Genomic DNA, 43,749 nt, shown 5'->3' on the forward strand with positions numbered 1-43,749 from the left:
CTCTAATTTGGAGATTAGACGAGGAATCCAAAGGGTCAGAAGACCCAGAAGGCTTTGGTTCAACAGGGGCAGAAGGAGGAGAAACAGAATCTGGAGATGAAGTGTCCTCCGGAACAGAGAGCTCAGATGGCCGAACCTCATCAGTAGAATCTTCAACTGGAACAAACGGTGCAGGCATAGGTTGCACAAAAGAATGGTCCTCTGGAACAGTTGGTACAGAAGGACGTACAGGTTCAACAGGGGTAGAAGGAGTGGGGACAGAATCTGGAGATGAAGGAGATACCGGAATAGAGGGCTCAGATGGCCGAACCTCATCAGTAGAATCTTCAACTGGAACAAACGGTGCAGCATAGGTTGCACAGCAGAAGGGTCCTCTGGAACAGTTGGTACAGAAGGACGTACAGGTTCAACAGGGGTAGAAGGAGTGGGGACAGAATCTGGAGATGAAGGAGATACCGGAATAGAGGGCTCAGATGGACGAACCTCATCAGTAGAATCTTCAACTGGAACAAACGGTGCAGGCATAGGTTGCACAAAAGAATGGTCCTCTGGAACAATTGGTACAGAAGGACGTGCAGGTTCAACAGGGGCAGAAGGAGTGGGGACAAAATCTGGAGATGAAGGAGATACCGGAACAGAAGACGGTGATAGAAACTCTATGAAATGATTATTAGATGGAATTTTCTAGGAAAAAAACTGCAGTTTAGAAGGCTGCTAGTAGGCAACCTTGCTCTTTAGAGAGGGAAATCAAAAAAATTTTATTTAGGAAAATAGTGTTGAATTCCATTCTTCTGATCGTAGGAATAAATCGTTGTTTTAATGATGATATCAGCTATTTTTTGCCGAATTTTTAAGAAAAATGCTTTTGTGGAAGTATGTAGCCTATATAGATGTTGATAGGGAGTGGGGTTTTCGGTCTTAGGGGTGATGTTTTTATTCTTGTATGGGGGTAGCAATGTTAAAAGGTCAAAAAACATGTCTAAGGTATTTTCTTGTCTAAAGGGGGGAAGGAAAAGAAAAGAGAAGATTTAATGATTACGAAGATTTTAGGAGACTTTGGGGGGGGAGATTAGGGAGATAGGATTTCTGAGAGCTCTAGAGATGCAAGGGGATAAGATTTCTGGAGGATTGTGTGGGCATTCTTTATCGGCGATGATTGCGCTTTTGGGTGCTTAATTTAATCAGTGATCTTGATTATACCACATTCACCATTTTCGCTACCGAAGGAGAGGTTTTGCCCTGCTTGATCCCAGTTAAGTGCTGAGATAGCGCTTTTCCCATAACCTTTTAGAAGGACTTCTTTTCCATCATGAAAATGTGCCGCTAAAATCATTCCATCATTGAAGCCTATTGCTACAATTTCTTTGTTTGGGTGGCATGAAACGGTGCTAACAAGCGCATTTGCTCGTGTGCCTAGTTCTAGAGGTGTTTTTCCCATGGGGCCATCTTTTGTATGAAAGGGCCAAACAATTGCGGCAGAGGCACCTGATGTTGCTAGCCATTTTCCTTTTGCGCTCCAAGACCAGCTTTTGACTTTGCTTGGGTAGCCACTCATCCGTAAATGTTGATTATCAGTGAGACGCCAACCGTGTAAGGCGTTTTCTTGCATCGTGGAAATGACATAGCGGTTGTCTGGTGAAAAGGTGACGCCACAATGAGCTCCTTTCCATACCAATGTGGTGGGAGATATTTGCGTTGATAACCAATGAAGAGTGACTCCATTGTAATGGGCAACGGCAAGTCGTAAACCCTTTGGGGCAAAAGCGAGTCCTTCTACACTACGTTCATGTGTGAGCTCTTGTTGTTCTTTTCCAACATGCGCAAATGCGAGACGTGAGGAGGAAAAAGCAAAAGCTTTTTGTGGACCAAAAGCAACGTTGTTTATCCATTTGCGTTCTTTTTGGCTTAACACTTCCGTGTGATCTGCTGCGGTTGTTTGACAGACTTTTCCATCTTCTCCACCGGTGATGATCGCGGTATTGTCATGGGAAAAATGGCTTGAAATTATTCCTTGGTGAACTTCAACGATTTGTGGGGCTGGATTAAAAAAAACAATGAAACCTTCTACGGAAACAAAGGCTGGTTTATTGCCTATAAAACCGCAGGAAAGGCAGTAACTTTTGAGATCATAATGGGTAATGTTTGGCATTATCACTCACTTATGCGCAATTTTCAAAACCAGTTTTTAATTTTTCAGCATCAAGAGAGCGTCCTATAAAAACAAGGCGACTTTCTCGTTTTTCATCTTCACGCCATGGGCGTTGATGTTGTCCCTCAAGAAGCATATGTATTGCTTGAATGACGTAACGATCATCGTCTCCTTGAAAGGCGATAATGCCTTTAAGGCGCAATATATCAGGTCCTTGTTGCTGTGTAACCTGCTGGATCCAAGGGAAAAACTTTTCTGGTTGCAGAACACCTGTTTTTAAACTTACAGAAGTGATGGTAATATCATGAATGGGGGATGCGTGATGATGGTCATGATCATGATTACAATCGGGACCACATACATGATCTGCGTGATGATGGTCAAGAAAATGGGGATCATTATCTAAAGTGCGTTGGAGATCAAAGAAGCCACGATCGAGGAGTTTATCAACAGGGATGTTAATGCGCTCTGTTGTGTAAATTATGGCTCTGGGATTAATGGCGAGAATAAGGGATTCAGCATGGCTGCGTTCTTGTTGGGTGACAAGATCAATCTTATTTAAAAGAATAATATCCGCGAAGGCAATTTGATCTTCAGCTTCACGACTTGTTTTCAGTTGAGAGGGAAAATGCTTTGCATCAACGACCGCTATGACACTGTCGAGAGCTGTTTTTTCATGGATAGTATCATCCATGAAAAAGGTCTGTGCTACAGGAACGGGATCAGCAAGCCCTGTCGTTTCTATAATGATCGCATCAAATCGATGAGAACGTTGCATCAGACTTTCCAGAATGCGAATGAGATCACCACGTACGGTGCAGCAAACACAGCCATTATTCATTTCATAAATTTCTTCGTCTGATTCAATGATCAGGTCATTATCAATACCAATTTCACCAAATTCATTGACAATGACGGCATAACGTTTGCCATGATTTTCACTGAGAATGCGGTTGAGAAGGGTGGTTTTTCCAGCACCAAGATAGCCTGTGAGAACCGTAACGGGAAGTTTTTTTGGGTGTGTCGTTTCCATGGAGAGACCCTTTATTGTTCTTTATTGCCATGTGTTTATGTTAAATCGATTGATATCATCAAGTAAATCACGAAGCTGAGACAGAACATGAGAAAAGATTGCTTCACCGGCTTGTGGTGTTGCTTTGCTTGCGTTTCCTGCCGCACCTTGCGTGTTCAGATCTCGCATTGTCCAACCAAAGGCATGAGGACCATAAGCACGTAAATATCGATAATTGGCAATCATATCCGCTTGTTTATTATGAAAATTTTTTGCCTTTTCCATATGGACTTTTTCTGGTGCTAAATAGAGCATGAGAGAGGTTTCGATAAAGCCTCCATGGATATCAAGATGTTGTTGAGACGGCTCTATGAGACCTTGTGGTAAACCAAAACGGCTCCAGCTTGTTGCTACAGCGAGCATGGAAAGGCGCCTTCGTAATTCGGTGATAACGATGCTCATTAAAGGTGAATTGCCTCCGTGAGCATTGAGAAGAAGAAGACGGTTGATCCCTTTGTGATAACAGTTTTCACCAATCTTTATCCATCGCTTAATCGCATCGGAAAAGGTAAGAGTTTGTGTACCTGTAACATCCATATGTTCTATAGAATAGCCAATCTTTTCAACCGGTAAAAGTGCGATATGAAACTGCTCTTTTGTTTGTAAAGTGAGGGCTTTTGCAAAAGCTTCAGCAATAATCCAGTCGGTTTCGAAAGGAAGGTGCTCTCCGTGATATTCGTGTGCGCCCAAAGGTAAAAGAGCGAGAAAAGGCTTGTTAGATACCATAAATTATTGCCTAAAAGAGAAGTTAACATAGACAAAGTGATCGAAGGTGCTGTCACTATTTAATCTATCTATAAGAGAAACGCAAATAGGCGTCTTTTTACATCACATATGGATGCATAAAAATGAGAGCTTTGTTAAAAATAGAGAAGCTTTTATTGAGCAATGCCAACGCAACTTTTCTGTAATATTAGGCAATCTTTCTCAAGATAGTTGTCTTTTGTAAGTATTTCTGATGTATATTCTTATTTTTAATAAGTAAATATTTATGCATATTAAATACTTCACATAAATAATGAAAAAATTATTTTTCATTATTTATTAAAAATGTAATTTTTTCTGTAAATTACATATTCTTTTTTTATTATAGAGCGAGGATGATCAAAGTATTTCTATTATTACAATAGTACAGACTTTTGTTGCAATCAGGAATTCTATTCAATTATCTGTATATTACAAAAGAATAGAAATATTTGTTGATTGATTTTACTTTGGATAGTGTCTTAACAGATTTTAGTGTTCATGAGAAAAAATAAATATAAAGGGAAGAATTCACGTAAGATAAATTTGTAATCTCATAGAGCAGTTTATAAGATGATTCAGTAAGAAACACCGTTGGATACATAATAAACAGAACGCCATTGTGTTGCACATTGACGCTTTTGTTTTAAAGAAACATTTCTCAAGGTATCCAAGCCTATTTTGCAACGGCGCCCGTGAATAGTATAACGATAAAGCCTTATAATATAAAATCTATTGTGTTCCACCATATTTACACTTTTAAAGTAAAAATGGGTATCATCATTCACTTTGCTAGTTTTCAATACTGTGTTAACAGCGCTTGTTAGTTAAAATACCTCATAAGTGATATTTTCCTTTCTTTAAGTGTGTTTACACACACACCGATCTCGTTTGTGATTTGCAAGTGAAGAAATTTGATTGATTCAATATAAACAGAGTTAAAATTAAGAGAGTTTTATAATCGTCAGCTTTCTCATTCAACATGCAAAACAATAAATTATTATTATAGATTAATATTTTGCGATTAAAGTGATCGGTTGATAAATTTATCATTCAATATCAGTTTTCATGGCGTTATTTTTTCAATGTGCTTACTTAAGTTGGTATTTTAAAAATGCAATTTTTTAGTAAGTTTCTCTATTCCTTTTCTTTCAAGAATTTGATTAATTCTTTATTATTATTATTTATTTTGCACAAATTGAAGACAGTTATGTGAATATTGCTAAAAATTTCGTTCAAAGAGAATTATTTGTTACTAATATAGAGTAAATATAATTACTTAAAATATAAATATGGTTGTGATCTACAATATTGACGAAAAATATGGAATAACTTTTATGAAAATTAAGAAAGAAAGTTTTTTCAGTATTTTGGGGATCATCTCAGTTTTCATGACTCTCTTTTTATCTGGTTTTAGGTAGTTTGTTGGTGTTCTAGTATTGCTTATAATTTTTTTGTAAATCTGATAGATTTACTTATTTCATGCGTTTGTTTTATTAGGTTTGAAAGTCAATATTTTGTGTTCTTTATGCTGTATGGGATAAAGGGGGCTGAATTACCTTTTTTAAGATGCTAGCAGTATTTTTTTCTTTTTATATATCAGTAAAAGTTGAGAATCATTTTATTAACGTCTCTTCCATTTGAAAATAGAGATCTTAATTGCTTTTTATAATTTATACCTGTTTTATAGAAAAAGAGTACACTATTTTAAGGTTTATTTATTAGGATAAACTTGTTTTAGATCAAGGTTTTTATTCGCTACCAATTTTATGTTTCAATATTACTGATGAGTTATAGAATAAAAGATTCACTAACAATATTCTATTTTTGTTTTTATTTAAATAATATATAAGTATTATCATTATATTGACAGTTTTAAATGATATAGTTCTTTAAAACTTCATTTTAAATTATTTATAAAATCTCTATTATTTAACTTTTTAAATGAATTTGTTTTTTAATATTTATTATAATGAGAAATTTTATAAATTATTATTACTTTGAAGAATAGAAATAAAAAATGACAAAATATTACTGTTAGTATCTTAAGTTATTATAATGTAAAAGGAATAAATCGTTTTTATCATTTATTGTTTTTTGTGTGTTTACATGTAATACATAATGTGTTATATTGTAATAACAAAATTACATATAATGTTTTATTATGTCTGATTATATAAATGATTAAATATAAGTTTTGTTTTTTATATATGTGAAGATTACTTCATTTTTTCAGTGAAGAAAAAGAGGAGCAAAGAAAGCTATGTTTAAAATATTTAAAAATCGTGTATGTTCATTCACTTTTACACTATTTATTCTTTTTTTTGTACAAACTATAGCGGGAAATGCAAGTTTTTTAAAAAATCAATTTCAAGAGAGAATGGCAATTACTATTTCTACATTAGAAAAAAATGTAGCTATTAAAACTGTGAATAGAGCAGTTATTCAAGGCGTTGAGGAACAAGATGGTATTGCTTTGGGGAAAGCTGAAAAAGCTGCTGCCTTTTCAGGTTCAGCTTTTTGGGGGGGGGTAGGTATTTTATCACTTCTTGCTTCTTTATGTATTGGGGATGTATTAGGTGCTGTTTTATCTCTTTGGGGAATATTCGTTACACTTTAATAGAAAGATCATCGATAAAGTCGATGACTTTTTTGTTCATTTCATTATGTTGAAAAAAATACATACTTGAAATCATTTATACTGTATTTGATAATAAAATTACTATTCTTAATAATAAATGTAGCTTTTATTAACATTATTAAAGTTCAATGTTTTACATTTATATTTTTTTTACAAAGTAGTGTAACCTGATTTTTTATAGTCTATGGTTATTATCCTAGTAATAAGGCTAGTATACTCACTCTCTTTAACAGCCTTTTAATATTGTCTACCTTCTCTCATATGAAGATTATTCATCAAAGGTATATTTTATCCTTTTTAAATTTTTTTATCTTTCATAAGGGGATAAAATAAAAAATATCCCTGTATTCATGGCTCTCATGCAATAAGAAAAATGAGAAATTATTATTTATCATTTCAAATTTGTTTGATGTTAAATCCATTAAAAGTATTTTTTACGTATAACAAGTTGTGTTCGTGTATGGACAAAATTATTAAAGAAAAAAAGAGTAAAAATTCTTCTCATTAATCATCTCAAGTGCTATGCGCTGTTGTAATATTGGCAAATAAAATGATGATGCCAGTTTGTAGCTTTATAGAGCAAAGATAGTGATACACAATGAACCTTATGCCATCTCATGGGGTGGTTTATACTGTCGCATTTACGGGACATATTGTGAGAGCGAAGTGGTGATGTGCGTCGTTGGAAAATGCTTTTATTAAAACAGAAGCCTGAATTTTTGATACAAGTGTATTCTGGGTTGTTCTGTTGCGTAAGGGAAGGATACTGTTAAGTAAAGTAATTGAGGAGTGTTTATAGCTTAGCGGAAGAAGGGCAATGAAGCAAAAGGTCTTGTTTAGCACGAAGACGTGCAATCCATTGATTTTCACGAATAGCAGTATTATGTACTGTAATGAGTTCGTTTTTTTTAATTGCGGCTGTTACTGTTGCTTTTTCCAAAAGACCACAAGGAATGGCGTGGTGAGCGCGTGCTTCTGCAATGTTCATTATCCAAGCACGATAAGTATAAAGACCGATAAAGTCTAGCTGATCACCTGGATGTAAATCTTTTTTAGCAACAGCACAGACTTCTACTACGGGATGGCTAAGAGGAACCATATCTTTTTTGCCATAAAGCATAATACGTGCGCAGGTGAGGGGAACTTCCATTGCTGTTAAATGATAGGGGCGATGAAAGGTGAAGTAAGGCCCCTGACCAATTTTTAAATCTTCCATACGTTCGCGTAAACGCGGGTGTGCTATTTCGGCAATGACAAAGACACCAGGTGAAACACCTGGACCTATTGAATAATCTACAACACCATATTGCTGTAAAATGCCCCCATCTTGTTTTGGAATAAGCACTTTGTTTAAATCTTGTAGCGCTGCTCGTGGTCCATGCATTCCTGGGCAATCGGGGAGAAGTCCGGTGGCATTGGCAATGGCTGCCATTTCAACCATCGTTTTGGAACCATCAATAAATTCGACCAACATGCGCACATTCATATTACGCCGGTATGCTTCTTCTTCGTAAGCGTCAGGTGTAGCATCAAAGCGCAGAGGATTATTTTTTCCTTTACCCGCTGCAACAATCTTATGTCCAAGGGCTGAAACAAATTCTATGAGTTCCATACAAGCAGTTGGTTCATCGCCGGCACCAAGTGTATAAATGAGCCCTCGTTTTTCTGCTTCATGTTTGAGATAAGCGCCAATTGTAACATCTGCTTCAACATTCATCATGACAAGATGTTTGTTATTCTCAAGCGCTTTGATACCAATTTCTGCTCCTGCTTCGGGATAGCCTGTTGCATCAACGATAATATCAATTTGTTCATGACGTAAAACAAGGTTAATATCATCTGTTGCTGCAATCAAACCTTTTTCAATGCTTTGCGTGAGAGCATAAGTATTTTCAACTTCACAGACATGTCCACCCTCGCCATAGGCTAGTGTAGCGGCATCAAAAATACGTGACGGCGTTCTAGTGGCTACAGCTGCGACTGTTATACCATCCATATGTGCAATACTTGATAATAAATCTGTGCCCATTTCACCACAACCAATCAGTCCAATACGGATGGGGGGATGCTTTTCTGCACGTTGTTTTAAATCATGCGCTAAACCTGTTAGGTTCACATTGCTTGCCATTCTTTTTTCCCATTTGAAAACTATTCTGCTAAAGAACTTTTCTCATTCATAAAGTGCATTTGTTTTTAAGACAATTAATCTTTTATTCTTGATGCTCTAATCAATGGATTTTATAAAAGCAAGAGGGGTGGTTGCTTTTATCAAATAAAATAGGAATAGCGTTATGCAGCAAAAAATAGCAGTACAAGATGTCACCAGTTTTATTGGGAAAGAAATGGGATTATCGGAGTGGCGTCTTGTTACACAGGATATGATTAATCAGTTTGCATGTGCTACAGATGATCATCAATGGATACACGTTGATGAGGAAAAGGCTAAAAAGACACCTTTTGGCGGCACGATTGCTCATGGTTTTTTAACATTATCGCTTTTGTCTACGCTCGCTTATGAGGCGCTTCCAGAGTTAGAAGGGAGCACAATGGGGATTAATTATGGTTTCGATAAAGTACGCTTCATGAGTCCTGTGAAAACAGGGGTACGGATACGTGCGCGTTTTGTGTTAGACGACGCAGAAATTCGCCCTTCTGGTCGAGTGGTTTTCCATTATGGGGTTACGGTGGAAATTGAAAATTTAAAAAAACCAGCTCTTACAGCTCAATGGCTTATTGTTGCTATTTTGGAAGAAAAACCTTCCAATATCTAGATTATTTGAGTGCTTTATTTTATAAAATTTTTATACAATTCTATTAGAAGTTTCTTCAATGATAATATTGAGAATAATCTATAGGATGATAGATATAGTGGAGCTATCATAGCGTTGATGGCCATAGCAGGTTGCTATTTTCCTAGATCGTTTTGAAGAGGAGTTTCTTAATGTAGATAGTGCATTGCTTCACGCTTTTGTTTATAGCGTTCTTTAATGGGATCATACCCATCACGTAAAACAGAACGCTTCAAATGGAATATGCTTGCGTTGTCAATTCACGGGCTTATTTTAAAGAAACATCTCTCAACGCTTGTTACACCCATTTCGCAATGGCGCCTGTGAATGGTATAATGATAAAACCATTGAGCACCCCTATCTTTATGCTTTGTAAAGAAGAAAGCCGACACCATCATATTATATGCTAACCGCCAATGTTAAGACAGGTCTTGGCGCTTGAGATAATTCATAAGAGGCATGCCTGCCTTCCTTTCTTATATAGTTTTTACTCACCCAGCTCTTCCCGCTTGTAACGTGCAAGCGAGAGGTTTTGGTTGATTCTATATAAGTTCAATATGTTCTCTAAGGTTGGGAAAGGTCGTGACCAATGTCTTAATTTGACATGATAATTTATCATTTTTATGTTAAGAGAGAGTCTCCCATACTGTGAGATCTCTTATTTTATCCCCTTTTATATTCAATCAATTAAAACTATTTTCTTTCATTTTACAAACGGATGGGGAGAGATAAAAACTGTTTAAGAAAAAAGTTCCTAATCTCTTATGAGCGTTTTCGATAGGCAAGGGGGAAGCACTTTGGAAGTGGCAAAGAGGATGATGGTATTGGCATGTGAAATTCTAAGTCTTTTAATGTTTTGTTTTATCAAGTTTTTGTACGATTTTATCAGAAGTCCATTGGGTTATAATATTGAGCATGATCAAAAGGATGATGACGATGGTCATGATGAAGGTATTATAGCGTTGATAGCCATAGCGGATTGCCATATCCCCTAAACCGCCTCCACCAAGATATCCAGCAAGTGAGGTGGCTCCTATGAGAGAAATGACCATGACTGTAAAACCTGTAATCAGGCTAGGGAGAGCTTCAGGAATAAGAACATGTCTGATAATTTGAAGACGGCTTGCCCCCATAGAGCGGATCGCTTCAATAAGACCGTTTTCAACGGTTTTAAAAGAGAGTTCCGCCATGCGTGCATAAAAAGGGATAGCTGAAATGGTCAGTATAAAAATTACAGCAGGCATTCCTATCCCTCTTCCTACAACGATACGCGTAACGGGAAGAAGATAAAATGCAAGAATAATAAAGGGAATGGCACGAATACTGTCAATGATCATGCTTAAAGGGCGATTGATGAGAGATGAGGAAAAAATCCCCCCGCGTGCTGTTGTGTGAAGAAGAAGACCAAGGGGAAGCCCTATAATAAATGCCATAAAAGAAGCACTAAGTGTCATCAATATTGTATCAATAACAGCTTGGGGAAGTTCATGAGACAGAACATTAAACATAGCCTAAGACCTCACAATATCGTCCTTTTTTCGTTAACCATTGAACAGCTTTTTCTAAAGCTTCTTTATCTTCTCCAGGAAGAGCCAAGAAGAGTCTCCCGATGGTTTCATCTTGAACTGTATCAATGCCACCATGCAAAATACGTGCTTTTAAACCACTCTCATTTTCTAGAAGATGAAGAAAAGGCTGCTGGGCAATTTCACCGGCAATATTAATTTCAATGACAGCTTCTCGCCCGATTGGTTTGAGATTTTTCGCAAATTTTTCAGGAAGTTGCGGGGTGACAAGCTTGAGCATGGCTATGGTTGTATCGTCTTGCGGTGATGTAAAGATGTCTTTCACACGTCCTTCTTCTACAATGTTCCCCTGATTAAGAACAACAACGCGATGCGCTATGGTGCGCACAACTTCCATTTCATGGGTGATGATCACAATCGTGAGATTGAGGTGTTTATTAATATCAGCAAGGAGCTCTAGAATAGATTGTGTTGTTTCAGGGTCAAGAGCAGAGGTAGCTTCATCTGATAACAATATTTTAGGATTAGCAGCGAGCGCACGAGCAATGCCAACGCGTTGTTTTTGCCCCCCTGACAATTGTGCCGGATAGCAATATTCTTTCCCAGATAACCCAACCAATTCAATCAGTTCAAGGGCACGTTTGTGGCGTTGTTTTTTACTTACACCACTTAATTTAAGCGGCAATGCAATGTTATCAAGAATATTTTGCGATGAGAGAAGATTGAAATGTTGAAAAATCATCCCAATTCGTTGACGGTAAGGCGCCCATTCTATCTCTGATAGATTGGAAATATCAACACCTTCAAAAAAAATGGACCCTGCATCAATCTTCTCTAACCCATTTAAACAGCGGATAAGTGTTGATTTTCCTGCTCCACTGCGCCCAATAATGCCAAGGATTTCACCAGCATGGATATTTAAAGAGAGATTATTAATTACCGGAATACCAGCCGTTTTGTTAAAACAACGGCTGATGTTTTTTAAGGAGATAAGAGTAGGTTTTTCCATTCACAATTACTCGGACATTTGGCACAATTACTCGGACATTTGGCACAATTACTCGGATATTTGGCACAATTACCAAGATGTTTGGGCGGTTTTGCCAAAAATCTCTTTGATTTTTGCACGGATAAGATCGTTATTGTAAGCGGCAACTAATTTTTTAACCCATGGCTCATCTTTTTCGCTCGTGCGTACAACGATGATATTATCATAAGGATTATTTTTTGCGCTCTCCCATGCGACTACATCTTTTTCGAAGTTTAATCCGGAAACAATAGCCCAGTTTGTGTTTATAATTGCAAGATCAAAATCGTCAATAGCTCGCCCTAACATACCGGCATCGAGCTCACGAATTTGCAGGTTTTTAGGATTTTCGATAATATCAAGCGGAGATGCAAGAATATTATGAGGATCTTTTAATTTAATGAGACCTAAAGAATTGAGAAGAAGTAAGGCTCTTCCACCATTAGATGGGTCGTTCGGAATACCAACATGTGCACCATCACGAAGATCTTTTAAGTCTTTTATTTTGTGTGAATAAACACCGATTGGAGCAATAAATGTATAGCCGACAATTGAAAGTTTATAGCCACGTTGTTTCATTTGTTCATTAAGATAAGGGGCGTGCTGAAAAGCATTCGCATCGATCTCTCCTGCGTTAACAGCGTCATTAGGCAAAGCGTAATCAGAAAAATAAACGAGTTCAATATCTAAACCGTCTTTTTTAGCCTGTTCAGCAGCAGTTTTCCAAATAATCGCATCCCGCCCTTCCATAATACCAAGTTTGATTTTTGATTTGTCTGTAGCCATGACAAAGACCGTAGATAAAAAAAGAGCAAAGAGAGAGAGGAATAATCCTATAATCCGACTACGAGAAAAAAATTTTAATGTCATGTACTTTTAACTTTCTTTTCCAGGAGATTTTTTGAGGGAAGTGTCAATATGCTCTGTATTTTTTTAGGGAGATTTAAAGTTATACAAGCTTTAGAGAATATTCAATCACTTTTATTTTTCAAAGAGTATTATTTTTCCTTCTATTTTAGTTGTTTTGAGGGCTGATCATCATTCATTCTCAGAAATGCTCTGAAATTCGGGCAATCAATTCTTCTATTGCAATCATTTGTTGAGGGAACCAATGACACTTAAAAAACTTCTTTAAGGGACGATTGGTTGAAGAACCGGACAATCAGATGATGCTTTAGCCGTAAATTCATGAAGAACATACTGCGCAATCAAGATCAAAAGGCCGTGTTCGTGTAGGCGATAAAGAGAGATTTTGTTGCAATGTTGTGGGGTCTTTGGGGGGATAAAGGTTGCTGATCATTGGATTTAAACGCGGCAAATTTTTGTAAAGGCGAAATTTTGCCCTTCACATGTTTTAGAGAGGAAGAAAAATAATGTTAAGAAAGAAATTTTTATCAACAACAATGATTTTATGGGCTTTGGGAGCGTCAGAGGTGGCTGTGACTGCTTTTCACGCAGAAGCTGGAACCATTACAGGAACAGTTGCTCGTGTTGCATCAGGTCAGGTATCTTTACGCACAGGTCCTGCGACAGCTTATAAAGTTATCGCAATGGTTCCAATGGGAGCAAAAGTGCAAATTTATGGCTGCCTATCCAATAAAACTTGGTGTTCTCTTGGTTATCACGGAAAAGTTGGTTGGGCATCTGCACGTTACGTCAATGTTAACAATGTTCCTACCATTGCTTTTAAAAGGATGCCTGTAAAATCAAAAGCCATGGTAAAATCGCCAAAAGAAAAAGTAAAACAGGCTGTTTCCGACTTTAAAGCTCTTCCGGCGATTCAAAAAACACGGAAAAATATGCAAAAACTATACAGAACAGATGTGATTATCGATTCTACAGGTGTTAAAAAAAGGGATGAACGAACAATTTTAAATCCGTCGCAAAAAGCACAAGGCGTTTCTGTAAAGCACGTGAGTGCTTATAATCCCTCCTTTCCTAATAATGTCAATTACAAAAATTTTGAACGTAATGAAACGCGTTACCGTGTCGTGACCTATCCTGCTCGATAAGGGTAAAGTTAATTTCACAACCGGAATGACAAATAGGATCAGCAGCATAAAGCAAAAAATGCTTATGCTGCTGATCCTATTGTACCGTAAAATGGTATTAAGGCGGCAATGCTTAACTTAAGGTGGTGAGGCATTCAAGGATATTCAGAGTAAAATTTGTCAATACCTCGAATTACGGTTCTTTAGGATGGTGATATGAATCCTCAGCTGGAAAAGATTATACTGAAGAGAAGCCGGACTTTTGACAGACCGGTTAGGGCTCTTCATCTTTTCGGACAGGGCATTAATTTGCGGACTTAGGCTTTATCAAATTACGAGAAATGAGCAATTCAGCAATTTGAACGGCATTCAATGCTGCTCCTTTTCTTAAATTATCGGCGACAACCCAGAAAGCTAAACCATTTTCAACGGTGATATCTTCACGAACACGACTAATAAAGGTATCATCTTCTCCGGTACCTTCATAAGGTGTGGTATAACCACCATCTTCGTGTTTATCGATAAGCTGACAGCCTGGTGCATCGCGGAGGAGCGCTTGTGCTTCAGATGCGCTTAGTGGTTTTTCAAATTCAACATGGACGGCTTCGGCATGACCGATAAAGACAGGGACCCGAACAGCAGTGGCCGTTAATTTAATTTTCGGATCGAGAATTTTCTTCGTCTCAACCGTCATTTTCCATTCTTCTTTTGTATAACCATCTTCCATGAAAACATCGATATGAGGAATGACATTAAAGGCAATACGTTTAGTGAATTTTTTTGATGTAATTGGGTCTGCAACAAAAACTGCACGTGATTGTTCGAAAAGTTCGTCCATTCCTTCTTTACCAGCTCCAGAAACCGATTGATATGTAGAGACAACAACACGTTTAATGATTGCAGCATCATGGAGAGGTTTTAAAGCTAAGACCAGTTGAATTGTTGAACAATTAGGATTTGCTATAATATTACGCTTAGAAAAGGCATTTATAGCTTCGCCATTGACTTCAGGGACTATTAACGGAACATTGGCATCATAGCGCCACGTGGAGGAATTATCGATGACGACACAGCCGGCAGCAGCGATTTTAGGGGCGTATTCTTTGGAAATGCTTCCTCCCGCAGACATAAGACAAAAGTCTGTGTCAGAAAAATCGTAAGTATCCAGTGCTTTTACTTTTAAAGTTTTATCTCCATAAGAAACTTCTTGTCCTAATGAGCGTCGTGATGCTAGAGGGACAATTTCATGCGCAGGAAAACCACGTTCTTCTAAAATTGTAAGCATTTCACGACCAACATTTCCGGTCGCGCCGACAATTGCAACTTTAAAACTCATTTTCTATATACTCCTCATGTCTCTCCACATTTATTCCCCGTGCTATACTCAGGAGAGAGTGAGTTGGTCAAGGAACATCATTAAATTATATTTTTGATTTTCAACAACTCAATTTTGTGCACAGCAATCATCATCGTTAGCACAATAAATTGTTTTATTTCAAATGATACGTCTTTTTTAATCTTTCAGAATTGAAAAAATTGAATATTTTACGCTAAGCTATTATCTCTTTAGAAAACACTTTAATTAAGTGAATTCCTTATCTTCTGTCAATTGTTTACCTTCACACTTTTGAATTTTTTAAAGATGGTATTACGTATCGCGTTGGTGGAATCTTTTAATACTTTATCTGTTAATTGTTGAATTATTTGATTTTCTCCCTATGCCTTTAAAAGCGAAGCTTCCTATTACAGTCTGTAAACAGCTAGATTCTAGCGGCTTCCCATTTTTCACTTAAACTAAAGGCTCAACAAGCAGGCCTAAAAATATTTAAAAAGATATTGGGTATCTAAAAAACATTTGAATGTTTCAAGGAGGTATGCGTGCTTCATGCCCTCATACCTTAAATGATAGAATTTATGGCACAACAGAATAAACTTAAGTATCCATATATAGATAAATTCTTATGAAAGTTATACATATATTTTTTTCGTGTCTATTTTTTACTTTATATTTCTTATTTTTACTTTAATCCTATTTTGCTATAAATATCAATCTTTGTAGTATGGTGGTATAAGATCTTTAATCTTTCTCGATATATTTAAGTGTTTTTTTAGTGTGTGGGAATATTCTTAGGCTTGTTTGGAGAGCCTTTTGTTTAAGTGAGTCATATGAGTGGAAAGCCGTTGAACACTCCCATATTTACGTTTAATAAAAGAGCAAGTTAGCACCATCATACATTTTTTTAGCACCCAATGTCGTTACAGCTCTTGGTATGTGAGACGATTCAATAAGAGGTATGCCTTTTTGTACATTTTTACTCACACGCCAACTTTGCTTGTGTTGTGCAAACAAGAGATTTTGATTGATTCAATATAGAACACGTTTGAAATGAAAGAATTTTACGATATTCGAAACACTTATTCAATATCAATAACGTTAGATTATCATTATAAATCAACGTGCTATTTCTAAGTTAAACTCGTTAGAATTCGGATTATTTACAAATCAGATTAGATTAAGAATTTTCATTCTCATGAGGTGTGGGGAGACAGTCACAATTTTTGTCAAGATTATTAAGGATGTTGATTGTCCTTTCAGTGAATTTATGAAAATAAGGGGTTATTTTTTCATCAGAAATCAACTGCAAAGTTTTTTGCGGGTCAGTATTCTGAAATTTTTTAAAAGTAAATATTCTGCTTTGCTTGCTATTCTGTCATCACAATGATAGGGGCTCTCTTCTTTTTTTGCGCTATCAGCATAAAAGAAGGAAACGGGAACATCTAATATATGAGCAATTTCCTGTAAACGTCTTGCACTTACGCGATTTAAGCCTTTTTCATACTTTTGGATTTGTTGGAATGTTACGCCTAAATGACTTCCTAATTGTTTTTGAGAAAAACCCATGACGTTTCTTCTGAAGCGAATTTTTGGCCTAAAGAAATATCGTAAAAATGTAGATTTTTGGCTTTCACTTGATGTCCCCACCGGTTGCGAGCGCCCTCGCATTAGTATTCCGGGGTCTGGCAAAACATTGATTTATAATAATAAATCATTCTTTTTCAACTTGAATCATAACTCCGAATATAGTAAGATTTTCTCATCACAAACCCTCTCAGATTGAATCAATTAATATCACTTGCTTGCACGTCAAAAGCGGGGCTGGTGTGTGGGTAAAAATGAGGAAAGAAAGGAGTAAAAATGCCTCTTATGAATCGTCTTAATGCAAGGGCTGTCGCAACATTGGGGGCTGGCAAATATAATGATGGTGCCGGCTTGCTTCTCCATAAGCGTAAAGATGGTGGTGCTCAATGGCTTTATCGTTATACCATTCATGGTCGGCGCCGCGAAATGGGCTTGGGTGCGTTGCGAAATGTTTCTTTAAAAAAAGCCCGTGAATTAGCAAATCAATGGCGTTCTGTTTTGCATGAGGGGCGTGATCCCATTAAAGAACGTGAGAAACAAAAGCGTGAGGCAATAAGTAATCTCCATTATTTAAAAGACATTGCCTTAGATGCTTTTGAAAGTCGTAAAGCTGAATTAAAAGGAGATGGCAAGGCTGGGAATTGGTTTCTACCTTTACAACTTTATATTCTCCCCAAATTAGGCTGTATTCCTATTTCAGAAATTACACAAACAGAGATACGTAATGTTCTTGCTCCCATATGGCATACAAAAGCTGCAACAGCAGAGAAAGCAATAAATCGTCTTAATCTTTGTCTTAAACATGCTGCTGCTTTGGGGCTGGATGTTGATTTACAAGCAACAATAAAAGCACGCGCTCTTTTAGGGAAGCAACGCCATAAAGCACAAAATTTACCTGCAATGGATTGGAAAGATGTGCCTTCCTTTTATCAGTCACTCTGCAAAACAACAACCATGACACAACTGGCTTTGCGTTTACTTATTTTGACAGGTGTTCGTACACGCCCTTTGCGTTATATGCGTGAAGATCAGATTGATGGGGATATATGGACTATCCCTGCTGAAAGTATGAAAGGACGACGCGATGCTACAGAAGAATTTCGCGTTCCTTTATCATCAGAAGCACTAAAAGTGATTAAACAAGCACGCCTTTTATCTCGCAATGGGTTTCTTTTTTCTGCAACCGGTCGCGGTCCTCTTGCACAAAACAGCATGCTACAATACATGAAAAAAACTGGTCTGGAAGCTTGCCCCCATGGTTTTCGCTCTAGTTTACGTGATTGGCTCGCAGAAACAACCAATGCCCCTTATGAGGTCGCTGAAACCATTCTAGGTCATACGGTAGGGGGAAAAGTGGAGCGTGCTTATCGTCGTACAGACTATTTAGAACAGCGTCGTATTTTTATGGATAGATGGGCTTCTTATATCACTGGTCAAAACAATAAAAGTTGTGGATAGCTCTATGTCTCCATTTTCCTTATTTTATCCATAACGGATAATACAATCACAAATTATTGCTTCTCTTGATAAAAAATCACAAGATATTGTTTTTTTGCTGGAAAAGTTTGCTACGAATTGCTATTTATATATAGTTAATAAACAGTGATTCTATCATTTAATATAAAGGGGATTCCATGATTCCAAATGGACCACTCCTCACAGTACGTGAGAGTGCAAAACTACTTAATATAAGCGTTTCAACACTTTGGCGGCGGGTCGCTGATGGCTCGGTACCAAAGCCTTTAAAGATTGGTTCCTTAGCGCGCTGGTTACAATCTGACCTTTGCGATGTAATCGAAAAAGCAAAAAACCAACGCGGCAACGACGCCGCCTAAAGAAAACTTCGCCTTATAGGACAGACAAAGTATTTCGACTTTCGCAAATCCCGAAATAACAGAATCTGTCCTGTAATGCAAGTAGCAGGAAGGGATTTTATGCATTTTACAAATGCTACAACAAGCAATGCTTATGCATTGCATACAACAGCTCAAAAAATTACTTGTGCATTACGTGGAGTTTGGCATGGATATTATGGGATAGCCCGTTGTCCTGCTCATGATGATAGGCTGCCTAGCTTATCCCTTACCAATGGACATGATGGGCGCCTTTTACTCACTTGTTATGCTGGCTGCTCTTTTAGAGAGATCATACAAGCGCTCATTAGAATTGGATTGCTTGGAAAACAAGCCTTTTTTGATAAAGCTTATGATCAGACGCTCTCTTTATCCAAACAGATTTCTGCTGATCTCAAACGAGCAAAACAGAAAACAGAGAGAGCAAAAGCAATTTGGCAACAATGCCAACCAATCAAAAATACTTTAGCAGAAACCTATTTACGTATGCGGGGTATTACATGTGATTTGCCTACTGATTTACGCTTTCATAGCAAGTGTCCACACCCTTTAGGGATTACACTGCCCGCGTTGGTGGCTCTTGTTAAGGGCGCTGGCTCCTTTGCTATTCATAGAACCTTTTTAAAAGACAATGGCTGCAAAACAGATCAGAAACCAGCAAAAGCCATGTTGGGATCTGTAACAGGTGGTGCTGTGCATTTAAGTCAAGGCAATCCCAAACATCTGGTCAGTTGTGAGGGCATTGAAACCGGTCTGGCTCTTTTGTCTGGGTTTTTATCAGAGCCCGTTGATTTATGGGCTTCTCTTTCAACCAGTGGCATGATGCGTGTGAATTTACCCCATACAAAAGGACGTCTGACAATTGCAATGGACGGCGATGATGCGGGTCGTAAAGCAGGTTTTACCCTAGCTGCACGTGCTTATAGCCAAGGCTTTGAGGTCTTTATGATGCAAGCTCCAAAAGGAACTGATTTTAATAACGTATTACTTTCTTAAAAGAGGGAAACTATGAAAGATAGTAATTTACAAAACAAGAATGAAAATACTCCCGTCAATGATAACGATAATGTCTCTTTAAACGAAAATACTTGTTTAAAAGCCATTCCTTATGAAGTCGCCTTGCAACAAAACGGTTGGAAGGAATTACAACAGATTGAGAGTGCTCTTTTACCCGTTGAACCTTTTAATCCATTACAGCTCCCAATGCCATTCATGGAATATATTTATGACGTTTCAGAGCGTCAACAAGCTCCAATGGATTTTATTGCTGTCTCTGCTCTCTGTGCCTTGGCTGCTGTCATCGGCAATGGCGTGCGGGTTGCTCCAAAACAACATGATGATTGGACGATTGTCCCTAATCTCTGGGGCGCTCTTATTGGACAGCCTTCAACCATGAAAACACCAGCCATGAAAGCCGCTTTAGCTCCCATTACTTGCCTTCAAAAGGAATGGTATAAAGACTGGTTAAAGCAGAAAGAAAAACAAGAAATTGAAGAGAGACTTGAAACTTTAGATAAACGAGAAAAGGAAAGACAAGCCAATAAAGCGATAAGAAAAGGAGAGTGTGAAACTGCCCGTGCTCTTTTGTATGAAACCCTCTCTAAAGACAATGCGCATGATGATGATGTCTCTCGTTTTATCGTCAATGATGTGACCGTTGAAAAGCTTGGGGAACTCTTAAAAGAAAACCCCCGTGGTCTCTTAATGGTGCGTGATGAATTATCTGGTTTTTTAGCCAATCTGGAACGAAGAGAATATCAAACAGACCGTGCCTTTTATTTAACAGCTTTTAATGGAGATGATCAATTTACTTATGACCGTATCGAGCGTGGAACCATTTTTATCCCTTATGTCACTTTATCCATGATTGGAGGCATTCAACCTTCACGTATTATTCCGCTCATTCAAGCCATACACCGTGGAATAAACGATGACGGTTTATTGCAACGCTTTCAAATGATTGTCTGGCCCGATGACAATAAAGAGTGGCAATTGGTTGATAAACCGCCCAATCAAGAAGGGTGGCAAAAGTATGAAGGAGTTTTTCGCTCTTTTCGTGATAAACGCTTAGGGTCTCCCGAACAACCACTGATCATGCGTTTTTCTCCTAAAGCACAAGTGAAGTTTTATGAATGGTTCGAGCATCTTCATAAAGAGGCAAAAGGAGGTACTCACTCAGAAAGCTTACAATCGCATCTTTTAAAAATGCCAAAGACCATAGCAAGTCTTGCGTTAATTTTTGAACTTCTTGACGGTGGTGGTTTAGAAATTGGACTCTATGCCATTACAACAGCCTTGCGTTGGGAAAAATATCTGTTAAGTCATGTCAAAAGACTTTATGCGGCGGGGGATACATTAACAGCAGAGCGTGCAAAATTAATTGTCGAGCGTTGTGATCATTTATCTGATGTTTTTACAGCAAGGGATGTTTATAAACGTGATTGGAAATATTTAACAGACAATCAAACCGTTAAGCAAGCTTTAGAGCTTTTATGCCGTTGTAACTATATACGTGAAATCTCTGGAGACAAGAGCTCACAAGGCGGTCGCCCTACCATACGCTATGAATGGAATCCCTTAGTGACAAGCCATAAAACATCACACTGAGGCAATTGGGAAATCTTATAGAACATTAACAATATAACAGTGAACTCTTCAAAGCACTCCCCATCATTAGTTTTGGGGGGGTATGGGGGTTTTGGGGGGTCTTTTTACCCCCCCCCTTTATATATATTTTTTAGTCAAAAATAAAAGTTATTATATTTCAATAAGTTAATCTTTCAAATAAACAAACTATATTAAACATAACACATAAATACAATTTTTAATATATATCTAAGAGGGTTTTGTAGGTGTTTTGGGGGTTTTAAAAACAGACAAAACCTATCTATAAAATAATTCATAAAACCTATCAAAATACTTATTCTGATATTTTAAAGCCCATAGTGAATTTGTCTTGATTAACCATAAAACAAACAGCAAATTTCACTATTTTGCTGATCTGACCCCGTGTCATGGGCTGTGGATAAACAGCCTTTAAAAAACTTTTTGAAAAAATTTATCGGCTTTTGAATGACTTTAACTCATTTTGCACTCGATATTTGGTTTGAATCAATTTAATAAACTCCATTTTGATTCTTTTGAAGAGAATTAATCAATAGAATATATTGCCATGGAGTCTATTCTTTATGCTTCAATCTGTTAAGTCTGATAATGAACATGTCTCTTTACGCTCTCTCTTAGAATATTATCGTCAACAAGCAAAATCACCCCGTGAATTAGGAACCATGTTTGAAAACCTTGTCATGGCTTATTTGACAAACGACCCGCTTCAAAAGCAAGAATACGAAAAGGTTCAGACTTATTTGGAATGGGCGCAAGAGCATGGAGAAGATGGAACTGATATTGGGATTGATCTAGTCGCTACAGTCCGTGATGAAGGTGGCTATGCTGCCATTCAATGTAAATGCTATGATGCCTCTCACATAATTAAAAAAGAAGATATTGATAGTTTTATAGCAGCTTCTGGCAAAAAGATCTTTACGCGTCGTATTCTGATTGATAGCACCGAAACAGATTGGAGTGACAATGTTGAACTAACTTGTGAGGGGCAAGAGGTTCGTATTCAACGCATAAACCTTTTTGATTTGGAAAGCAGTCAAATCGATTGGGGGGCGTATAAAGAACAAGGACAAGCCGTTCTTAAAGAGCAACCCAAAAAAAAGCTTTTAGATCATCAAAAAGAAGCCCTTGAGAAAGTCTGTGAAGGTTTACAAGAAGCAGACCGTGGCAAGCTGATTATGGCATGTGGAACGGGCAAGACTTTCACCAGTTTGAAGATAGCAGAAACCATAGCAGGGAAAGGCAAGCGTGTTTTGTTTCTGGTGCCCTCTCTTGCTCTCATATCTCAAACAATCCGTGAATGGACAGAAGATACAGAAGTACCCTTGCGCTCCTTTGCCGTGTGTTCGGATACACAAGTGGGAAAACGTCGTAAGAATAAAAATGATGCTCTTGAATTTGATAGCTCTGATCTTGCCTTGCCGGCTACCACGGATGCAAAAGAACTGGCTAGTAAAGCGGGTAAGGTTTCACATGATCTGATGACCGTGGTGTTTTCTACTTACCATTCCATTCAAGTGATTTCTGATGCGCAAAAAAAGTATGATTTACCCGAATTTGATCTGATCATCTGTGATGAAGCGCATAGAACCACTGGGGCTTCATTGGGAACTGAAGACAATGAATCTGAATTTATCAAGGTTCATGATAACAGCATCATTCGAGGTAAAAAACGCCTCTATATGACAGCAACCCCTAAGATCTTTACCGATGATGCCAAAAAGCAAGCCAATGAGATCAATGCCGTTCTCGCCTCTATGGATGATGAAGAACTCTATGGAAAAGAGCTTTATACCTATACTTTCTCAAAAGCCGTTCAGAATGAACTTTTAGCACCTTATAAGATTATTGTTTTGGGTGTTAATGAAGAAGAAGTAAGTCAATCCATTCAACATCTAATGACCGATGAGAATTATGAACTTATTCTTGATGATAAAACCAAGATTATAGGCTGTTATCAAGCCCTTGCCAAAATAGATCTAAAGGTTGATTTAAGTGATGACCCTAACCCTATGCGGCGGGCTTTGGCTTTTTGTAAAGATATCAAGACGTCTAAACGCATTCGTAAAACCTTCAATTCTGAAGAAATACAGGAAGAATTATTTAATCTTCATCAACTCTATAAAGATACCCCGCCTCTTCAGTGTACCTTTGATCATATTGATGGAACACAAAGTGCCAAAATGCGCAATAAAGCCCTTGATTGGCTTAAGGAAGATGTGGGGGAAAATACTTGCCGTGTGCTCACCAATGTTCGGTGTCTGTCTGAAGGGGTGGATGTGCCTGCTCTTGATGCCATTATGTTTTTACACCCGCGCAAAAGCCAAGTGGATGTGATACAGGCGGTGGGGCGTATCATGCGCCGTGCAAAGGGCAAGAAAAGAGGCTACATCATTTTACCCGTTGGGATCCCTGCTGGGGTTTCTGCTGAACATGCTTTACGCTACAACAAGAGATACAAGGTGGTCTGGAAAGTGATCAATGCTTTGCTTGCTCATGATGAGAATTTTGAAATCACCCTTAACCAGATGATTTTGGGGCAAGATGTTAGTGATTCTTTGGAGATTGTCGCCTTAAAGAGCATGACCGCTGTTGAGGATAAACTTCATATTCATGAAAAATCAGAACATATGGGGCTTGAGATTGGAAAAGCCGCTCATGAACCAAAAACTATTCATAGCGTAACAGGAAGATTACCTTTTTATAAAGAGTTTCCCAATGCTCTGAAAACCCTTATTGCGAAGAAATTTGCTATTGCGGACTATTGGGAAAATTGGGCGGGCAATGTTGCTGAGATTGCACAAAACCATATCACGCATCTCCAAAATCTGCTTTCTGATGAAAACAGTGAAGCCTTTCATGCTTTTGATGTCTTTCATAAAGAACTAAAAAACAACTTAAACAGTGAAATCAAGCAAGAAGAAGCGATTGAGATGTTAGCGCAACATCTTGTCACGCGTCCCGTGTTTGAAGCTTTGTTTGAAGGAAATGAATTTGTGCAAAACAATGCCATTTCGCAAGCCATGGAAAAAATCTTAACAGAACTTGATAAAACCAATATCGAGGAAGAATCCAAGGAATTACAAGAATTTTATAACAGTGTAAGGCTTCGTGCTTCTGGGATTACCACACCACAAGCAAGGCAAAATCTTATTATTACGCTTTATGAAAGCTTTTTTGCCAAGGCATTTAAGAAAACCACGGATAGGCTTGGGATTGTTTATACGCCCGTTGAGGTTGTTGATTTTATCATTCATTCTGTTGATGATGTGTTGCGTAATGAATTTGGCAAAAGCTTGGGATCACGGGGTGTTTCTATTCTTGACCCTTTCACTGGAACGGGTACCTTTATCACACGGCTTTTACAATCAAAACTCATCAAACCAGAGGATATGGAATACAAATTCCGTCATGATATCCATGCCAATGAAATTGTTTTGCTTGCCTATTACATAGCAGCGATTAACATTGAATCGACTTATCATAGTATCATGAAAGGTGAGTACATTCCTTTCAAGCATATTGGTTTGACCGATACTTTCCGCATGCTTGAAGAAAAGAACCTTCTGCAAAAATTATTCAAAGAAAACAGTGAATATTTAGAGCATCAAAAGAAACTGGATATTAAAGTTATTTTGGGCAATCCTCCTTATTCGGTAGGACAAAAAAATGAAAACGATAATGCAAAGAACAGCCCTTATCCCATATTAGATGAACGTATCCGTAAAACTTATGCTGCTCAATCGAAAGTAACGAATATACGAGCACTTTATGACAGCTATATCCGTGCTATTCGCTGGGCTAGTGACCGTATTGATAATGCTGGGGTAATCGGATTTGTTTCTGGTTCTGGTTACATAGAAAAGCCAACAATGGACAGCTTACGAAAATCTTTAGCCAACGAATTTACGAGTATTTATGTACTTAATTTACGAGGTGATATCCGTAAAAATATGATGAATAAAAATAACGCTCAAGAAGGTGAAAATATTTTCGGCAATGGTAGTATGACTGGTATTGCGGTAACGCTATTTATCAAAAATCCCAATACTATTGGACCTTGTAAAATTTATTATCATGATATTGGTAATAATCTTTCCACCGAAAAAAAACTTGAGATGCTTCAATCCTTTGGTAGTGTTGGTGGTATTACACGTAAACAAAGCTGGCAAATGATTACACCGGATAAACATGGTGATTGGATTAATCAACGTGATGATAGTTTCAAGACATTCCTAGCTCTAGGTGTTAAAAAAGGGCATGATAAAAAACTGTTTGAAACTTATTCCCGTGGAATTATGACGAGCCGTGATGCGTGGGCATATAACTCAAGCCGTGAAACTTTAAAAAAGAACATGAGTAATATGATTGCCTTCTATAATAGCGAAGTAGAACGTTTTAATGATACTTATGTACATACTGATCATAAAATACGTGAAAAGGCTGTAAATGATTTTGTTAATGCCGATGAAAGAAAAATCAGTTGGAGCCGTGCTCTTAAACAAGACTTAGTAAAAGGAAAGATTTTTGAATTTGAAAATGCATGCCTTACGCAAAGTTTATATCGTCCTTTTATACAGCAATGGCTCTATTATAATCGCATTTTCAATGATATGGTTTATCAAATGCCGTGTATATTCCCGATGGGAAAAGAAGTGGAAAATAGAGGCATTCAAATTACAGGTATAGGAGTAAATGGTTTTTCTACTCTGATGATTAAAAATTTACCTGATCTTAATGCAATGGTTGCTAGTCAATGTTTTCCAAGATATATTTACGAAGATACTACGGTTTCAAAAAGTAAAAGTGAAAAACAATCCCATTTATTTGCAAATTCTACAGAGAAAAACACAACATCTGGTTTACAGAGACGTGATGCCATTACTGATGAGGGGCTAGCACATTTTAAAGCCGCTTATCCTAATGAAAAAATCACTAAAGATGATCTATTCTATTACGTTTACGGTTTGCTTCATTCGGAAGATTATCGCTCTCGTTATGCTGATAATTTATGCAAAGAATTACCTCGCATTCCTTGTGTAAAGAGTGCTGATGATTTTTGGAAGTTTGTAACAGCAGGGCGTGAACTGGGTCATTTGCACGTAAACTATGAAACTGTAGAGCCGTATCCAGTGACCTTTAAAAAGGGTAATCCAAAACAGACAGAGATCTCTAATCCAGAAAAGTTTTATTATGTGACTGAAATGAAATTCGCAAAAATTAAGAATAGTAAGGAAAAGGATAAATCGACTGTTTTTTACAATAGCAATATTACCATGACAGATATCCCTAAAGAAGCTTATGAGTATATCGTCAATGGTAAACCCGCTCTTGAATGGGTTATGGGGCGTCAATGCGTTAAGACTGATAAAAAGAGCGGCATTGTTAATGATGCCAATCGCTATGCTGTTGAAACCATTGGCAACCCTGCCTACCCTCTAGAGTTATTTCAGAGGGTTATTACCGTAAGTTTAGAGACAATGAAAATCGTTAAGAACTTACCCAAATTGGTATTAAGAGAAACTGAATAACTTATAAAGCATGCTCACGTAATGGGTATGATAAACGCATAAAGGGGTATAAGGTCTTATACCTATAGGTTCCTATACCCCTTTATACATTGCTTACATATAATCTTTAAAAGGATAATTTATCATGCGTTATTCTAAAAAGAAAAAACTTGCACTTTTAGATACTCTCATTTGGATTGCTTTAAGATTTATAAGAAACCCCATCTTAAATAGAGTTAGATTTTTTTACATTGCCTTTAAGAGGTTATACCGTAATCTAAAATGATAGCTTTGTTTAAAGAGAGTTATATATATTCATTTTCTTATATTACTTATAGGTTTTGTCTGTTTTTAAAACCCCCAAAACACCTACAAAACCCTCTTAGATATATATTAAAAATTGTATTTATGTGTTATGTTTAATATAGGTTGTTTATTTGAAAGATTAACTTATTGAAATATAATAACTTTTATTTTTGACTAAAAAATATATATAAAGGGGGGGTAAAAAGCCCCCCCAAAACCCCCATAACCCCCTAAACTCATAACCATAATAGTCTTAATAGGATTTCTTATCATTATAAACTGTCTTTTGAAAGGCTTTAAAGGATCACATGCTTTTTTTAAGACGTGTTTTAATCACTCACTAAAATCATAAGGTTATCTATTTAAATGAACTGATAAAATTCATACAAGGGATTTTAATAACGTAATCAGTTTTTACTTTCATACGCTTTTCATAAGACACGTTTTAATGACACACTAAAATAATCTAGTTTGTCAGTTCAATTTACTGACAACTGACAAATATATATTATTGATTGTATTTATGGGTTGTATCTTAATAAGGGTTGTATCATTGAAATACTAACATATTGAAATATAATGTTTTTAATTTTTTATCTCATTAAAAAAATACTATAGGGGTTAGAGTTAACTGACTAAACTGACAAAAATGACAAAAGTCTATTAAAAGCGATTTTGCTCATCTCTATAATTATTATTCTCTCTTTAGATATTTTCATAACGGTTTATAAATCACAATTATCCTATTTATCATTTCTCTTATAAAAATGAAAAATGATGCGGTGGCTATAAAGAAGATAACAGCTATAAAGCACGCGTGAAAAAAGCAGGCTTTCATAATCACATGCAAATGAACACATTGGTTATAAAAACAGTTCCTATAAAAAGCTGTTAAGTTGCAAATGTGTTATTAAAAGAAATTAACAGAAATCTTTAAAAACCATTTAGCAAAAAACATGATAGGTTGTAAAGATAAAAATACGCATGATGAGAGCGTTTTTAAATATTATAAATGTATAGATTCAGAAAATAACGCAATCGTTTAAGAAAGCCCATAATATAGCTTTAAAAGCACATAAATATAAAAGAAGAAGTTGATAAGCATAATATATTATCAATACACAACGTATTTAAAAAATACAAAAAAATATCAAAAAAAGATAAAATATCGTTTGACAATAAATACGTATTTTGTTATATAAATAATCAAGTGCTAAAAACACTATATGAATAGCGAGTAAACCACGATAAGGTTTCTCCCATTTCTTTAAAAGACTGGCTTTCTTTTATGCTTTAAGAGCGTATAATGATTATGTCGGGTGTAGCTATGCCATACAATACCCTTCGCGAGGGAAAAGCATAGCGGCGGACTATTCACCGTGTTTTTAGCGCCCGGCGCCCTTTTAGGGTTGTCAATTAAAAACTCTATTGAATAGGATTACTAGCATGAATGCTACAGTTAAAAATCAAAAAACATCTCCAAAATATGAACTTACTAATGAAAACCGCGTTGTTAACGGTGTGACTTTACACCGCATTAAAGCTTTAAGAGATTTTGATGATATAAAGGCGGGGGACCTTGGCGGCTTTATCGAAAATGAAAGCGATCTATCCCATGATGGCAATTGCTGGGTTTATGATGATGCTATGGTTATCCAAGCAAGCGTTTCCGAAAATGCAAAAATACGCAATAATGCCTGTGTTGTGAATTATGCTAAGGTTTATGGTAATGCCGTGATTAGTGATAAGGCATGGGTTTTGAGTAATAAAGCACATGTTTATGACAATGCAATCATTAATGGCAATGCAAAAATTGGTGGCTATGTTTTTGGCAATGCCGTTGTGAGTGATAATGCCGTTATTACTGAGGGGGCTCTTATTTACGATAATGCCCGTGTTTATGAAAATGCTCATGTGAGTGGGCTTGTGTTTAATGATGCCCATGTCTATGGGAAATCACGCCTTGCTGCGTGGTCAAAAGCTTATGGCAATGCTCATGTTTTTGATAAAGCTATAATTTATGATGGGAGCAATATTTATGACAATGCCAAGGTTTTTGGCTCGGCGCGTGTTGGTCCTTTTGCAAAAATTCATGATAATGCTCATGTGAGTGGGAAAGCACAAATTTGCCAATTTACAACGATTTATGGCAATGCTGTGCTTAAAGAAAATAAGAAATTTTCTGAAGATGTCTGTGGTGCTGATCAGGATATAAATAAAGTTGCGTAAATAACGCGCGGGCGCGGCGGGGGCGCCCCTCTTTAAACATTTCATTCTAAAATTCAAATCTTTTTATAAAGGAATTGTGCTATGCAAAAAAAGTTTGCACTCACAAATGAGACACGTGTATTTAATAATCAAACTCTTTATCGCATTCAAGCATTAAGGGATTTTGACGATGTTAAGGTTGGTGCCTTGGGTGGTTTTATTGAAAATGAAAGTAACCTCTCTCATAATGGCAATTGCTGGGTTTACGATAATGCTCTTGTTTTAAATCCTGCCCATATTTATGAAAATGCCAAGGTTTTTAATAACGCTATTATAATGGGTAGTGTTTATGGCAATGCCCATGTATGTGACCGTGCCCGCGTTTATGCAAATGCTCATGTTTATGACAATGCGCATCTTTCTTATAATGCTTGGGTTTATCATCAGGCGCGGGTTTATGGCAATGCAAAATTATCAGGAAATGCTCGTATTCATAGCAAGGCGGTAGTTTATGATCATGCTGTTATCAGTGGCGCGGCTAAAATTTATGGCAAGGTTTATGGGAATGCTAGCGTGGGCTGTCATACTGATGTTTATGGCTCTGTTTATGGTAATGCGAAAATCTCTGGTTATTTCGTGATTAGAGGTAATGTATATGGCAATGCAAGATTAAAAAGAGATAGTGATTTATATTGGGTTCCCATAAATTGTGAGGTTTATGAAAACGATACCGTTGTAAAGATTATTGAAAATAACGCTGCGTAAATAATGCGCGGGCGCGGCGGGGGCGCCTGCTTTCCAACTCAATTTTTCCATTTCAAATTTTATCAAACGTTTATCACATTAGATTGTGAGGGTCTTCTTATGTGCAAAAAATATGAATTAACCAGTGAAATCAAAAAAATCAAACATGCTCTTACTCGAAATATTATAAACCTTTATCGCATTAAAGCTTTAAAAGATTTTGATGATATAAAGGCGGGGTCTTTAGGCGGCTTTATTGAAAAGGAAGTCAACCTATCCCATGAGGGCAATTGCTGGGTCTATGATGAGGCTTGTGTCTATGGTCATGCAAGGGTGTATGATGATGCAAAAATACGGCATTATTCGCAAGTCTGTGGTCAAGTTTATGGCAATGCTGAAGTCTATGGAAAGGCTTTTATCTCTCAATATGCAAAAATTTATGACCATGCTTTTGTCTATAGCAATGCTCATGTTTATGGCAATGTTTATGGGTATGCTCATGTGAATGGTAGTGCCCGCATTCTTGCTGATGCTCATGTTTATGGCAATGTTTATGGGTATGCTCATGTGAATGGTAGTGCCCGCATTCTTGCTGATGCTCATATTTATGACCATGCGCATGTTTCTTATGATGTTACGGTTTTTAGTTATGCACGCGTTTATGGTCATGCCAAGGTTTGTGGCTCTGCTTGCATTTATAGCCATGCAAAAGTTTATAATTATGCTGTTATTAATGGTCGTGCTAAAATTTATGGCAAGGTTTATGGAAATGCTTGTGTGAGTGGCTCTTGTGAGATTTATGGCTCTGTTTATGGCAATGCTAAAATCTCATATTGTGCAACGATCTGGGGGCGTGTTTATGGCAATGCAAAAATCAATAAAAAAAGCAAAGTAAGGTTGGTTCCAAAAAAATGTGAGGTTTATGAAAGGGATAATGTTGTCAATATAACTGATAAAACAGAATAAAGAACGGCGTGGGGGGCGTGCTTTCTTTATGGTTATAAACGCATATAAAACGCATTGCTAATAAACATATCATAAAAGAGAGAGTTTAAAAAAGAAAGCCGTGCCAAATGATATGACGCGGCTTTCAAATAGCGTTTCTTATTGATTAAAATGAATCATCCACAATGGAGTAATGAATGCATATATCCAAAACGTATCATATTGCAAGCGCTCTATGAGAGATATGAAAACTTATCAAAAGAAACGTAAACGATGCGTATGATCTTTAATCACTTATTTGAATAAGAGAGCCTATAAACGCTTTTCGTTGCTATCAAACGTATCAAACATAACGTCTTTATCTTTAAAGAGATTCATTTAAAACAAAGCACATGATCATGACGCTTCTTTTAAAAACGTTTCAAAATATTAAGCTCAAAATCGAACTGAGTGAATTAAAAGAACGCTTTGTCTAAAATCAAACAAATCAAAAGCAAATGCTTATTAAACAAATGTCTTTTTAAAAACGTTCTTTTACATTTATGAACATTGGTTTTTAAAACAATCTCTCATAAGACAATAAACAACCGCTTTTATAAAATGTAAGGTTTTCAAAATTTTGCTCTGCTGTGAAATCTAGATCTTCGTTTTTCATAAATGAAACGTTCTTAAGAGCAAATGATAACTAAGTTACAACTGTAATAAAAAAAAGTTTTAAGGTTTCGTATAAAGATCTCATTTTATGTTTCAAACGTTTAAAGGTCCATTTAAAGAGGTTCTCATAAGCGTATTTGTACTTTTCTTTAAAACCTAATTTCTTTAAATATTAGCCGGTCCATTTTGGGGATGTTATCTTAGAATAGAGCATTCTTAAATATTACAGCTTTTGATTCAAAATTGAGTAAAATCCCATACCTTATGATGTTACAACGGTTTTGAAGTTTGTTTGCTGATCTTGTCTAAATAGCTGCCCCCAAATTTGGAAAGAGCTCTTTTGGTTTCGTATTTTTAAACTATAACTTTTAAAACGTTTTTAGTACCAAATCTAAAGTAAATAGTAATTCTACTGCCATGGCACTATTTGCTTCCATTTTTTTGTGGAAGCGAATAGTTCCATTCTTAAAGACTAGCCTGCAATCTATTCATTAAAAGGCTTTTCATTTCATAAGATATAGCATTTTGAATTTCATATCTGTTGTGATGATAGGATCTGTATAATGCCTGCCTATCGTTTTCTAAATTTTTAGAAAGCGTTTTAAATATGATTTTGTCTTTAAATCTTTTTATGCAATTTTATAAATTAAACTTATAAGCTTATAATAGTTTCGCTAAAAATTTAACGAAATTAAAAAAGTCTATATTACTAACTTCAATGCGATTTTTAAGTGATAAAAACGTATCATAAAACTTATAAACTGTTATGAATGATAACAGCTTTTCATTTCATTTGAATACACACATGCGTTATAATCTTTACATCATGATTTGCTTTTTATGCTCTATTCATACATGGCAATCTTATATCAAAAATGGTCAAATGAATCATGCATAAAAATGTGGATTCTTAAGTGGATTCATATAAAATAATTGTATATAACACACTGAATTTATTATGTTTTTATGGAATAAGCGTTTCCGNATGTGGATTCTTAAGTGGATTCATATAAAATAATTGTATATAACACACTGAATTTATTATGTTTTTATGGAATAAGCGTTTCCGGGGTCTGGAAGTGCTGACTCAAAACAGCCCCTTGCTTTTAGTGCTGAAAGCACTTGGACATAACAAGAGCCCCCGGAAATTCCGGGATATCCGCAAAAGCGGTTTTATTTCTAGTTTGAGTTTTTCGGGCTTCCAGACCCTATTTGATTGTCGCGTATACAACCAAAAACACAAGCCTCCTTCATAAGGCAATTACTTTCAATCGTCAATTGAAATTACAACAGTGTTTCTTGTTTGTTTTTTCAAGTTTTCACGTAATTAATGCGTATATTATACATAAAAATATTGCTTGAGATACTTTAGATACTTGTAAAAATTGTAAAGCGAAATTAAAGGGTGATGGCAAGGTAATGGGGTGATTTTCTCCTTTACGATTTTATGTTTTCTCCCCAAAATTAGGCTGTTTCCCCGCTTTGAAAAGTAAACAAACAGATAAATATTCTTGTCCCGATATGGTATACATAAGATGATACAGCTTATCGTTTTTCTTCATCTTAAATCGAGGTATCTCAAACATGTTGCTCGTGAAGGGTATAACGTAAAGTTCATGAAATATAACAATCTTATATTTAATAAATAAATTTCATTTACCTGAGTTGGTTCAAAATGTTATTATAATTCTTGCTTTTAAGAAGTTCAGAAGAGCCATTTTTATTCCCTTTTTTAATTGTTTTTGTTCAGATGCTTGTGTGGTGCAAGCGAATGTTTTTGATTGCTTCAGTATGAACAGGCTGGAATGAGATGAATCTGATGATATTTTTGGCTTTTGTTACAAGGTGTAAAGCGATATAAATATCTTTATTGTAAAACTCTTTTTTCAGAAATCGTAGATATTGAGATATCATATTGATAGAGGATTGATAGCAGTGGGCTTGTAGAGGAAAATTGCATGAGGGTTTTTTATTTTTTATGCGTTATTTCTTCATTGTTTTGCAAAGGGCGCGCTTCTGAGGCAAGCATAATGGGAACGCCATCACGAATAGGATAGGCAAGTTTGGCTTTGAGAGAAATGAGTTCTTGTGTTTTTCGGTTGAAAGAGAGAGTGCCTTTCGTTATTGGGCAGACGAGCAATTCGAGCATTTTGGGATCTGTGGTCATTTTTTTCATGTTGGGACATTCATTAGTTTAAGCGGTAATCTGTTCTTGTTTGTTTCATGAGTGAGCGCTCTGTTAATGCAAGAAGAGTTTGGGCACGGCTTTCGATATCTGGAGCTTCAAGGAGAGCTTGTTTTTCTGCTGGTGTAAAGGGGATAAGGGCTGAAAAAGCATTAACCAATATAGGTGTAGGGGCTTCTATGATACTGCTCCAATTATATTCCATTTCATGTATGGTTAGATATTTTTCTACAACGTCGAGTAAGTTCTCTCGGTTAATGTTTTCTTCAATATCAAATTCTTGCAAGTCTTTTATGTTTGATTGGATGAGAGCTGTTCGATAGGATTTTGTGTTTGTCAATTCTTGTTCTAAGGTGAAGCGGCAAACACCTTGTAAGATAATGAACAGTTGTCCATTTCCTGTTTCACTGTAGTTTGTAATGCGCCCTATACAGCCTGTTTTATAAAGTTGTGTAGAGAAGCGGTCTGTATCCGATGAAAGTGGTTGAATAATGCCCAATAGACGATCAGTTACCATAACGTTTTCAATCATTTCAAGTGATTCTGGTTCAAAAATGTTGAGTGATAAAAAACCACCGGGTAGTAAGAGTGCACCTTCTAAAGGAAAAAGAGCAATTTGCTTTGGAAGATCATTTTCGCAATTGTAAGAGATATTACCAGCTTTCATGAGTATTTTGTCACCTTTGTTCGGTAGTTTTAGTCTGTAGATAGTCGCAATTTATGACACTATGGAGTAAAGCAGAAAAACCACTTCTTGTGCATTAAAATCATACTTATAAAATACTTGAAGTCCTTAATTCTAAAAAAGAATATGAAACCCTATCTTTAAGGTTGAACTGCGCGCGAAAGAATATTGCTTTGCGATCTTTTTAGTGTGTGACGTTTTGCATGATTTTCAAGAGGTATTTTTGTTTATAGCTTTTGATTTTTGTCTTAAATTTCCTAAAATGTGTTCCTTGCAATTTTTGTAAGGTTCAAAAGGACACTATTATAAATCTTTTGAAGCAGCTTATGCAAGTTTTAAAATGAGAACATTTTCATCACTTTACTAATGACAGTGTGATAAAGATAGGCTATAGGTTAAAATATGCTGGAAAGAGCGTTATTGTTTCTTTCATTCTTTTGCGGGAGAGTGCAGATTGCAAATTTTCGCATTGCCGCCGAAGGGGAAATAGCCCATAATCTCTCAGGCTTTAAGGACCGTAAAAGGAAGAAGGCAGATCTGGAAAGTCGGGAGAACCCGCGCCGAAGGTGTAAGCGAAAAATCTTTTCGCGAGTCTCTCAGGTTGATGACAGAGGGGGCAGAGACGGCCATATTCTGTGGGCGTTAGCGCAGCTTTGGAGTTATTATGGGCACAACACAAGAAACATCTTTTTTAAAAACACTTCCTTTATATGATTTGCATGAAAAAGCAGGAGCAAAATTTGGTGCTTTTGCGGGCTGGAACATGCCTTTAACTTATCCTCTTGGCGTTTTGAAAGAACATCTTCATACGCGTGCACATGCAGGACTTTTTGATATTTCTCATATGAAATTAATTGCGGTTGAAGGGGCACAAGCCGTGGAATTTTTGTCCTATGCTTTTCCCATTGATGCAGCAGCTTTAAAGATTGGGCATTCACGGTATAATTATTTGCTTAATGAGCAGGCTGGTATTCTTGATGATCTTATCATTACCCGTTTGGAAGAGGGCCGTTTTATGTTGGTCGCCAATGCTGGGAATGCACAGGCTGATTTCGTAGAATTGGAAAAGCGTGCGGTTGATTTTGAATGTCAAGTGATTGCCCTTGAAAGGGTATTGCTTGCTCTTCAAGGTCCTGAAGCGGCAGCTGTTCTTGCTGATGCCGATTTACCAGGGAATGAATTGTTCTTTATGCAAGGATTCGAACCACAGCAGGATTGGTTTATAACGCGTTCTGGTTATACGGGAGAGGATGGTTTTGAAATTGCTTTGCCTATAGGGCATGCGCATATGTTGGCTGAAAAATTGCTGAGTGATTCTCGTGTTGAGTGGATTGGACTTGCAGCACGCGATAGCTTGCGGTTGGAAGCAGGGCTGTGTTTGCATGGAAATGATATTACCCCTGATACGACACCTATTGATGCGGCTCTAATATGGGCTGTTCCTAAAAATGTTCGAGAAAAAGCACAATTTTATGGTGCAAAAGCTTTTCTTGAAGCACTGCAAAAAGGACCTGCTCGTTGTCGTGTTGGATTAAAACCGCAAACGCGTCAACCTATTCGTGCCGGTGCGGTGCTTCTTGATGATCAAGGTAATGAGATTGGCGTTGTAACATCAGGTGGTTTTGGTCCTTCTTTTGATGGTCCTGTCGCGATGGGTTATGTTCCTGTTGATTTTAAAGTTGAAGGGACACAAGTCTTTACAGAACTGCGAGGCAAAAAGATTGTACTATCAGTTCATTCACTTCCCTTTGTTGAACAACGTTATTTTAAAGGATGATTTTTTATGTCTAAAACTTATTTTACACAAGACCATGAATGGCTTAGCGTTGAAGGGCAAGTGGTGACTGTTGGGGTTACGCATTATGCGCAAGAGCAATTAGGGGATTTGGTTTTTGTTGATTTACCACAAAGTGGAACAAAACTTTCCAAAGGAGAGGCGGCGGCTGTTGTGGAATCAGTGAAGGCGGCTTCAGATGTTTATGCTCCTCTTGATGGTGAAGTGGTCGAAATAAATGAAGCCTTGGCTGATAATCCTGAACTGGTGAATCAGAAATCCGAAACAGAAGGCTGGTTATGGAAAATGACATTGCAGGATGAGACACAACTGGAAGGGTTGTTAGATAAAGATGCTTATAAGGCTTTGATTGGATGAGTGGCATGATCGAGCGTTCTTTTTCTTCTCGACATATTGGGCTGCGTCCTGATGAAACACAAAAAATGCTTGATATTTTAGAGCTTGATTGTGTTGATACACTCATTTCTCAAGCTGTTCCACACTCTATCCACTTGGGACGTTCATTGAATCTTCCAGAGGCTGCTAGTGAAGGACAAGCCTTGGAAGAACTCTCCAAGATGATGGAGCGTAACCATGTGCACAAAAGTTTTATTGGACAAGGATATCATGGAACTTATGTGCCTCCGGTTATTTTACGAAATCTGTTTGAAAATCCGGCTTGGTATACTGCTTATACGCCTTATCAAGCAGAAATTAGCCAGGGTCGTTTAGAACTTTTGTTTTATTTTCAAACATTGGTTAGTGAACTAACAGGTTTGCCTGTTGCTGCTGCTTCTCTTCTTGATGAAGCAACTGCTTTAGCTGAAGCCAATGCTCTCGCTTTTCGCTTTTCCCGTGAGAAAAAAACAAAAATTTCTCTTCAGAGCCTTTTACATCCTCAGATTTTGAGTGTTGCACAAACGCGTGCTGAAACACAAGGGATTCAGATTAGCCAAAATGGCGAAATTGCTTCTGATACAGCAGCAATTGTTTTATCTTGGCCAGATACAAAAGGCTCTTTTCATGATTACAGTGAGATCATAAAAGAGGCAAAGGAAAAGGGAGCTTTAGTTATCGTTGTGGCTGATCCTTTAGCGCTTACCCTTATGGAGCCACCGGCTCAATGGGGGGCAGATATCGTTGTTGGCTCTATGCAGCGTTATGGCGTTCCAATGGGATTTGGTGGTCCACATGCTGGTTACCTTGCCGTGAGTGATGCATTAACGCGGCTTATTCCAGGGCGTATTGTTGGTCAATCCGTGGATACGAGAGGGCGTGTTGGTTTTCGTTTAGCTTTGCAAACACGCGAACAACATATTCGGCGCGATAAAGCGACGTCAAATATTTGTACAGCGCAGGCTTTATTGGCTAATATGGCAACCGCTTATGCTGTTTGGCATGGGCCAAAAGGCTTACAAGAAATTGCGCAGCGAATTCATCATTTAACATGTCGTTTTGTTGCTGGTTTAGAAGCAGCAGGGGTTCATGTTGAAGGGAAAAGCTTTTTTGATTGTGTGAGTATTTCTGTTAAGGGAAAAGCGCGAGAGATTGCGCATCAAGCCAAAATAGGTGGACGCCTTATTCGTGTTCTCGATGATGACACTATTGCAATCAATTTTGATGAATTATCGACAGAAGAAGATGCTGGTGCTTTAGCGCAGCTTTTTGGGGCACAATTAGGCGATCAGGTTTCTCCACGACTTTTTGGAAAAAAACGGGATGCTGCTTTTCTTTCTCAGCCTTTTTTTCATGCTGTTCATTCAGAGACAGATATGATGCGCTTTTTGCGTCGTTTGGCGGATAAGGATTTGGCGCTGGACCGTGCTATGATCCCTCTTGGTTCTTGTACAATGAAGCTTAATGCCGCGGCTGAACTAATGCCTGTAAGTTGGGCGAGCATGGCCAATATACACCCCTTTGTTTCACAAGAGGATGCAGCGGGTTATTTGGAGATGATCAATCAGTTAAATGCGTGGTTGTGTGAAATTACAGGATTTGCGCAAGTTTCTTTTCAGCCAAATTCTGGTGCTCAAGGTGAATATGCTGGTCTTTTGGCTATCCGACGATATTACCAATCACGGGGAGAACATCAACGTACAGTTTGTCTTATTCCTGCATCTGCGCATGGTACCAATCCAGCTTCGGCCCATATGGCAGGGATGGAAGTCGTTGTGGTAAAATGTTTAAGCGATGGTGATGTTGATGTAGACGATCTCAAAATGAAAGCGCAATTGCATAAAGATAAATTGGCCGCTCTCATGATTACTTATCCTTCAACCCATGGTGTTTACGAGGAAAGCATTAAGGAAATTTGTTCTATTATTCATGAAAATGGCGGACAAGTTTATTTTGATGGTGCTAATCTCAATGCCCTTGTGGGTCTTGCTCGTCCTGCGGATATTGGCGCTGATGTTTGTCATATGAATCTTCATAAAACATTTGCTATTCCTCATGGTGGTGGTGGTCCTGGTATGGGACCAATTGGAGTTGCTGCGCATCTCAAACCATTCTTACCAGGTCATGAACAGGATGGGACAACACATGCGGTTTCTGCTGCTCCTTATGGAAGTGCATCTATTCTTGCGATTACATGGATGTATATTCGAATGATGGGGGCTGATGGCTTAAAATATGCAACACAAATAGCCATTTTAAATGCCAATTATATTGCTGCACGTCTTTCAGCCGCTTATTCCATTCTTTATCGGGGCAAGCATGGACGTGTTGCGCACGAATGTATTGTGGATACACGCGTGTTGAAAGAGCAGTATGGGGTGAGTGTTGATGATATTGCAAAACGTCTCATTGATTATGGATTTCATGCGCCCACGATGTCGTTCCCTGTTCCGGGAACTTTGATGATTGAGCCAACGGAATCAGAACCAAAAGCAGAGATTGATCGTTTTTGTGATGCTTTACTCTCTATTGCTGAAGAAGCTAAGAAAGTTGGTAGCGGGGTTTGGCCAAAAGACAATAATCCATTGGTGAATGCCCCTCATACAGTGGCAGATACTTTAGATGATGCTTGGGCACGACCCTATTCGCGACAAGAAGCTGCTTTTCCCAACAGTTCTCTTGATCCAGCCAATAAATATTGGCCTCCTGTATCGCGTATTGATAATGTTGCGGGAGACAGAATGCTCATTTGTTCGTGCCCGCCATTGGGAAATACCTATTAAATAACAAATATGTATTTAATTTATTTATTTGCATAAACAAAAAAAGCCCACACATTTTGTGTGGGTTTTTTACTTGTTGATCATGATGGCGTTATTTGTCTATTTTCTAGAATTTTGCATTGTTTTTTTACAACATGAGCAAAATCGAAAAAGTCGACAAAAAAGCTGTGTTTTGTCGGCAATAGGCATGCTCTCCTTTGTCTTCTACCGTATGACATGGTTTTAGTGACTAGTCGGCATCGGTCTAGCCAGCTAATTCATGTAAACGAGAGTGAAACCTATGAGGATAGGGGCACGTCTGTTGCATGTGTTGTGATATACTACTTCTCACTAAGGTGACGACGACCGGTTGTAGAAAGAATAAAATCAAATTTAATGTTTTTGATGATAAAGACACGCGAAACTCTGTTGTTGCATCTTTTCGAGTCAAGAATTGTCTAAATATTTCTCTTTAATCTGCTTTTTATAAATATGACGCAAAAATATGTAAGAACACCTGTCAGAATGAGCAAACGCAAAGCCAAATGTATTATGGTTGTTTTTTACAAGGGGTCTTATAAAAAGCCGGCACATCTTTCCACTCCATTGCAGGTCAGTTTGTGACTTTACGGCGCTGTTTTTCTAAGAGCCCGTGTGCTTTCGCTGTTGCCTGTAAATCAACATCCAAACTTAACGCAGCGACATGTTTTAAGTTAGAGATTGAGAAAAAAAGAGCTTTATGAGTCGTTCCTGCTTTTGTCTGTCAGATGAGGGCGGGGGGATTGTGTATTTCTGTTGACGTAACCTTTGAAACTGGAAGACAATCTAATTTTGGGAAAATGTAAAGCCGTAAAGGTGAAAATCAATCCTCAGTTTGTCATCTCCTCTTAATTCAGCTTTGCGGCTTTCAAAAGCATTTAAAGCAATATTTTTTTAATAATGGGGATTACACATTGCTCCATACTTTATATTTATTGTGTTCTTTAGTGGGGGAATGATCCTCATGTAAAACAGAACGCTCCAAAAAGAATATACTTGAGTTGTTAATTCACGTGTTTGTTTTAAAGAGACACTTCGCTCCCAATCCCATTTCGCGACGGTGCTCGTGAATGGTGTAAGGGTAAATCCATTGATTCCCCACTATCTTTACGCTCTATGAAGAAGGAAGTTGGCACTATCATACACTTTTCCAGCGCCTAATGTTTATAGCCCTTGGCACTATGGTTCATAAGAGGTATTATTCCTTTCTTAAATCATTTTTATCTACACATAGTTCAGCTTGTGGTATGCAAGCGAATGATTTTAATTGGGCAGTTAATTTTAAAAACTTTGTAGTAGATGCTTTTTTGTCAATTTATGGGGAAAGGCTATGTTTTTGTATTTTGGGTGAAAGCTACTTCCATAAAACAGTCCATCAACTTGTCTGTTTTGAGATTTCTGTGAATGCACGGTGTCTATGACCATTCTATGTGGTTGATTGTTGTAAAATCTTTTGTAAAAGCCCCTCAATTTTCTAAAAGGATGATTTTTATCAATTTATTTTTTTTAAGAGTTTTTATGTGTAAATGTATTTATAGCGGGAGCCAAGAGATGTTAGAATTTCATTGGGAAGGGTATCGGCATCTATAGATACTTTTTCAAGTGTTTGATGGGGGCCAATGAGTTCTACCCAGTCACCTGTTTGAGGTTTTTGTTCAAGATCGGTCGTATCTACAATAATGGAATCCATAGAAACCCGCCCAACCATGGGAAGTTTGTGCCCGTTGAAATAAACTGTTCCTTTATTCGAAAGAGCACGGAGCCAGCCGTCTGCGTAGCCTATAGAAATGGTTGCAAGAGTGCTTGGTCTGTTGGTTATAAAGCTTTCTCCATAACCAATAGGTGCTCCTATATCAACAACGCGGCTTTGAATGACTTGGGCTTCAAGTTTTAAAACAGGTTTCAGAGGTGACGGGTGTTTTCCTCGCGGATCAACTCCGTAAAGTGCAATGCCTGGACGAACAAGATCAAAATAAAAATCTGATCCTAGAAAGATACCTCCAGAATTGGCAAAGGAAACTTTGCAAGCAGGCAATTGCGCAAGGATCGTTTTGAAAGCAGTCAATTGGGCATAATTTGATGGATGGGTATCATCTTCTCCGTTAGAAAGGTGACTAAGAATATATTTTATTTCTGCTTTTTCGAAAATTGTAGGGTGTTTGATGAGTTTTTGTAATTCTTTTTGATTAAGTCCTAATCGGTTCATATGGGTATCGATTTGAACAATTGCTGGAAATTTTTTATCTTTTTTTTGACAAATTTTTTGCCAATTTTCAATGGCATTCCAAGAGTTTAGAACAGGAACAATACCAGATTGTGCGACAAACTCTTCTGCTAAGTGTGGAAGTCCATTCAGAAGGGAAATCGTGACATTTGATGGTAAAATGCTTTTTAATTGGAGTGCTTCTATGATTTGGGCGACAAAAAAAGTGCGACAACCAGCTTGATAAAGGGCAGGAGCAATTTTGTGAGCTCCTAATCCATAGGCGTTTGCTTTTACAACTGCTGAACATTGTGTTGGAGCTACACGTTTGGCTAAAGTGATATAATTGGCAACAATGGCACTGACATCGACGGTTGCTACAGCTGCATAGAGTGATATATCTATTTCATCATTAACGGATTTTTTCATTTTAAAAGCTTATCTGTGTTCGTGAAATACGGGGTTTTTTGGTTATTTCATTGAGGTTCTTTACGATATAGGGAAAGGCACTATTTTCTATGGTCAAAATCATAAGAATCCTATACTGCCATTAAAGTCGTTTTTTATGTAAAATGCTACTTTGGATATAAGAGATACTTTAGTTTTATTTGTGTTGTTATCAACATGGTATCTTCTAATAATTTGTAAAACATAAACTTTTTACTTATTTTCCCTAGTTTAGGCATATAAAAAATAAAACATAGTTTATTGTATTGTATCATTTTGAAGAGTGCAATATTAGGCTGTTGTTGCTGGTGCGATTGTTTTGATTAAATATTGCACTGGCTGCTTATTCAGAGAAGATAAAATGATTAAATTAACCACGTTAAATCAATGCATTACAAGTTTTTTACCATGAGGGGAAAGATCACTTATCTGTGCAATTTTGGATGTCGTCTTATGCACTTAAAATTATTTTTGTTAAATGGAAAACAGTGTGTAAACATTTTCTGATACATTAAAAACTGTTGACTTAGAAAACCCGTTGATTTGGATATTATTTATTTTCAAGATGGATTGGGTATCCAATATTTACTTTCTAGTCTTTGATTGGTTTTAAGTGAAATCAATTTTATCGCTGATAGAGCGCGCTAGATTCATTTATTTAATTTTGACATAAAAGTGTTAACCTTGAGGCTTTTGTTTTAAGAAAATTGTTGGCAGATGGTTGTGCAAGTACTATATCACGTCAAGGATTCGAAATTTAACGTTCAATAAAATATAGGGAAGAGTATGAATACGTCTGCTACCAATGTTCCGTCAAGCATCAGCAGCGTTGCAAATTTTCCGATTCCTGAGAATGTGTTCGCCCTTACTGTCCAAGAGGTTTGTCACTACACAGATCGGTTATTTAAATTCCGTCTGAATCGTCCGGAAAGTTTTCGTTTTCGTTCGGGTGAGTTTGTTATGATCGGTTTGCCAAATGCAGAAAAGCCGATTTATCGCGCTTATTCGATTGCAAGCCCCTTTTGGGATGAACAGCTTGAGTTTTTTTCGATAAAAGTTCCAGGGGGACCTTTAACCGAGCATCTCCAAAAAATTAAAATTGGTGATACAGTTCTCATGCGTAAAAAATCTACAGGAACGCTGGTTCTTGATGCTCTTATTCCTGGAAAACGTCTTTATCTTCTTTCAACTGGGACGGGAATTGCTCCTTTTGCAAGCCTTATTCGTGATCCTGAAACTTATGAAAAGTTTGCAGAAGTTGTCCTTATTCAAACAACGCGCGAAAAGAATGAGTTAATTTATGCAAAAGATCTTGTTTCCTCTTTGCAACAAGATCCACTCATTGGAGAATATGCACAACAGTTGAGATTTTATCCTATGACTACTCGTGAATCTTCTGAGCATATGGGGCGTATTACGACGGTTATGGAAAGTGGGGACTTTTTTGAAACAACAGGCCTTCCTAAAATTCATCCTGATGAAGATCGGGTGATGATTTGTGGTTCCATGGCAATGTTAAAAGATTGCGCAAGGATGTGTGAAAGCTTTGGTCTTGTT

Annotated in this window: 29 protein-coding genes, 1 pseudogene and 1 riboswitch; of the genes and pseudogenes, 17 read left to right on the plus strand and 13 right to left on the minus strand. The window is 37.3% G+C overall.

The features are described 5' to 3' along the window. A pseudogene (locus ACFILN_RS03510) lies at positions 1 to 353 on the plus strand (hypothetical protein); the annotation flags it as partial. A 71-nt stretch (positions 354 to 424) separates the two neighbouring features. After that, positions 425 to 667, plus strand: coding sequence for a hypothetical protein (locus ACFILN_RS03515; protein WP_375663735.1), 243 nt, complete (start codon positions 425 to 427; stop codon positions 665 to 667). Between the two features lie 510 nt (positions 668 to 1,177). Here ACFILN_RS03515 and ACFILN_RS03520 read toward each other — a convergent pair. The 4 genes from ACFILN_RS03520 to ACFILN_RS03535 all read right to left on the minus strand — a co-directional run bounded on the left by ACFILN_RS03520 (position 1,178) and on the right by ACFILN_RS03535 (position 4,714). Next, complete coding sequence (locus ACFILN_RS03520) at positions 1,178 to 2,149, minus strand: WD40 repeat domain-containing protein (RefSeq protein ID WP_375654624.1); 972 nt, start codon at positions 2,147 to 2,149, stop codon at positions 1,178 to 1,180. Positions 2,150 to 2,159: 10 nt separating this feature from the next. Next, positions 2,160 to 3,182 (minus strand): CobW family GTP-binding protein, encoded by a 1,023-nt coding sequence (locus tag ACFILN_RS03525; RefSeq protein ID WP_375670864.1) that lies wholly within the window; start codon positions 3,180 to 3,182, stop codon positions 2,160 to 2,162. Positions 3,183 to 3,203: 21 nt separating this feature from the next. Beyond that, positions 3,204 to 3,947 carry a creatininase family protein gene (locus ACFILN_RS03530; RefSeq protein ID WP_273791688.1) on the minus strand — a complete coding sequence of 248 codons (744 nt, stop codon included), beginning with the start codon at positions 3,945 to 3,947 and terminating at the stop codon, positions 3,204 to 3,206. Positions 3,948 to 4,543: 596 nt separating this feature from the next. Then, the gene (locus ACFILN_RS03535) at positions 4,544 to 4,714 is read right to left on the minus strand and encodes a hypothetical protein (RefSeq protein WP_375631490.1); all 171 of its coding nucleotides are present in this window, start codon (positions 4,712 to 4,714) and stop codon (positions 4,544 to 4,546) included. Between the two features lie 1,514 nt (positions 4,715 to 6,228). Between ACFILN_RS03535 and ACFILN_RS03540 the strand changes: the two genes are divergently transcribed. After that, complete coding sequence (locus tag ACFILN_RS03540) at positions 6,229 to 6,585, plus strand: hypothetical protein (RefSeq protein ID WP_273791474.1); 357 nt, start codon at positions 6,229 to 6,231, stop codon at positions 6,583 to 6,585. A gap of 814 nt (positions 6,586 to 7,399) precedes the next feature. Here the strand turns inward: ACFILN_RS03540 and ACFILN_RS03545 are convergent. After that, on the minus strand, positions 7,400 to 8,734 hold the full coding sequence (locus ACFILN_RS03545; RefSeq protein ID WP_375663736.1) for an NAD(P)H-dependent oxidoreductase: 1,335 nt from the start codon (positions 8,732 to 8,734) through the stop codon (positions 7,400 to 7,402). A gap of 163 nt (positions 8,735 to 8,897) precedes the next feature. Here ACFILN_RS03545 and ACFILN_RS03550 point away from each other — a divergent pair, with 163 nt between their 5' ends. Next, on the plus strand, positions 8,898 to 9,377 hold the full coding sequence (locus ACFILN_RS03550; protein WP_375664691.1) for a MaoC family dehydratase: 480 nt from the start codon (positions 8,898 to 8,900) through the stop codon (positions 9,375 to 9,377). Positions 9,378 to 10,243: 866 nt separating this feature from the next. Here the strand turns inward: ACFILN_RS03550 and ACFILN_RS03555 are convergent. The 3 genes from ACFILN_RS03555 to ACFILN_RS03565 form a co-directional block, all read right to left on the minus strand. After that, complete coding sequence (locus ACFILN_RS03555) at positions 10,244 to 10,903, minus strand: methionine ABC transporter permease (RefSeq protein WP_015856780.1); 660 nt, start codon at positions 10,901 to 10,903, stop codon at positions 10,244 to 10,246. After that, positions 10,896 to 11,930, minus strand: coding sequence for a methionine ABC transporter ATP-binding protein (locus ACFILN_RS03560; protein ID WP_375670866.1), 1,035 nt, complete (start codon positions 11,928 to 11,930; stop codon positions 10,896 to 10,898). Before ACFILN_RS03560 ends, ACFILN_RS03555 begins: the two co-directional genes overlap by 8 nt. Before the next feature lie 69 nt (positions 11,931 to 11,999). Next, a complete protein-coding gene (locus tag ACFILN_RS03565) occupies positions 12,000 to 12,818 on the minus strand; it encodes a MetQ/NlpA family ABC transporter substrate-binding protein (protein WP_273791470.1) in 819 nt (272 codons plus the stop codon). Positions 12,819 to 13,321: 503 nt separating this feature from the next. Here ACFILN_RS03565 and ACFILN_RS03570 point away from each other — a divergent pair. Beyond that, positions 13,322 to 13,960: an SH3 domain-containing protein gene (locus ACFILN_RS03570; protein ID WP_273791469.1), complete on the plus strand. Its 639-nt coding sequence runs from the start codon at positions 13,322 to 13,324 to the stop codon at positions 13,958 to 13,960. 283 nt (positions 13,961 to 14,243) lie between these two features. On the opposite strand, the gene ACFILN_RS03575 is transcribed toward ACFILN_RS03570, so the two are convergent. Then, positions 14,244 to 15,275 carry an aspartate-semialdehyde dehydrogenase gene (locus ACFILN_RS03575; RefSeq protein WP_273791468.1) on the minus strand — a complete coding sequence of 344 codons (1,032 nt, stop codon included), beginning with the start codon at positions 15,273 to 15,275 and terminating at the stop codon, positions 14,244 to 14,246. A gap of 1,299 nt (positions 15,276 to 16,574) precedes the next feature. Then, positions 16,575 to 16,841 carry a helix-turn-helix domain-containing protein gene (locus tag ACFILN_RS03580; RefSeq protein ID WP_375670868.1) on the minus strand — a complete coding sequence of 89 codons (267 nt, stop codon included), beginning with the start codon at positions 16,839 to 16,841 and terminating at the stop codon, positions 16,575 to 16,577. A 294-nt stretch (positions 16,842 to 17,135) separates the two neighbouring features. Between ACFILN_RS03580 and ACFILN_RS03585 the strand changes: the two genes are divergently transcribed. The 8 genes from ACFILN_RS03585 to ACFILN_RS03620 all read left to right on the plus strand — a co-directional run bounded on the left by ACFILN_RS03585 (position 17,136) and on the right by ACFILN_RS03620 (position 31,068). Then, the gene (locus ACFILN_RS03585) at positions 17,136 to 18,317 is read left to right on the plus strand and encodes a tyrosine-type recombinase/integrase (RefSeq protein ID WP_375670869.1); all 1,182 of its coding nucleotides are present in this window, start codon (positions 17,136 to 17,138) and stop codon (positions 18,315 to 18,317) included. A gap of 176 nt (positions 18,318 to 18,493) precedes the next feature. After that, the gene (locus ACFILN_RS03590) at positions 18,494 to 18,694 is read left to right on the plus strand and encodes an AlpA family transcriptional regulator (protein WP_015856773.1); all 201 of its coding nucleotides are present in this window, start codon (positions 18,494 to 18,496) and stop codon (positions 18,692 to 18,694) included. 99 nt (positions 18,695 to 18,793) lie between these two features. Beyond that, positions 18,794 to 19,708, plus strand: a complete 915-nt coding sequence (locus ACFILN_RS03595) for a toprim domain-containing protein (protein ID WP_375670870.1) — start codon at positions 18,794 to 18,796, stop codon at positions 19,706 to 19,708. A 12-nt stretch (positions 19,709 to 19,720) separates the two neighbouring features. Next, the gene (locus ACFILN_RS03600; protein WP_375670871.1) at positions 19,721 to 21,319 is read left to right on the plus strand and encodes a YfjI family protein; all 1,599 of its coding nucleotides are present in this window, start codon (positions 19,721 to 19,723) and stop codon (positions 21,317 to 21,319) included. A gap of 581 nt (positions 21,320 to 21,900) precedes the next feature. Then, positions 21,901 to 26,865, plus strand: coding sequence for a DEAD/DEAH box helicase (locus ACFILN_RS03605; RefSeq protein WP_375670872.1), 4,965 nt, complete (start codon positions 21,901 to 21,903; stop codon positions 26,863 to 26,865). A gap of 1,731 nt (positions 26,866 to 28,596) precedes the next feature. Beyond that, complete coding sequence (locus ACFILN_RS03610) at positions 28,597 to 29,379, plus strand: hypothetical protein (protein ID WP_375670873.1); 783 nt, start codon at positions 28,597 to 28,599, stop codon at positions 29,377 to 29,379. Positions 29,380 to 29,460: 81 nt separating this feature from the next. Beyond that, the gene (locus ACFILN_RS03615; protein WP_375670875.1) at positions 29,461 to 30,123 is read left to right on the plus strand and encodes a hypothetical protein; all 663 of its coding nucleotides are present in this window, start codon (positions 29,461 to 29,463) and stop codon (positions 30,121 to 30,123) included. Between the two features lie 99 nt (positions 30,124 to 30,222). Then, on the plus strand, positions 30,223 to 31,068 hold the full coding sequence (locus ACFILN_RS03620) for a hypothetical protein (protein WP_375670877.1): 846 nt from the start codon (positions 30,223 to 30,225) through the stop codon (positions 31,066 to 31,068). 2,602 nt (positions 31,069 to 33,670) lie between these two features. On the opposite strand, the gene ACFILN_RS03625 is transcribed toward ACFILN_RS03620, so the two are convergent. Both ACFILN_RS03625 and ACFILN_RS03630 read right to left on the minus strand, forming a co-directional pair. Next, complete coding sequence (locus ACFILN_RS03625) at positions 33,671 to 33,877, minus strand: Trm112 family protein (RefSeq protein WP_375631497.1); 207 nt, start codon at positions 33,875 to 33,877, stop codon at positions 33,671 to 33,673. Between the two features lie 13 nt (positions 33,878 to 33,890). Further along, the gene (locus ACFILN_RS03630) at positions 33,891 to 34,553 is read right to left on the minus strand and encodes an LON peptidase substrate-binding domain-containing protein (protein WP_273791465.1); all 663 of its coding nucleotides are present in this window, start codon (positions 34,551 to 34,553) and stop codon (positions 33,891 to 33,893) included. Between the two features lie 448 nt (positions 34,554 to 35,001). Then, positions 35,002 to 35,099, plus strand: a riboswitch (glycine riboswitch). A 136-nt stretch (positions 35,100 to 35,235) separates the two neighbouring features. Between ACFILN_RS03630 and gcvT the strand changes: the two genes are divergently transcribed. Genes gcvT through gcvP form a run of 3 tightly spaced genes read left to right on the plus strand, consistent with a single transcriptional unit; the run spans position 35,236 to position 39,524 of the window. After that, positions 35,236 to 36,348, plus strand: a complete 1,113-nt coding sequence (gene gcvT, locus ACFILN_RS03635) for a glycine cleavage system aminomethyltransferase GcvT (RefSeq protein ID WP_375631499.1) — start codon at positions 35,236 to 35,238, stop codon at positions 36,346 to 36,348. Between the two features lie 6 nt (positions 36,349 to 36,354). Further along, positions 36,355 to 36,723 (plus strand): glycine cleavage system protein GcvH, encoded by a 369-nt coding sequence (gene gcvH, locus ACFILN_RS03640; protein ID WP_375631501.1) that lies wholly within the window; start codon positions 36,355 to 36,357, stop codon positions 36,721 to 36,723. A gap of 5 nt (positions 36,724 to 36,728) precedes the next feature. Then, positions 36,729 to 39,524, plus strand: coding sequence for an aminomethyl-transferring glycine dehydrogenase (gene gcvP, locus ACFILN_RS03645; RefSeq protein ID WP_375670883.1), 2,796 nt, complete (start codon positions 36,729 to 36,731; stop codon positions 39,522 to 39,524). Between the two features lie 1,534 nt (positions 39,525 to 41,058). On the opposite strand, the gene alr is transcribed toward gcvP, so the two are convergent. After that, positions 41,059 to 42,174, minus strand: a complete 1,116-nt coding sequence (gene alr / locus ACFILN_RS03650) for an alanine racemase (protein ID WP_375670879.1) — start codon at positions 42,172 to 42,174, stop codon at positions 41,059 to 41,061. 804 nt (positions 42,175 to 42,978) lie between these two features. On the opposite strand from alr, the gene ACFILN_RS03655 reads away from it, so the two are divergent. Then, a partial coding sequence (locus ACFILN_RS03655) for a ferredoxin--NADP reductase (protein WP_375670881.1) occupies positions 42,979 to 43,749 on the plus strand: 771 nt, incomplete at its 3' end.

The organism is Bartonella sp. CL434QHHD (assembly GCF_042195145.1).
Lineage (GTDB): Bacteria > Pseudomonadota > Alphaproteobacteria > Rhizobiales > Rhizobiaceae > Bartonella.

What these genes read in the sequence shown, in the direction of transcription:
- gcvP (WP_375670883.1), top strand. Translation starts at nt 36,729, where the DNA reads ATGATCGAGCGTTCTTTTTCTTCTCGACATATTGGGCTGCGTCCTGAT.
- ACFILN_RS03620 (WP_375670877.1), top strand. Translation starts at nt 30,223, where the DNA reads ATGTGCAAAAAATATGAATTAACCAGTGAAATCAAAAAAATCAAACAT.
- ACFILN_RS03590 (WP_015856773.1), top strand. Translation starts at nt 18,494, where the DNA reads ATGATTCCAAATGGACCACTCCTCACAGTACGTGAGAGTGCAAAACTA.
- ACFILN_RS03615 (WP_375670875.1), top strand. Translation starts at nt 29,461, where the DNA reads ATGCAAAAAAAGTTTGCACTCACAAATGAGACACGTGTATTTAATAAT.
- ACFILN_RS03580 (WP_375670868.1), bottom strand. Translation starts at nt 16,841, where the DNA reads ATGGGTTTTTCTCAAAAACAATTAGGAAGTCATTTAGGCGTAACATTC.
- ACFILN_RS03605 (WP_375670872.1), top strand. Translation starts at nt 21,901, where the DNA reads ATGCTTCAATCTGTTAAGTCTGATAATGAACATGTCTCTTTACGCTCT.
- ACFILN_RS03555 (WP_015856780.1), bottom strand. Translation starts at nt 10,903, where the DNA reads ATGTTTAATGTTCTGTCTCATGAACTTCCCCAAGCTGTTATTGATACA.
- ACFILN_RS03520 (WP_375654624.1), bottom strand. Translation starts at nt 2,149, where the DNA reads ATGCCAAACATTACCCATTATGATCTCAAAAGTTACTGCCTTTCCTGC.
- ACFILN_RS03610 (WP_375670873.1), top strand. Translation starts at nt 28,597, where the DNA reads ATGAATGCTACAGTTAAAAATCAAAAAACATCTCCAAAATATGAACTT.
- ACFILN_RS03630 (WP_273791465.1), bottom strand. Translation starts at nt 34,553, where the DNA reads ATGAAAGCTGGTAATATCTCTTACAATTGCGAAAATGATCTTCCAAAG.
- ACFILN_RS03595 (WP_375670870.1), top strand. Translation starts at nt 18,794, where the DNA reads ATGCATTTTACAAATGCTACAACAAGCAATGCTTATGCATTGCATACA.
- ACFILN_RS03540 (WP_273791474.1), top strand. Translation starts at nt 6,229, where the DNA reads ATGTTTAAAATATTTAAAAATCGTGTATGTTCATTCACTTTTACACTA.
- ACFILN_RS03570 (WP_273791469.1), top strand. Translation starts at nt 13,322, where the DNA reads ATGTTAAGAAAGAAATTTTTATCAACAACAATGATTTTATGGGCTTTG.
- ACFILN_RS03550 (WP_375664691.1), top strand. Translation starts at nt 8,898, where the DNA reads ATGCAGCAAAAAATAGCAGTACAAGATGTCACCAGTTTTATTGGGAAA.
- ACFILN_RS03530 (WP_273791688.1), bottom strand. Translation starts at nt 3,947, where the DNA reads ATGGTATCTAACAAGCCTTTTCTCGCTCTTTTACCTTTGGGCGCACAC.
- ACFILN_RS03545 (WP_375663736.1), bottom strand. Translation starts at nt 8,734, where the DNA reads ATGGCAAGCAATGTGAACCTAACAGGTTTAGCGCATGATTTAAAACAA.
- ACFILN_RS03625 (WP_375631497.1), bottom strand. Translation starts at nt 33,877, where the DNA reads ATGAAAAAAATGACCACAGATCCCAAAATGCTCGAATTGCTCGTCTGC.
- gcvH (WP_375631501.1), top strand. Translation starts at nt 36,355, where the DNA reads ATGTCTAAAACTTATTTTACACAAGACCATGAATGGCTTAGCGTTGAA.
- ACFILN_RS03585 (WP_375670869.1), top strand. Translation starts at nt 17,136, where the DNA reads ATGCCTCTTATGAATCGTCTTAATGCAAGGGCTGTCGCAACATTGGGG.
- ACFILN_RS03560 (WP_375670866.1), bottom strand. Translation starts at nt 11,930, where the DNA reads ATGGAAAAACCTACTCTTATCTCCTTAAAAAACATCAGCCGTTGTTTT.
- alr (WP_375670879.1), bottom strand. Translation starts at nt 42,174, where the DNA reads ATGAAAAAATCCGTTAATGATGAAATAGATATATCACTCTATGCAGCT.
- ACFILN_RS03575 (WP_273791468.1), bottom strand. Translation starts at nt 15,275, where the DNA reads ATGAGTTTTAAAGTTGCAATTGTCGGCGCGACCGGAAATGTTGGTCGT.
- ACFILN_RS03600 (WP_375670871.1), top strand. Translation starts at nt 19,721, where the DNA reads ATGAAAGATAGTAATTTACAAAACAAGAATGAAAATACTCCCGTCAAT.
- ACFILN_RS03535 (WP_375631490.1), bottom strand. Translation starts at nt 4,714, where the DNA reads ATGGTGGAACACAATAGATTTTATATTATAAGGCTTTATCGTTATACT.
- ACFILN_RS03525 (WP_375670864.1), bottom strand. Translation starts at nt 3,182, where the DNA reads ATGGAAACGACACACCCAAAAAAACTTCCCGTTACGGTTCTCACAGGC.
- gcvT (WP_375631499.1), top strand. Translation starts at nt 35,236, where the DNA reads ATGGGCACAACACAAGAAACATCTTTTTTAAAAACACTTCCTTTATAT.
- ACFILN_RS03565 (WP_273791470.1), bottom strand. Translation starts at nt 12,818, where the DNA reads ATGACATTAAAATTTTTTTCTCGTAGTCGGATTATAGGATTATTCCTC.